We start from the raw sequence: 55,256 nt of genomic DNA on the forward strand, positions 1-55,256 counted from the left end.
TTGAGTGGGCAGTCTACAACTGCCCGACCCGTCGATTTCGATGAATTTAGCCCAAGCTCAGGCTTGCTGCGCTTTCGGGCAATTCTTCGTCAAAGCATCGCTGATAGAACTCCGCGACGGTCTGCCGTTCCAGCTCGTCGCATTTATTCAGGAACGACAGGCGGAAGGCATAGCCGACATCCTGAAAAATCCGCGCGTTTTCGGCCCAGGCGAGCACGGTCCGGGGCGACATGACCGTGGACAGGTCGCCATTCATAAAGGCCGTGCGGGTCAGATCGGCGACGGTAACCATCTGGCTGACTGTTTTGCGGCCCTTGTCGGTGTTGTAATGCGGCGATTTCGACAAGACGATCGCAGCTTCGGCATCGTGGCTCAGATAATTCAAGGTGGCGACCAGCGACCAGCGGTCCATCTGGGCTTGGTTGATCTGCTGGGTGCCGTGATAAAGACCCGTAGTGTCGCCCAGACCGACAGTGTTTGCCGTGGCGAACAGACGAAAATACTTGTGCGGCGTGATAATTTCGTTCTGGTCCATCAGGGTCAGCTTGCCGTCATGTTCCAGCACCCGCTGGATCACAAACATGACGTCCGCACGACCCGCATCATATTCGTCGAACACGATGGCAACAGGGTTGCGCAGCGCCCACGGCAAGATGCCTTCGTGGAATTCAGTGACCTGTACACCGTCGCGCAGCTTGATCGCGTCTTTACCAATCAGATCAATCCGGCTGATGTGGCTATCAAGGTTCACACGCACCGCAGGCCAGTTCAAGCGGGCCGCAACCTGTTCGATGTGCGTCGATTTCCCGGTGCCGTGATAGCCTTGGATCATGACCCGGCGGTTATAGCCAAACCCGGCAAGGATCGCGAGCGTCGTGTCAGGGTCAAACTTATAGGTGCTGTCGATTTCGGGCACGCGATCAGACCGGTCGGCAAAGCCTTTGATCTTCATGTCACTATCGATGCCAAAGACATCACGAACTGAAATCTCTTCGGTCGGTTTCGCCTGTGTATCGATCATGCCATCCGCCATCTGGGCCTGCCTTTTATCCTGTCATCTGAAGTCAAATCCGGGATGCATCATAACGCGGGCCGCCGCAAGGGGCAGGGCGCCGCAGGTGATGCTTTGGGGCGTTTGATGGCGCGCGATGGGCTGGCCCGGCAGAACCGTCACGGACCTGTGATCACGAATTCAGCACGTTTTTGAAACTCTTTCCGAATGCCTTCCGTAGCTAAAGGGCAGATCAGGCAAAACGCCGGGTCACTCAAGGGAGTTAACTTCATGAAATTTACGCACATCATTGCTGCCACGACCGCCATCAGCTTTGCCACCGGCGCCTTTGCCGCAGGCCATGCCACAAACCCGATGGTTGGCGGGGCCGAGATGTCAGCCAGCATGAACATCGTGGAAAATGCGGCCAACAGCCCGATCCACACAACGCTGGTTGCCGCCGTGACCGAAGCAGGGCTGGTTGAAACGTTGCAAGGTGACGGCCCCTTCACCGTCTTCGCCCCCACCAACGCTGCATTCGAAAAACTGCCCGCAGGTTCGGTCGAAAAACTGCTTGAGCCCGGCAACAAGGAACGTCTGGTTGAAATCCTGACCTGCCATGTTGTTGCGACCAACGCATTGTCCGATGCCATTGGTGGCATGATCGCCGATGACAACGGCAGCCACCCGGTCGAAACCCTTGGCGGTTGCACACTGACAGCCACAATGAATGGCGACATGATCCAACTGCAAGACGAACAGGGGCAGGTTGCCACTGTGACCATCGCCGATGTCGTGCAATCCAACGGCGTGATCCACGTGATCGACACTGTGATGTTGCCCGCCGTAGGGTCCTGAACGACCCGCTGACGCATCCCCTGCGTCACATGAAAGTGCATCGCCTGAAACACGGCGATGCATTACATCCAGTGTCGGACTAAGCAGGAGCAGACCATGCAACGCAGAACCTTTATGGCGACCGCCATCACATCCGCCCTTATGACCCGCGTGGCACAGGCACAGGACACCTTTGAGGTAACCCGGACAGAGGCAGAATGGCGCGCGATGCTGACCGATCTGCAATACAGCGTGATGCGCGAAGAAGCGACAGAGCGGGCAGGGACATCGCCTCTCGACAAGAATTACGCGGATGGCATCTATTATTGCCGTGGCTGCGATCTGGCACTTTATAGTTCAGAGACAAAATATGACAGCGGCACTGGCTGGCCCAGCTTTTGGGAAAACCTGCCAGATTCCATCGCGACCAAGCCGGACCGGAAGCTATTCAGCGTACGCACCGAATGTCATTGTCGTCGTTGCGGCAGCCATCTGGGGCATATCTTTGATGATGGACCCGCACCCACAGGCAAGCGGCATTGTCTGAACGGGGCCAGCCTCGTGTTCCGCGCCTGATACCTGAGTTGCCCCGATATCGGGGCGACAAGGTCGTGCGCGCAACCATTACTGACGGGCCGGCTACCACGCGCACATGATACTACAAGTATTGGTTGTGTTTTTTGGTATCGTGCTCGCGCAGACTTCAGGCTGCCGATGTGAAATACACATATTTGTCAGTGTCTTAGGGCGTCGTATACGGCGATAACCCAATGCTTGTTGTGCAGCGAGATCAAACATGGCAAAAAAGTGGCAATTATGGGGCGGAATTTATCCGCCCGTCTTCACAGATCGGAAATAATTTTTTCGGCATGATCTGATTATTCACGTTGGTTACAGGAGTTGGCTCAATGTGGGCGCGATTTAAGAAAACGACGCATTTGACACGTGGTGAAAAATTACTGGCGCTGGCTTTCGGCGCTGTGATTGCCATGTCGGCGGGCATGACCATTCTGATTATGTCCGGTTTTGAGCATGAAAATCCGCGACCGCCCGAACCATCACTCTATGACCACTGGATCGTCCTGTCCGGTGCGTTCAGTGGTGGGTTCACGCTCTATCTGGCGCGGGGATGGATGGGGATGCAAGGGACACTGGGCATCGCCCGTGCCCTTGTCGGCAGCATCATTTTGGCTTTTGTGGCGGCTGTGATGACGGGAACGCTGATCATGCCGATCTATGGCACGCTCTTCGGGCCGATCATGCTGGTGACGCAGTTTATTGAACTGCCTGCGCTTGCCGTCTTGTGGTTCGTCATCGCGGTCGTGGTACATGCGCTGATCGCCATCTGGCGGGAAGAGCGCGCATTGGGTTACGGGCGCGGTGCGGATCGCGGGGCACTCTCGCAGCTTAGCCGCATGTCACAGATTAACCTTCATCGGTATAACTCTGGGCGCTGAAGGCCTGCTGTGGATCCGGGGGTCCGCATATACGGCCCCCGGTGACAGTGCTTATTCTTTCTCGCGAAAGTTCCGGCTGACCTTGATCTGATCCCAGGCCCAGACGACCTCGGCAAGCTGTTCTTCTTGGCTGCGGTCACCGCCGTTCATGTCAGGGTGCAGAACCTTGATCAGCGACTTATAGGCCTTGCGGATTTCGGGCTTGGACCAATTGTCCTTGGCTTCCAGAATATCAATTGCGCGGCGTTCGGTCGGGGGCAGCTTGCGGCCGGTGGCGGCACCACGGCCCGGATTGCGGGTCGCATTCTCGCCCAGCACCTCATGCGCGTCTTCAATCCCCAAGCGGGCCCAGGCACGCTCTTCCACGCTGCGCTTAAAGGGTTTCGTCGGGCGATCCCAAACGCGGTCCTTGTCCATCTGCGCGGCAAGTTCTGCCTCTGTCGTGGTTTCAAAGAAATTCCACTTCAGATTGTACTCGCGCACGTGCTGCTGACAGAACCAGAAAAAATCATCCAGTACATCGGGCGATTTCGGCGCACGAAATTTGCCCGCCTCCTGACACCCCTCGTGGTCACACAGGCGGGTCGATGTTTCGGACGCACCAGAAATCCCTCGACGTCCGCGCGGGTTCTTTTTCTTGGAACTCGAAACCGACATGTCAAAACCAAAGGGGTCATCTTTTTTCATGGGTGTCTCACCTTTCCGACTCGGCCAACAAACTCTAAACATCCCAGCGTAAGATTGAAGGGGGCAGAGGAAAAAATAATGGCTATCGAGACAGAAATTCGCACCGCATTGGAAAGACTTTCACCGACAACGCTTCAGGTGATCAACGAAAGTGCAAAGCATCAAGGCCACGCGGGCGATGACGGATCAGGCGAAAGCCACTGGCGGATCGTGATCGCAGCCCCGTCGCTGGCCGATAAATCGCGCATCGCAAAGCACCGCGCCATTCATGACGCGCTGGGCAAGGATCTTATCGGGCGCATTCACGCCCTTGCGATTGATATGCAGTAATTACTCGGCGGCCACATCAGGCGAAGGGCGCGGGTTTGTATCCTTCGTCTCGGAACCGTGCTCTTCGTCGATTGCGTCTTCAACGCTTTCCGGGGGCGGCGCTGCGGCAAACGTCGGTTCCTTGCGCAGCTCAGGCGCTGGGGCGGTGTCGGCCAGCTTGGCACGGCGAAACACAAGCATGTTCTGAAAGACGGTGGTTTTCCCCACCAGCCCTTCACGCTGTTCGCAGGGCAGGGTGTCGGCGCGAATATATTCCCAGCCGTCGGCCGCAAGTTCGTTCATCGCCGTTTCCAGTGCATTGGCAAAGCGATCCTCTGTGGATCTGACACCCTTGCCCTTCAGCCCACGTACCGGCGCCGGTACGACCTTGTATTCGTATGACATTGTGTCACCCCTTTGTTCACCAAATGTATGTAGCAAAGCCGGACGCCAAGTCCAATTGATTTGCGGTATCAGATCGTGAACGCAGTGTTGCGCAGCCGTGCGATAGGGGCCGACGGAAGTCCGACGATTATCCGACGCAATGCAGACCGGGGTCAGAGCCCCAGTTTCGCAGTCACGATCTTGTTCACAGCCGCCGGGTTGGCCTTGCCGCCGGTGGCTTTCATGACCTGCCCCACGAACCAACCCGCCAGTTTCGGATTGGCCTTGGCTTTTTCGACTTGGGCGGGGTTTGCGGCGATGATCTCGTCCACCGCGGCTTCAATCGCGCCGGTGTCGGTGACCTGCTTCATGCCTTCGGTTTCCACGATCTCTGCCGGGTCGCGGCCGGTCGTGTAGCAGATTTCAAACACGTCTTTGGCGATCTTGCCAGAGATCACATCTGACTTGATTAGCCCGATGATCTGACCCAGTTGCGCGGCAGAGACAGGGCTGTCTTCGATGCCCTTGTCACCGTCTTTTTTCAAACGGCCGAAAAGCTCGTTGATGACCCAGTTCGCGGCCAGTTTGCCGTCACTACCGTCGGCCACGTTTTCGAAATAGATCGCATTCGCCACTTCGGCTGTCAGGACGGAGGCATCATAATCCGACAGGCCGAAATCACTGATAAAACGCGCTTTTTTCGCGTCAGGCAGTTCGGGCAGGGCGGATTTGATGTCATTAACCCATGCTTGTTCAATTTCCAGCGGCAGCAGGTCAGGATCGGGGAAGTAGCGGTAATCATGCGCCTCTTCCTTGGACCGCATCGAACGGGTTTCGTTCTTGTCCGGATCATAAAGCCGCGTTTCCTGCACGACCTCTTTGCCGTCCTCGATCAGGGCGATCTGGCGGCGGGCTTCGTAGTCAATGGCCAGTTGGATGAACCGCATGGAGTTCATATTCTTGATCTCGCACCGCGTACCAAGATGGCTGAAATCCTGAGTTTCCTGATACTTTTCATAAGCACCGGGTTTGCAGACCGACACATTCACATCAGCCCGCAGATTGCCATTTTGCATATTGCCGTCGCACGTGCCCAGATAACGCAGGATCTGGCGCAGCTTCACCACATAGGCCGCTGCTTCCTCTGGTCCGCGAATATCGGGGCGGCTGACGATTTCCATCAGCGCCACGCCGGTGCGGTTCAGGTCCACAAAAGACATGTTCGGGTCCATGTCGTGAATGGATTTGCCCGCGTCCTGTTCCAGGTGAATCCGCTCGATCCGGACCTTGCGCGCGGTGCCATCGCCCATTTCCACCAACACTTCGCCTTCGCCCACGATGGGATGATAAAGCTGCGAAATCTGATAGCCCTGCGGCAGGTCAGGATAAAAATAGTTCTTACGATCAAAGGCGGAGTTCAGGTTGATCTGCGCGTTCAGCCCGAGCCCGGTTTTCACGGCGAGCGCCACGCAGCCTTCGTTGATCACCGGCAGCATGCCGGGCATGCCCGCATCCACAAAGGCCACATTGCTGTTGGGCTCGGCCCCGAATTGCGTTGACGCGCCCGAAAAAAGCTTGGCTTTGGTTGCCACCTGCGCGTGTACTTCCAGCCCGATGACTAGTTCCCAGTCACTGGTGGCACCGGCGATCACTTTGGGGGCAGGGGCATCATAGGTCAGGTCGAGCATGGCACTTTCCAATCTTACGTTACCGCGCTTCTAAAACAGGCAATCGCGGGGAACAAGTGTCGGCTTCGTGCGTTGTGACATCACACCTGAACCAATGAAGGAAAAGACGCATGACACAGATGTCTGACGCAAAGATCGTAATCGTAGCCACCGATGGCTTTGAGCAATCAGAACTCTTCACCCCGCTTGAAGAATTGCGCAAAGCCGGTGCCACCGTGCATGTGGCCACGCTGGACGGTAACGCGATCAAAGGCTGGGACCAGGACAATTGGGGCGACTCCGTGGGTGGCGACCTGAAAATCGCGGATGTGAATGTTGATGACTATGATTGCATCGTGTTGCCCGGTGGCCAGATCAACCCTGACTTGCTGCGGGTGGAGCCTGACGCGCTGCACCTGATCCAGAATTTCGTGAGCAAGGGCAAGATCGTCGCTGCGATCTGTCACGCCCCTTGGTTGCTGATCGAAGCGGACGTTGTGCGCGGGCGCGAGATGACATCGTATCATTCGATCAAAACCGATCTGAAAAATGCTGGTGCAAATTGGGTCGATCAGGAAATCGCAATTTCCAACGGCATTATCACCAGCCGGTCGCCAGAGGATCTTGGCGCTTTCGTGTCCAAGATCATTGAAGAAGTGAAAGAGGGCAAACACCCCCGTCCAAACGCGGCCTGAGTCGTGCGATCAGCGGCAATTTGCCAGCTTTGCGATGTCTGCTTGCGCTGCCCTTGGTGGGTGGCGCAAGTTGCATTTATGCGCATCCTTTCTTTGATCATGGCTGCCGGTTTGGCGGCATTGCCATCTGCCTCTATCGCTGAGGGGGCTGCGGTGCAGCCAATCACCCGTGAAAATGCGCAAGAACAAGCGCTGGCGATGCCCCGCCCATCCGCGCGCCCGCTTTACATGGTGCGCTACCCTGTCATCATTGAAAAACGCATACCGGATGTGCGCCCGATTGCGCGCAGCACCTTTCAGCCGCGTGCGCTGTGGGATTTCAAGGCGGGTGGTCGCACATGGACCCGTGCCGCCATGGCCGCAATTGAGGGTCACGGCGATACGCTCACCGATATTGTGCCGCGCGATATCGACACGTGGTGCCCGGCTTATGAAGACGCCACACCCAACCGCCGCCGCGCGTTCTGGGTTGGCATGATGTCAGCATTGTCCAAACACGAAAGCACCTTTCGCCCTGCCGCAGTAGGCGGCGGTGATCTGTGGTACGGGCTTTTGCAGATTTATCCTGATACCGCCCGCCGCTATGGTTGCCGCGCGCAGACGGGTGAGGCGTTAAAGGATGCGGCCGATAACCTTAGCTGTGCGGCGCGGATCATGGCGGTAACCGTGGCCCGTGACAACGCGATTGCGGTGCATGACGGGCGTTGGCGCGGTGTGGCCGCCGACTGGGGGCCGATGACAAACAGCCGTAAAATCAGTGAGATGGCTGGTTGGACCCGTCAGCAAACCTATTGCGTCCCGCTGGAAGGGGTGCGACCGGTTGCCAGACCGCTGTTTAATCTGTCTGACGCTGTTTCAACCATGAGCGTGACGCCGCGACCAGATTGACCGCCGGTGCGTCCTTGCCCCCCATCGCAAGCGTGGCCCGCCGTAAGAGTGCAATACCGTCTTCGGAATTCTTGGGCATTGAGGCCGCAGAGATCGGTTCGCCGACTGTCACCTGATATGGTTGTTTCGCTTTATTAAGCGTCTCGTGAAACAGGGTGATATCCCGCAATGTCGGGTGGATCAGGTCGAAAAGATAGAACAGCACGGAATTGCGCGCCTGAATATTCACAGGAATCACCGGCAGATCAAACTTGCGGGCCAGCATCGCGGCAGATGCCATCCATGGCCGCTCAAACAGGCGCAACCCGCGCCGTTTTGCCAGTCTGCCAGATGGGAAAATAACGCCCAGGCGCCCCTCTGCTGTCGCTTTACGCATATAGCCCATGGTCTCGCGGGTTTTGGCGTGGCTGCGCAATTCTTTGCGCCATTCGACCGGGGCGATCATCGTTTCCATCTGGGGAAAGACCCGCAGAATATCCCGATTGGCAAAGAAATAGGCATCGGGTCGCGTGGCGGCGATCAGGTGGTGCAGGATGATGCCATCTGCGATCCCGGACGGATGATTGGCAACGATCAGGGCAGGACCATGCGCTGGGATATTACCCAAGCCACTGACAGTGACTGTTTGGGCCAGACGGTGGCCCATGGTCTGCATGATCGTATCGGCAGGCGCATGTTCCAGCGTCTTTGCGAGATCAACGGTGGCGTTATACGCCAGCATCCGGTTCAGGGACTGGCGTATCATCCGCGTGCCGGGACGATTTTTGAAAAGCCAAGGCGCCCGTTCAGCAATCAGCGGGTCAATACGATGTTTCATGCGGTATCAATGACCACACCAGCATAACGGTTCCACGACAAAGCGGTGCCTCCCCTAGGTAAATGCGATGCAGCGCTCAGCCGAGCAGCCGGGTCACCATTTCCGTGGTATCGCGCGACAGGTTCGGCGTCGCAGCAATCCGCTGAAGTGCTGCGCGCATTTTGCTTTGCCTGTCAGTGTCATAGCGTTTCCACGTATCAAAAGCCGACACCATCCGCGCCGTGGTTTGCGGGTTCAGCGCGTCAAGTTTGATCAGCCAATCGGCCATCAGGTCATAGCCCACCCCGGACGGATCGTGAAAGCCCGCCGCATTGCTTTTGAGCGCGCCAAAGACCGCCCGGAACCGGTTGGGGTTCTTCATCTCGAAATCCGGGTGGCGGGTGAGCTTTTCAGCGGTGGTCGCCGCCGCATCCGGGGCGGCGCAGGCGACCTGTAGCCCGAACCATTTGTCCATAACCAGACGGTCATGCTGCCACTGATCGGCAAATGCCTGAAGCTCTGCCTGCCCTTTGCCGATCTTCAGCAAGGCGTTCAGCGCGGCCAGTTGCTGGGTCATATTGTCGGCACCCGTGTATTGCTGTGCCGCCTGTTTGCCACCATCAAGCCGGGACATCAGCATCAGTAAGGCATTGCCCAAAGACCGTTTCCCGGCGGCTTCTGCCTCTGGACTGTAGAGCCCGGAGACGGTCATTTCAGCGTAAAGCCGTGGCAGCGGGTCCTGCAGGTGCTGCGCGATATGCAGCTTTAACGCTTCATGGGCAGTGTAAATCGCAGCAGGATCAGGAATTTCGTCGCAATCAACCAAGGCCTGCGCGGTGTCATCCTCGGTCGGGAGCGACAGGACCAGCGCGCGGAAAGCGGGGGCAAGGTTGTCATCGCGCGCCACTACGGCAAGCCCGTCCAGATAGGCGCTGTCGGGCGTTGCATCGTCGCGCACCATCCGCAGCAGAACATCCTGCGCCAGCATGCGCCCGGCGTCCCATTTGTTGAACGGATCGGTATCGTGAGCCAGCAGAAAAGCCCGTTCTACGTTCGTTTGTGCGCGTTGCAGGATCACCGGGGCAGAAAAATCCCGCAGGATAGAGGCGATGGGGCGACTGGACAGATTGTCGAAGGTAAAGCTTTGTTCCGCTTTGGTCAGTTCCAGCACCTGCGTTGGCAGTATTTCATCACCATTGTCGTTGAGAAGCCCAAACGCCACGGGGATCACCAGTGGCTCTTTGTGGTCTTGGCCCGGCGTGGATGGCGTGTGCTGTGACAGGGTCAGCGTATAGGTGCCGTCGGCAAAATCCTCGTGCACTTTGACCCGTGGCGTTCCGGCTTGGCTGTACCATTTGGCAAATTGCGTCAGATCGCGACCGGTGGCGTCTTCGAAGACTTTCAACCAATCCTCAATCGTGGCGGCGTCGCCATCATGCCGCGCGAAATAAAGATCAAGCGCTTTGGCATAGGCGTCATCACCAACGAGGCGTTTCAGCATGCCAATGATCTCGGCCCCTTTTTCGTAGACCGTGACAGTGTAGAAATTGTTGATTTCCACAAAGCTGTCAGGCCGGACTGGGTGGGCGAGCGGACCGTTGTCTTCGCGGAACTGGTGCGCGCGCAGGACCACCGCGTCGCTGATCCGCTTCACCGCGTCGCCACGCATATCGCCGGTGAATTGCTGATCGCGAAAGACGGTCAGCCCTTCCTTGAGGCACAGTTGGAACCAATCGCGACAGGTGATCCGGTTGCCGGTCCAATTGTGGAAATACTCATGGGCGATGATCGCCTCGATCCGTTCGAAATTGGCATCGGTCGCTGTTTCCGGACTGGCGAGCACGGCGGAAGAGTTGAATATATTCAGCCCCTTGTTTTCCATCGCGCCCATGTTGAAATCATCGACCGCTACGATGTTGAAAATATCGAGGTCATATTCGCGCCCATAGACATCTTCGTCCCATGTCATGGATTTTTTCAGTGCTTCCATACCAAAGGCGCATTTGCCTTCATCGCCGGGGCGCACCCAGATATTCAGCGCGACATGTTTGCCAGATCGTGTGGTAAAGCGGTCGGGGTGATTGACCAGATCGCCTGCCACAAGGGCGAACAGATAGGCCGGTTTGGGCCAGGGATCGTGCCATTCCGCCCAGCCATCGCCCTGATCCGTCGGATTGCCGTTTGACAGTAATACGGGCAGGTCGCTTTCAATGCGGGTGGTGAAGACGCCCATCACATCGGGCCGGTCGGGGTAATATGTGATCTTGCGAAACCCCTCCGCCTCGCATTGGGTGCAATACATGCCGTTTGACATATACAGCCCTTCGAGTGCGGTGTTGGTTTCGGGGCTGATCTCTACCTCTGCCTCAAAGATGAAAGGGGCATTGGGGACCGTGCAGCGCAGACCGGTAGGTGTGACATCGGGCGTGAGTGGCGCCCCGTCAATCTTGGCGCTGATCAGGGTCAGATCTTCGCCATGCAGGAGGAAGTCGCTGGACGTGGCATCCGGGTTCGGACGAAAGGCGATCCGCGACAGCACGCGCGTTGCTGTTGGTGCCAGCCGGAATGTCAGGTGGACACTGTCGACCAGATAGGCTGGGGGCGTGTAATCTTTGAGGTAGATCGTCTGCGGGCTGGCGTCTTTCATGTCGCATCCTCTTTTGCTTCTGCGCAAGGTAGGGCCGTCATGCATAAACTACCACCGTATTTGCAGTAGACGGGCAAAATCTGACACAGGTTTTGATGTCAAAATTTTTGAAAAATTTTGGGCGCGCCTCATGTAATGTGCATGACCAAGATGCGCCGCAAATCTGACCTGCCACAAAAGATCTGCGCCACCTGTGGCCGCCCGTTCACGTGGCGCAAAAAATGGGCAAAGGTCTGGGATGCGGTCCTCTATTGCTCGGACCGCTGCCGCAATGCGCGGCGAAACCGCTAAATTGGTCATGAAATATGACCGCGCTTGTTGCCTATAGGAAACGTTTGTTCTACCCAAATAGAAGTGCCGTGTGCCGCGGTATGCCAAGGACAGGATGACAGATATGCAGGATCGGATCGAAAAGAGCGGGCTTCAGGTTGCTTCGGAGCTTGCCGATTTTATCGACAACAAGGCGTTACCCGGTACGGATGTTTCCCCAGAAGACTTTTGGTCAGGGTTTGCGACCATGGTGGCGGAACTGACGCCCCGCAATCGCGCGTTGCTGGAAACCCGCGAGGCTTTGCAGGAAAAGATTGACGCCTGGCATCTTGAACGGCGCGGCCAGCCCCATGATCGTGGCGGCTATGAGGCATTTCTGCGCGACATCGGCTATCTTGTTGACGAAGGTGATGATTTTGAGATCGCGACCACGGATGTGGACGCTGAGATTGCCAAGGTGCCCGGCCCGCAATTGGTCGTGCCGATCACCAATGCCCGCTTTGCCTTGAATGCCGCCAATGCCCGCTGGGGCAGTCTTTATGATGCCTTCTACGGCACCGATGCGATGGGTGAACTGCCGCCCAAGGACGGTTATGACCGGGGTCACGGGGCCCGCGTTGTGGCCCGGTCGCGGGTGTTCCTTGACCAGACATTTCCGATTGAAAATGCCAGCCACGCGGATGTGCGCCGCTATCATGTGCAGGATGGTGCCCTGCTGATTGACGATCAGCCTTTGCGCGATCCTGCAAAATTTGTGGGCTATCGCGGCAATCCCAAAGCGCCCGACGCGGTAGTGCTGCGCAATAACGGTCTGCATGTGGAACTGATCTTTGACCGCGCGCATCCGATTGGCAGCCGCGATCAGGCGGTGCTGGCCGATGTCCGTCTGGAAAGCGCGATAACCGCGATTATGGATTGTGAGGACAGCGTGGCCTGCGTCGACGCCGAGGATAAGGTGCTGGCCTATAGCAACTGGCTGGGCCTGATGCAGGCCAATCTGACGGCTGAGTTTCAGAAAGGCGGCAAGACATTGGTCCGCCGTCTGTCTGAGGACCGGTCCTATATCGCGCCGGATGGCAGTGAGCTGACCCTGAAGGGTCGCGCCTTGCTGTGGATCCGCAATGTGGGCCACCTGATGACCAACCCTGCGATCCTCGACCAGAACGGTGATGAGGTGTTCGAAGGGCTGATGGATGCGATGGTAACCACGCTGATCGCCATGCATGACCTGCGCCGCGAGGGCGGCAATTCCGAGAAGGGATCGGTCTATGTGGTCAAGCCCAAAATGCACGGGCCGGAGGAGGTGACATTTGCCAGCGACACCTTTGCTGCGGTCGAAGATGTACTGGGGCTGCCGCGTTATACCGTCAAGATCGGCATCATGGATGAGGAACGCCGCACCACTGTGAACCTTAAGGAGTGTATCCGCGCGGCACGGCAGCGGGTTGCCTTTATCAACACCGGCTTTCTGGATCGGACGGGCGATGAAATCCATACCTCAATGGAGGCGGGGCCCTTTAGTCGTAAGGACTTTATCAAGCGTAAACAATGGATTGGCGCTTATGAAGATCAGAACGTGGATATCGGCTTGGCCTGCGGGTTTTCCGGCAAGGCCCAGATCGGCAAGGGCATGTGGGCGATGCCCGACCTAATGGCCGCGATGCTGGAACAAAAGATCGCGCACCCGCAATCGGGCGCGAACTGTGCCTGGGTGCCCAGCCCGACAGCCGCCACGCTGCATGCGCTGCATTATCACAAGATCGACGTGATGGCGGTGCAGGACAAGCTGCGCAAGGTCGGGCGGCGCGCTGATGTGTCCTCGATTTTGGACATTCCGCTGGCCCAGTATCAACGCTGGACCGATGCGCAGAAACGGCGCGAGGTGGAGAATAACGCGCAGGGTATCCTTGGTTATGTGGTTCGCTGGATTGATCAGGGTGTTGGTTGTTCCAAGGTGCCGGACATCCATGATGTCGGCTTGATGGAGGATCGCGCGACCTGTCGGATTTCCAGTCAGGCGCTGGCAAACTGGCTGCATCACGACGTTGTCTCGCAGGGTGATGTGATGGCGGCGATGCAGCGGATGGCGGTTGTTGTGGATGGGCAAAACGCGGATGATCCGCTCTATCGTCCGATGGCCCCAGACTATGACGGGATCGCCTTCCAGGCGGCCTGTGATCTGGTGTTCAAGGGCCGCATCCAACCGTCAGGTTATACAGAGCCAATCCTGCACCAGCGCCGGTTGGAACTGAAAGCACAACGTAATCACTAAAGGCGGGTGGATTGAAACCCACCTTACGGGAGACGATATATGGCAGAAATATCAGCGGGTAAGGCGCGCACGATCATCCGCAAGGCGCTGGCTAAAGCCCGGGAGCTGGAGTTCAAGCCGCTTTCGGTTGTGGTGCTGGATGCGGGCGGCCATGTGAAGGCGTTTGAGCGCGAAGATGGCGCGGCACCGGGCCGGTTTGGTATTGCGCATGGCAAAGCTTACGGGGCTGTGATGTTGGGCATGGCAGGTACGGCGCAGATGGCGCGGGCGGAAAGCCAAGCCTATTTTATGGCGGCGGTGAATGGCGTTTATGGCGGGCAGGTGGTGCCGGTGCCGGGCGGTGTGTTGCTGCGTGACAAGAAGGGGGCTGTGATCGGTGCCGTGGGTGTGACTGGCGATACATCCGACAATGATGTGATCGCGGCGATGGCCGGGATTGAAGCTGCCGGGATTGAGGGTGAGGCATAGGCCAATCGCCTTGCAAACGGAATGCCGCCCGCGTGTGAAGCGCAGAAATGCGTTTGGGTGCGGGCGGTCGGTTAGGTTTCCAGTAACATATGCTGGTTTCGTTGAGTTTTTTTAAAAACAACTCCTTGCTACCAATGCTTTGGTTTTCCCCCATGCATTTGCATAGAAGTATTACGCTGCCGCAATTTTGATCCAGGCTGCTCAATCCGCTGACATGTGCACTGTTGCCCCTACCGTTGTGCGCTGCACCGTCTTTCGCGGGATGTCAAAGCGCTGTATTACGCAGCAAACGTGAAAGGAATGTGCATGGGTCGCCCTGTTATCGGCATCATCGGCAATGGTCATTTGATCAACAACGAATATCTGGTCCAAGGGGCCGGCCACATGAATATTCAGGCGGTGGCGCAGGTGTCGGACGGGGTGCCGCTGGTTGTGCCCACTGATCCGGATCTGGTGAGCGTGGCGGAGCTGATGGATGTTTGCGACGGTTTCCTGTTCACCGGTGGTCGTCCGAACGTACACCCGGAGGAATATGGCGAGGACCCGACCGAGGCGCATGGTGCCTTTGACCGGGGCCGGGATCGTGTGGCGCTGGAGCTGATCCGCGCTTGTGTTGATCGGGGGCAGCCGATTTTCGGAATTTGCCGGGGGTTTCAAGAGGTTAATGTCGCGATGGGCGGCTCTCTTTACCCGGAAATTCGTGATTTGCCGGGCCGTGACAATCATCGCATGCCGCCTGATGGGACGCTGGAAGAGAAATTCGCATTGCGCCATGAGGTCAGTTTTACCGAAGGTGGTCCGTTTCATCGGCTGATGGGCGCGCCGCGTGTGATGACAAATACGCTGCATGGGCAGGGGATCAAACTGCCGGGCCCACGGGTCGTGATTGACGGTCATGCGCCGGACGGCACGCCAGAGGCGATTTATATTGCGGATGCGCCGGGTTTTACCCTTTCGGTGCAATGGCATCCGGAATGGAACGCAGCGGCTGATCCGGTGTCGCGTCCGTTGTTCGTGGCCTTCGGCGATGCTTGCCGTGCGTGGTCTGCCGGGGCGTTGCGCAAGGCCGGGTAGCAACGCGCGGTGGTGTTGCGTGGCGCGCTGCGTGCGCTGGTGGCGAATCATTCGTAAACGATGGTGTTTCGCCTGTTTTTGAATGATCGGAAAAGCGTCGGACTTTCGTCGGACCGTTTGTCCTGTCTGGCGTGATGAATGCGGCGTGCGGTGTAATGGTAAATGCGCTGTTAATCGTTCGCTTCGCGTCTGATTGCGCGCTGTCATGACTTTGATCAATGCAGGCTGCGCTGGTTCGGTTAGGCTCCCACATGTAACGGGGGAGATGTCTGATGAAGATTTTGATCGCTTACGCCACGACGGAAGGCCAGACCCGCAAGATCGTCCGGTTTTGCGCGGACCATCTGATCGCGCTGGGCCATTCGGTCGAACTGTTGGGGGCCGCAGATGCCGATGATCTGGCGCTTGTAGGATTTGATGCGGCATTACTGGCTGCATCGGTGCATATGGGCCATTACCAGAGTCCCGTCTTGACGCTGGCCAAGCGCGAGGCGGCGGCGCTGGCGGGTATGACGTCGGCCTTTTTGTCTGTTTCACTCGCCGCTGCTGGTGATGATCCGGAGGATGTGCAGGGGCTGCAGGACTGCGTGGCGTGCTTTGCGTCCGAAACGGGTTGGACCCCGGCAGAGGTGTTTCATGTAGCCGGTGCATTTCGGTTCTCGGAATATGATTTCTTTAAATCATGGGCGATGCGCTGGATTGCCATGCAAAAGGGCCAGACAGTCAATCCGCATCAAGATACGGAGTACACGGATTGGGCGGCGCTGAAAGGGATGATTGACCGCTGGATCGGGGGCTGACAGCGCGCGGTGGCTTGTGTCTGGATGAGGTTTGCTGCAATGTTTCGTAAACGATTACGGAGCAGATGATGAAACGGTCCCGCATCAATGAGATCATGGCTGAAGCGGATGAAATGATCCGCCATCACGGCTTTGCCTTGCCGCCCTTTGCCTATTGGACGCCGGATGAATTCAAGGCCCGCGCGGATGATGCGCGTGCGGTGATTGACGCGCGCTGCGGTTGGGACATCACTGATTACGGTGCGGGCCGTTATGATGAAATGGGGCTTTTCCTGTTCACACTGCGTAACGGTCGTCTGGCCGATCTGCAACGCGGCGGCGGCATGTGCTATGCGGAGAAGCTGTTGATTTCAAAGCAGGATCAGCTTTCGCCGATGCATACTCATGTGATCAAGGCCGAGGATATCATCAATCGTGGCGGTGCCACACTGGTGGTGGAGCTTTATGGCTCTGACGCTGATGGGAATTTCGATGAAAGCGCCGGTGGTGTTGTTATGTGTGACGGCATTCGCCGCGAATTCAGCGCCGGTGAAAAGCTGCGCTTTGCCCCCGGTGAAAGCCTGACGCTGATGCCGGGTGATTGGCATGCGTTCTGGGGGGAGGGCGGTGATGTGCTGGTCGGTGAGGTGTCAACGGTGAATGATGATGAGACCGACAATATCTTTCGCGAGCCGATTGGGCGCTTTGCAGAGGTGGAAGAGGACGTGGACCCGACGCATCTGCTGGTGAGCGATTACAGACAGTGGCTGTAGTGCAGGGCGGAACTGGCCGTGGCAGAGTGTTGCGGGAGCCTAGATTGGGCGCAATCTGTAACGCCAGTCTTCGCGGTGCTGGGACGTTGACGCCCAAGTGAAGGCTGTTTGTCAGCTATTGATAGGCCTCACGTATTTCGTCTTCATGTTGTTTGTTCCGCAACATTCGAACGCTGTCATAAAACGCCAGATCCATATAGCGCGCAGTGTTCGGCGCATCTGCACCGTGATTGCCGCCAAATGAGACCTGCAATATCCCCGAACATTTGGTTGAATCGGCATTGTTGGTGTCGTTGATTTTCCACCAGAGTGAATCATTCGGCGCAGCGCTGAAGCCACATGTTTCTGCGAAGCCCTGCGTGGACAGGTTTCCGTCCGAGATCAGCCAATACATGAACACGTTGGCGTCACTCTGCACTTCCACGCTTGGTGTGCCAAAGCGGTCAATCACGCCATCGCGCGGCTGGTCCATATCAGGCTCTGGCCTGTTCTGATCCGCGAAAAAATATCTTATATCAATGTGTTCGACAGCATGCCGGGTTGAGGGTGTGCCCAGATGCAATACGATATCGACCTTGCTGTCGGACGGCGCACCGGGCGCGCGCTGCATTCCTGCGAAATGGATTGCATGCGCATATTCATATTCCTGCGGCACAGGGGATGACAGTAGTTCCGTGCTTTCTTCTTCCAGAACAAGCTCTAACCCTTGATCATATAAGGCGATGCAGGCTTCCACGCTCATCATGCCCGTTTTCACATTGGTAAGGCCGTTCAGTGCGTCCGGGTAATCGTTTTCCCAGTTCTTGAGCATATCGCCCGGCCAATCAGCAGGTGTGGCAAACGGATGCATGCCAGATATGAGCTGGCAGGGCACGGGTCCCCAATCACCGTCCTTTGACCGCAGCTGTTCATATGCAAACCACCCGGCGGGCGCAGATAACCCCAACAAAAGCCCAATCTTCACTAGTTTACGCATATGCATCCCGTTCAATTCGTTGAGAAAATCTGTTTATCACGGAATAATGTGGAACAATAGCCAAAGGCGGCGACAGAGGGTCGAATAGTGAGAGTGTTGGACGGGCACAATTTGTGGTGACGAAAGGATTACTCCGAAAGGCAGCTCAGTCCTCGCATCGCTGACAGTGGTCTCGGTTGTGGTCCGGTACGCAGCGGGATTCCTGCTGGTACCGGACCACGTTCTTACAAGATCAAGTCGAAGGTGTTGATCAAGGGCAGTTCTCTTGCCCGGGTGCCGGTCAGGTTGAACAGCGCGTTGCCGAGTGCTGCCATCGCGGGCGGGGTGCCGGGTTCGCCGACGCCGCCCATATGCGGGTTGGTTTCGCGGATTTGCACCGTGAAGTCTGGCGTGTTGTGCATCCGCAGCGCGTCGTAATCATAGAAATTATACTGCTCAACCTCGCCATCCCGGAAGGTGATTTCCCCCTGCATCGCGGCGGAGAATCCGTAGATTGCGCCAGAGATCATCTGCGCTTCGATGATGCCGGGGTCGAGCGCGGTGCCCACATCGCAGGCGATCCAGCATTTGTTGATCCGGATGCCGTTGCCGGTGTCTTCGACTTCGACCACTTCGGCGACGGGTGTGCCAAAGGAATAGGTGAATCCCACGCCGCGCCCGATGTTGGTGGGGGTGTCTGCTCCCCAGTTCGACATTTCGCCGACCGCCGCGATCACCCCGGCAGAGGGCGCGTGTTCGGCCTGTGCCATGTCCAGTCGGAATTGCAGCGGATCGGCGTCGGCCGCGTGGGCCAGTTCGTCGATGAATGTGTCAAAGAAGAACCCGTTGAAGGAATTGCCGACCGACCGCCAGAAGCCAAGCGGCATGTCCAGCTCTGTCAGGTGTCCGGTGATCCGGAAATCGGGGATGGCGTAGGGCTGATCGGCGGCCCCTTCGACATGCCCCCGGTCCGGGCCGGGCGGGACAGAGCCCATCATCCGCATCGCGCTGCTGTGGGTGACCGATGGCGCGGCGATGCGCCCGTCTACAAGCTGTGCCTTGCCATCTGCCACGATCCCCCGGAACCGCGCCATTGCGGCGGGGCGGTAGAAATCGTGGCGCATGTCCTCTTCCCGTGTCCAGGTCATGCGGATCGGGGCGCCGGGCAGGCTTTGTGCGATCCGGGCCGCCTGTACCGGGAAATCAAATTCGCTGCGCCGGCCGAAGCCACCGCCGAGTAGTGTGGTGTGTACGATGACTTGTTCCGGGGCCAGCCCGACCGCCTCGGCGCATTTGTCCCGCACCAGAACCGGGGCTTGCGTGCCGACCCAGACTTCGAGCCGGTCGCCGGTGAAGCGCGCTGTTGCTGTCATCGGCTCCATCGTGGAATGGGCGAGGAAGGGCACGCTGTAGCTGGCGTTGATTTCTGTGCCGGGCCGTGTGGCGGTTACATCCCCGTCGTCCCGTGTGGTGCTGTCTGCGGGTCCGTCCAGCGATGCGCCGATGGCCCCGCGCAGGGTTTCGGTGTCGGAGGGGTAGGTGGCGTCTTCCCAGTTGATCGCCACAGCCTCTGCCGCGCGCATGGCAAGCCAAGTGTTCGAGGCGACCACCGCGATCCCGTCGTCCAGGTCGATGACGGTGTCGACGCCGGGCATCGCGCGTGCCTCTGTCGCGTCATAAGAGATCATCCCATTGCGCCGGGGGTTGATCCGGACTGTGGCGAATTTCATGCCGTCCAGTTGGATATCCGTCGCATATTGCGCGGTGCCGGTGGATTTGCCGACCATATCGGTGCGGGGCATGGAGGTGCCCAGATATTTCCAAAGCTTGCGGTCGCGCAGGTCGGTGTCGGGCGGGGTGATGTCGCGCAGATCTTCGGCCAGATCGGTATAGGCGATTTCAGTCCCGTTTTGCGCGATAACCCTGCTGTTTTCGGTGCGCATCGTGCCGACCGGCTGGCTGAGCCGTGCGGCAGCGGCCAGTTTCAGCGCCTCGCGGGCAGAGGCCCCGGCATGCCGCATCCGTTCGTACGCGTCGCGGGTCGAGGTGGAGCCGCCGGTGATTTGCAGGTTCAGCAGCTTGCCGACCATGCCGACACTTTGGCGCAAATTGTGCTGAAAATCGCTGTCGGCATAATGGCGGAAGGGCAGGGCGAGACCCAGCAGCGCCTGATTATAATAGGCCTGTGCGGGCGGTCCGTGCAGCACGGTGATATCGTCCCATGCCGCGTCCAGTTCCTCGGCCACCAGCGCGGCGAGCGTCGTGTGCACCCCTTGCCCCATTTCGGCGCGCGGCGCGATGATGGTGATCCCATCCTGATTGATCAGGATATAGGGGGTCAGCGTTGCTTCGCCTTCGCCCGCGATCAGCGGGTTAGGTGCCTCCTTACGGACCTGATAGACCCCGAAAGCGACTCCGCCAGCGATGGCGGCGCTGCCGATCAGAAAGCTGCGGCGGGCTATTTTTCCAATTTTGGCCATAATTTACGCCTCCTGCAGCCGTTGGGCGGCGTCCTTGATCGCGGCCCGGATACGCGGATAGGTGCCACAGCGGCAAAGATTGCCCTGCATGGCGTCGTCGATATCCTGATCCGTCGGATCGGGGGTCTGAGCGAGCAGGGCGGCGGCGTTCATGATCTGCCCAGACTGGCAGTAGCCGCATTGCGCGACCTGATGGTCGACCCATACTTGTTGGAGTGTGGCCATGTTCACTGGCGTGCCTAACCCTTCGATGGTTGTCACCGCGCCCCAGACATCCGCCAGCGCGACCTGACAGGACCGCACCGCCTCGCCGTCAATCTGCACCGTGCATGCCCCGCATGCGGCGACACCGCAGCCAAACTTTGTTCCTGTCAGCCCGATGGCGTCACGCAGCACCCAGAGGAGCGGCACATCGTCGGGCAGGTCGATATCATGGGATTGACCGTTGATCGTGAGTGTCGTGGGCATCTGGCACCTCTGGCTGGATGTGAACTGTTTAGTTTAGATATCCGGTGTGGTGCTTCGCAGCAACTGTTGTTTGATGCGGCTTCACGCCACTGGCGGAAATTTGATTTTATAAAAGCGCATGATCATGCCGCGCCGAGCTGGTCCAGCAAGGCCGGGATCTGTTTACGAAACCGGAAATAGCCATGGGTGGCGTGCGGCCATGCGGCGCTGTCATAGGATCTGATGACCTGACACAGGGGTAGCCCACGTAGCGCGTCCTGCGTTGGTCCGACAGGTAGGTAGCTGGTTACGATCTGTTGCACATCGTGCGTTTCGGCCCAGCGGCCCAGCGTGTCGGAGCTTTCCGTTGTGACCGGCCCCAGCCTGTCACCGAACCGTAAGGTGCAATCGCTGATCGTGTCCCGCACGAAGTCGCAGACTTGGGGCGCGACGATCAGTGGGCTGCGGTGCTGCGTGGTTTGCACCGTGGCTGTGGCGACGGGAGCGATCCGATTGAGAAGCCAATCGGGGCTAAGGTCCTCTTCGGTGATCAGCAGCCCCGTGCGCAACACAGGGTCGATTGGATCGCTGATGGGGGCAGGTCCCGAGGCCGGGTGTGGCGCTCCTTCCAATGGGGTCGCATGGCTGGCAAGACCGGTTGGCCGAAACCGGCCATGCGTGTAGGTGGCGATATTTTCAGGATCGGCGAGGTAGGTTTTACCCTTGGTTTGCAAGCCGGCCACCCAGCGCCATGACAAGGTGTTGGAGGCGGGATCACCATCGTAGAGATGGCGCAGGAAGAAATCCGCACCCAATGTCCAAGGCAGTTGCAGCGTGAAAATCCAGATCGACGCGAACCACATGCGCGCGTGATTATGCAGATAGCCGCTTGCCGCGAGTTGCTGCGCCCAGTGATCGAACCCGTCGATCCCGGTTGCGCCTTTGCAGGCGGCCTCCCACCTTTGCCGCAGGCCGCTTTCTGTCTGAATGCGGTTCAGGGCAGCGTCGCGTTCGGCCCGGAAAGCTGTCCAGATACTGGGCCGAAGTTCCAGCCAGCCTTTCCAATAGGTGCGCCAGAAAACCTCTTGAATAAATTTTGCGGCGGCTTGCGGGCTGTGCTGATTAAGGGTCTCAGTCAGTACATCTTGCTCTGTGATGATCCGATGCCGGATATAGGGTGAGAGCGTCGCGACATGTGTGGTGTCGTCGTAATTCCGCTTTGCGGCATAGGCCGCACTGGCCTTGGGGATGAACGTCTTCAATCGCGAGAGGGCTGCGGCATGGCTGGGATCAAACATGTCACGAGAATTAAGGCGCAGGGTTGTGGTTTCAAGTTCATACAAGCACGCGTCTATTGTGTGCTCTGACGTGTCGCATCGCGTCTTGAGGTGATCTTGCATCGCTTTTGTCTCGCATATTCTTGACACCGGCGATTTGTCGGGCCAACGCTGCGCTATGCTTGATCTGCGCCCGGCGGGATATGTAATTGGTCTTCTTGTGGCGTCGCTTGGTCTGACGATGCTAGGGCCTTTGGCTGTCGATTTGCTGGCGGGCAATCCGCATTGGTTTGTCTTTTTCGAAAGTGCCACGATCACGATCCTGACGGGTGTGCTGATGGCGCTGGCCTGTTCCAACGGGGTGAGCGAGGGGTTGAGTCTGCGCCAGACCTTTTTGCTGACCTCGCTTGTCTGGATCACCTTGCCGGTTTTCGGGGCCATTCCGTTTATTCTGGGCGCGACCGAGGCGACATTCACCGATGCGTTTTTTGAGGCGATGTCCGGTCTGACCACTACGGGGGCTACCGCATTTTCTGGATTGAGTGACCTGCCAGACGGGCTGAAACTGTGGCGCGGTATTCTGCAATGGCTGGGCGGGGTCGGGATCATTGTTGTAGCGATGGTTTTCCTGCCTGAACTGCGCGTTGGGGGGATGCAGATTTTCCGCTCTGAATCCTTTGATACGATGGGGAAGATCCTGCCACGCGCCGGTGAGATCGCAAGCCGGATCGCGGTTGTGTATGTCGGGCTGACACTGGCCTGCATCGTGGGCTATTCCGCGATGGGCATGAACACCTTTGATACCATTGTGCATGCGATGACCACGGTTTCGACCGGGGGGATGGCGAATGATGACAGCTCTTTCGGGCTGTATGGGCCGGGTGTGCATTATGTCGGTGTCGTGTTCATGCTGCTCGCGGCGCTGCCATTTGTGCGCTATGTGCAGTTGTTGGCCGGGTCGGCCCAGCCATTGTGGCGTGACACCCAGATCCGCACCTTTTTTCTGATTATCACCCTTTGTGTTCTGTTGATCACATCTTGGCTGTGGGGCCGTGAAGGCCGCATGACCGAATTGGCCTTTCGCGAAACGCTGTTTAACGTGGTGTCGATCATTTCAGGCACCGGCTATTCCAGTGCGGATTACATGCATTGGGGCACCTTTCCGGTGGTCATGTTCTTTTTCATCGGCCTGATTGGTGGCTGCGCTGGATCGACGGCCTGTTCGGTGAAGGTGTTCCGCTATCAGTTGCTTTTTGCTGCGATCAAAAGCCAGATCCGGCAGATCCATTCCCCGCATGGCATTTTCACCCCCCGCTATGAAGGTCGCCCAGTGAGCGAGGATGTCTTGAACTCTGTCATGGCGTTTCTTGTCGCCTTTATTCTGTCGCTGGGTGTGACCTCTGTCTTGCTGGGCATGACCGGGTTGGATTTCATCACGTCTGTTTCAGGGGCTGCGGCGGCAATCGGGAACATCGGTCCCGGGCTGGGGCTGGAGATCGGGCCCGCTGGGAATTACGCGAATATCAACGATTTGGCGAAGTGGATCCTTGCGCTGGCCATGTTTGTAGGCCGGTTAGAGATCATGGTGGTGCTGACCATCCTGTCGGTCAAGTTCTGGAGAAACTGAGCGTGTGTCGTTTTTTACCAGCAGCTGACGCTCAGGGTCATTTCGGAGGCTTGCTTTGTCAGCGCAACGGGGGAGATCGTGGCCGTGCTGCCTGCTGGGGTGCCCGATACGCCGCTTTTTACCATGAGGGCCATGATCTGAGCGGCATCGACGGAAAAATTGACCTCTGACGGTAAGACACGGCTGATGCTGTCAGCGCGGGGCAGGAGCATGCCCAGCACTGCGCCTGTTTCGTCAAAGACCGGCCCGCCTGCGTCGCCGGGCCGGGTCAGGACGGACAGCCGGTTCAGGCGCGTGTCCCCCGACAGGTTGCGCAGATCGGCCACCTGCCCAAAGGTCAGTGTTGGTGTGCTGAGCGCCCCGTTAAACGGGTAGCCTGCGACGGCGATCTGGTCTTGTACCTGGGGCGCATCGGTCCTAAAGCGTGCCACGCTGATTGCGGTCGGCGGGATGTTAGGCCGCAAAAGCGCAATGCCAAGATCATCGTCTGTCAAAATAACCGCTGCATCAGTGTTCCGGTCCAGCGTGATCCTTGTGCAATTCTGCACCGCGTCTGGCGTGGTTGCGACTGTGCCGTCAGCGCCGACATAAAAGCCCGACCGCGACAGGCGTGGCTGGCTGAGAGCACGGCCCGCCATCATGTCGAGGCCCTGATTTTCAACCGCGGGTACGATATTTGGGTCGAGCACGCCGTCGCGCCGTTCGAAGCTGTCAGTCATTTGTGCCAGAATACGGGTGCGGCGCGGGTTGTCGCCTTCGGGCCAGATGAGGCTGAAGCCCTTGATTGCGCCATCCTGTAGGCTGACGCTGGTATAGGAATGGATGCCGCCGCCGATCCCTTCGATTTCAAAGCCTGTATCGGACAGGTTGCGCGCGCCATCCGCCGGGACGAAGTCGAGGATTTGGAAAACCTCGTAAAGAGTTGCGAGCGTTTCTGCGTTTCCTTCCTGACTGATGAAAAGTACCAGCGCATCCGGGATGTCGCCGCTGGCTTCGAAGCGGACGAAGGGCGGTTTATATTCAGTGAAGCGGACCACATTTGTGGGGACAAGCATCTGAATGCCGGATGCGTTGTCGCGCACCAACCGCATATTCATACCATCAAGAACGCTGTTATAGCTGTCCAGAAGCTCTGCCCGCTGTTGGGTGGTCAATATGCCTGTGCCCGGTTTATTGCTGGCCTCTTGCCAGGATTGCATAGCACTGCGGGTGCTGACGCCAAAGGCGCCATCAATCGTGCCGTCATAATGCCCGGCCCAGTGCAGCGCTTTTTGCAGTTCCTGCCGGTCCGCGCGGCTGAGGTCTGCTTCGGAGGCTGTTGCCTCTGCCGGGGTTTCGTCCGCGGCGTCCAAGAGAGTGTCACTGTTTCGGGTGGGTTCGGCTGGGGCTGGGGCAGCGGTGCTGCCGCCGATGGGCCAGAACTGTTCTTTGAAGTAGCGCCCATTCTTGACGAAAGCATCGCGTGGCACCGCGTTCCGGGCCTGCAAAACGGCAAGTGCGCGCTGGGCCTGCGGTTCTTCTGAATAGGGGCCGATGAAGATCGCGTAGAACCCATCGCCGAGATAAAATCCCGCAACGTTGTCCACGCCTGTGGCAAATTCGCGCGCCCGGTCCTGTGCCCGTGTCGCTGTTTGATGCGCTTCGATCTGGACCCAGAACGTGTCCTGCGCCGCGGCGGTGAATGTCGACAAAACAAAAAACACAAATGCGGCGAGAGCTTTGAACATTGGTCCTCCAGATGCGACGGTTCCGGCCGTCAAGTGACGCCTCTGCTCTATGTCGGAAAGCATGGGGTTAGGCCATGCGCTTTTCCCGATCGCGACTGAATGTGCAATTCGTTGCCCAATTGACCCTTGCCGCAGGGCATCCTATGCAGCCGGGTAAAGCAGACGAGGGTTAAAATGGCAGAAAAACCGCGCAGTTTTCAGGAGATCATCCTGCGGCTTCAGACCTATTGGGCGTCCAAGGGATGCGCGATCATGCAACCCTATGACATGGAAGTTGGTGCAGGCACGTTCCATCCGGCCACGACGTTGCGTTCATTGGGCGAAAAACCTTGGGCAGCCGCATATGTGCAGCCGTCGCGCCGCCCCACCGATGGCCGCTATGGTGAGAACCCGAACCGTTTGCAGCATTATTATCAATATCAGGTGCTGATCAAACCCAGCCCGCCGGATCTGCAAGAGCTTTACCTTGGATCACTGGCAGCGATTGGTGTCGATGCAACCCTGCATGACATTCGCTTTGTCGAGGATGACTGGGAAAGCCCGACGCTGGGTGCTTGGGGCCTTGGCTGGGAAGTTTGGTGCGACGGGATGGAAGTTAGCCAGTTTACTTACTTTCAGCAGGTTGGTGGTCATGACTGCAAGCCTGTGTCCGGTGAGCTGACCTATGGGTTGGAGCGGCTGGCGATGTATGTGCTGGGTGTCGATCACGTGATGGATATGCCGTTCAACGATCCGCAATCGCCAACCCCGCTGAGCTATGGTGATGTGTTCAAACAGACTGAGCAGGAATATTCCCGCTGGAATTTCGATGTGGCTGACACCGACACGTTGTTGCAGCACTTCAAAGATGCAGAGGCCGAGTGCCAGCGTATTCTGGCAGTCCCTGCCGACGATCCCAAGACCGGCAAACGGATCATCATGGCCCACCCGGCCTATGACCAATGCATCAAGGCGTCCCATGTGTTCAACCTGCTGGATGCGCGCGGCGTGATCTCTGTCACGGAACGTCAGGCATATATCGGGCGGGTGCGGGCGCTGGCCAAGGCCTGCGCGGATGCGTTTGTGCAGACCGATGCGGCGGGGGTTGCGGCCTGATGGCACGCTTTATCTTAGCGGGGATGCTTGTGATTGCTTTGATTGCCGGTGCGGCGCTGTATTACCTACAGGTCTATGCGTTTTACGACGAAGTGAACGCAGAGGTGGCGGATGTGCGTTTGACCTCTGTCTCCTCTGGTCAGGCAGAGTCGGTTAGTGTCGCGGCCTATCAGGCGGTTGATGCCGATAGCAGCCCGATCCGGTATCGTGCCTGTTTCACCATGCCGCTGAGCCAGGCGATGCTGACCGAAACCTATGTGGTCTATGACGCGCCAGAACCGCGGGTCGCCCCTGGCTGGTTTGATTGCTTTGACGCCGCGCAGATTGGTGAAGACCTGCAGACGCAGGCGATTGCGTTTCTGGGCGTTGAAAATATCCACTATGGGATCGACCGTATTGTGGCGGTCTATCCTGATGGTCGGGCCTTTGCCTGGCACCAGATCAATGAATGTGGCGCGGTTGTCTTTGATGGTGACCCTGTGCCTGCCCACTGTCCTCCTGTTCCTGAAAGCCAGAACTGATGCCTGATCTTCTTATTGAACTGTTTTCCGAGGAAATCCCCGCGCGTATGCAAGCCCGCGCGGCTGATGATCTGAAAAAGCTGGTCACGGATGGTCTGGTCGAGGCGGGTTTGACCTATGCCGGGGCGGCTGCGTTTTCGACGCCGCGTCGTTTGGCCTTGTCGATCAGCGATCTGACAGGTGAAAGCAAAGCCACACGCGAAGAGCGCAAAGGCCCCAAAGTGGGTGCGCCGGATAAGGCGGTTGACGGCTTTCTGCGCGGCGCCGGTGTTGCGCGCGAAGATCTGGAAGTCCGCGACGATAAAAAGGGTCAGGTCTATTTCGCGGTGATCGAAAAGCCAGGCCGCATGGCTGCTGATATCGTGGCCGAGGTGCTGGAAAAGACGATCCGCAACTTTCCTTGGCCGAAATCCATGCGTTGGGGTGCGGGCCAGTTGAAATGGGTCCGCCCGCTGCATACGATCCTATGCGTCCTGTCGGATGATGCTGGCGCGAATGTGGTGCCGCTGGATGTGGATGGGATCGTGTCGGGCAATAGCACGCGCGGCCATCGTTTTCTGGCCCCTGATGCGTTCACCGTCACCGGATTTGACGATTACGAGGCAAAGCTGAAACGCGCCCATGTGATCCTGCGTGCCGATGAGCGTGCCGAGATGATCTGGCACGAGGCCACCAATCAGGCCTTTGCGCTGGGGCTGGAGGTGGTCGAGGATCGCGGATTGCTGGCCGAAGTCGCAGGGCTGGTGGAATGGCCTGTGGTACTGCTGGGCCGGATTGACGATGATTTTCTGGGCCTGCCGCCAGAGGTGCTGCAAACCTCGATGAAGGAACATCAGAAATTCTTTTCCGTGCGCAACCCCAAGACCGGGCGGATTGAGCGTTTTGTGACAGTTGCAAATATGGAGACCGCCGACAATGGCGCGACCATTTTGGCGGGCAACCAAAAGGTGCTGGCCGCCCGTCTGTCGGATGCAAAATTCTTTTGGGAAAACGATTTGCGCGTGGCGAAGGCGGGGATGGAACCTTGGCTGGACAGCCTTGGCGACGTGACCTTCCATAACAAGCTGGGGTCGCAGAAGGACCGGATTGAACGGATCGCAGCACTGGCGCGTGAGATTGCGCCAAGCGTGGGGGCCGATCCTGATTTGGCGGAACAGGCGGCACGGGTGGCCAAGGCCGATCTGTCCTCGGAAATGGTCTATGAATTCCCCGAATTGCAGGGGCTGATGGGCCGGTATTATGCCGAGGCCGCAGGTCTGCCCGCCGAGGTCGCGCAGGCCGCGCAGGAACATTATTCGCCGCTTGGCCCGTCAGATGATGTGCCGACTGCGCCGGTGTCCGTCGCCGTGGCGCTGGCCGACAAGATCGACACGCTGACCGGGTTCTGGGCTATTGACGAGAAACCGACCGGGAGCAAGGACCCCTTTGCGCTGCGCAGGGCCGCGCTGGGGGTTATTCGGTTGGTGTTGGAGAATGGATTGGTAGTCCCTATCCTGAAACTCGCTGAGGCTGGTGTTTTTGGCTCCCGCTATTCCATTACGCACTTGATGGATCTCAAAGCGCAACTTCGGGATGCGCCGACGATCACCGCGAACCAGCCAAAAGATTACTATAGTTGGGAAAAATTCTTCAGAACTAAGGCTCAGTATGACGAGTTCGTTGCTGACATTGAGAATAGTTTGTCCGAAATCAATGTATGGATGGCCAGAGCAAGTGAAATCGCATCTGATCTTCTCTCCTTCTTCCACGACCGCCTGAAAGTCTTCCTCAAGGACAAGGGCATTCGCCACGACATCATCGACGCCTGCATTGCCATGCCGGGGAATGATGACCTGACACTGCTGGTCAAGCGGGCCGAGGCGCTATCGGCGACACTGGCCACCGATGACGGGGAAAACCTGATTCAAGGGTTCAAGCGCGCCAATAACATCCTGACTCAGGCCGAGGAAAAGGATGGTGTTGAATATTCCTATGGTGCTGACATCAAATTCGCAGAAGAGCCTGCTGAAAAGGCGCTGTTTGCGGCCCTTGATGCTGCAGATGCAAAGATTGCTCCGGCGATGGCGGCCGAAGATTTCAGCACAGCAATGGCGGCGATGGCGGCATTGCGGGGGCCGATTGATGCGTTCTTTACAGATGTGCAGGTGAATGATGACCGGCAGGTCGTGCGTCGCAACCGGTTGAACCTGTTATCACGCATCCGCAAAATCTGTCTGGATGTCGCGGATTTGACGAAGATCGAAGGCTAGCCTCGGCGATTTCCACCTTTCCGCACGGTCGATAGGCCGGGCAGCGCCCGACCGCCCCCATGGGCGGGCGCTTTGCTTCCGCCCGCGGTCGGGCACTGCCCTCAGTGACCAGAACTCTGGCGCGCAGTACGAACTGTCGCAAAACTGTTAACGTCGCTTTACGCGGGGCGCTGCTTTCTCCTATTGTGCGGGACAGAGAGGATGCCGCAGTGCAGCAAGAGACGATATTTGAGCCCGTGACCCTGATCACGCCAACCGCGCCGATGAAGACCAATGTCTTTGGCGGGCGGGCGAAGTGTTTGCAGCGTCTGATCCGGATGGAATTACCTGTGCCGGTCACTGTCGCCCTATCTTTTGAGGCGGTGCATGACATTGCGGTGGGCCATATGCCGGACATGCCTGCGCTGCTGGCCCCGTTCGGGGCGCAGCCGTTGCTATCGGTGCGGCCATCCAGCGAAGATCCGGATTGGGGCGGGCCGGGCGCGATCCTGAATATCGGGATGAACAACGACCGTCTGACTGAAATGACCGATCTGATCGGGGCAGAGGCCGCCCATTCGCTTTATCTACGTTTCGTGCAGTCCTACGCGGTGCATGTGGCCCGATTAGACCCGGATGAGTTTGACCTGCCCGCGCTTGCCGATGCCCGCAGTTTGCAAGTGATGCTGGACGCCTATGAAATGGAAACCGATGAGCCGTTTCCGCAGGACCCTGCCGTGCAATTGGCCGAGGTGCTTCGCTCTATGGCGCGGGCCTGGGACGGGACGACGGCCCGTTTGCTGCGCCAAGCAAAGGGTGCCCCGGCGGATGCGGGCTTGGGTCTTGTTGTGCAGGCAATGGCGCTGGGCGTGGGGCAGGGCGAATGCGGCTCTGGCGTGATCCAATATGTCGACGAGCAGACCGGCGCGCCCAAGATCAAGGGCCGCTATCTGGGCCAGAGCCAAGGGCGCGAGGCGCTGGGCAATGCTGCTGGCGCGATCTATCTGACGCGCGATGCACGGGGGCAGTCGCTGGAAGAGCTGTGTCCGGAGGAGTTCACGCGCCTGGTGGAGTATGGCGCGCTATGCCGTGTCCGTCTGCGCGAAGAGATGCAGGTGGAATTTACCATTGATGATACCGGGCTGCATATTCTGGATGCGGTGCGCTTGCAGCGATCTTCGCGCGCCGCCGTGCGGATCGCGGTGGCACTGGCCGAGGATGGCATCATTCCCCGCGAAGATGCGGTGATGCGGGTGGAACCTTCGGCCTTGTCGGAATTGCTGCACCGACAGATCAGTCCGCTGACCCGGCGCGATATCATCGTGCGCGGGATTGCCGCCAGTCCGGGCGCGGCCCGGGGTCGGATTGTTTTGACTGCCGCCGAGGCGCAGGCGAGTGCAGCCCGTGGTGAGACTTGCATTCTGGTCCGTCGCGAGACGACCCCTGAGGATATTCGCGGCATGCATGCTGCCCAAGCCGTGCTGACGATGCGTGGCGGAGTGACCAGCCATGCGGCGGTGATTGGCCGGGGCTTGGGCGTGCCTTGTGTTGTTGGTGCCTCTGATCTGGTGATCAACCGCAAGCGCAGTCAGATCATTGCCCCTGATGGTCGTCGCTTCGCCGCCGGAGAGATGATTACGGTTGATGGCACCACGGGTCAGGTGTTGGCGGGCGAGCCTGCCATGCTGGAGGCCGCGCTGGATGGCGCGTTTCAGACCTTGCTCGACTGGTCCGACGCTTTTCGCGATATCGGCGTGCGGGCCAATGCGGATACGCCGGCTGATGCGCAAACTGCCCGCAATTTCGCGGCCGAAGGGATCGGGTTGTGCCGCACAGAGCATATGTTCTTTGAGGATGACCGTCTGGGTGTCATGCGCGAGATGATTTTCTCGGAAGGGAGCGATGATCGCCGCGCGGTGCTGGACCGTTTGCTGCCGATGCAGCGCGAGGATTTTGCCGCCTTGTTCAGCATCATGAGCGGCAAGACCGTCTGTGTCCGATTGTTTGATCCGCCGCTGCATGAATTTCTGCCGTCTGACCGGGCCGGCATGCGCGATCTGGCAGAGCAGCTGGCCCTGCCGCTTTCTGTCGTGGTGGAACGGGTCGATGCGCTGAGCGAATACAACCCAATGCTGGGGATGCGCGGGGTTCGTCTGGGGATCGCGATCCCTGAAATCTATGACATGCAAGCCCGCGCGATCTTTGAGGCGATGGTGGCTGTGGGCCGCAATGGTACCGAGATTTCGGTGGAAATCATGATCCCGCTGGTGAGCGCTATGCGCGAGGTGGAACTGGTCAAGGCCCGCGTCGATGCGATTGCCAATGCTGTTCGCGCCAAGACCCGGATGACGTTTGACTATCATTTGGGGGTGATGGTGGAAACGCCCCGTGCCGCGTTGCGTGCCGCAGATATCGCAGAACATGCATCGTTTTTGTCTTTCGGCACCAATGACCTGACCCAGATGACCTATGGTCTGTCCCGCGACGATGCGGGCCGGTTCATGTCGGCCTATGTGCAGCAGGGCGTCTATCCCGAGGACCCGTTTCACACGATGGACGTCGAAGGTGTGGGCGAGCTGATTGCGATGGGTGCTGCGCGTGGCCGTGCGCGTCGCCCGGATGTGGTGTTGTCGATCTGTGGCGAACATGGTGGCAGCCGTACCGGTATCGAATTCTGCCGCAAGCATGGGTTCGACTATGTTTCGTGTTCGCCGTTTCGGGTGCCGGTTGCCCGACTCACCGCAGCGCAAAGTGCCCTGCGTGATTCGCGAAAAACGATAACGAATTCGTAACTTTTGTGTCACTGGCAAGCCTATCTACCCGATATGGCGGGATAATGCCGATGACACACAGTTGATGTTGCCTAAGCGGAGACAGTTAGCCGCAGGGGTAGACGTATGCGTCACTTTCCCCTATTGGATGCCCCGCTTGCGTGGGGCACTTCCACGCTGTTTCCTGGGTGGGATGACATGAACATTTCAAAGGCGATATGCGCCGCGATTTCAGCGGCCAGTATTCTTTTATCCGGAACGACAGTATCAGCGGATGAGCTGCTTGCCAGCCGTCTTGGCGCGCTTTTGGGTCAGGAACGACAAGCCCTGTCGGTGGTGCCGGACAGCCGCATGAGTTTGCTCACCAGCTTGCCGCCGGCGGATGAACGGGGTGTCGCAACCCAAAGCGGCGTGATCTATGACCGCGCTTATCTTGCCTCTCAGCCCGCTGCCACGGGAAGTGAAGAGTGGGAATGCCTTGCCGAGGCCCTGTATTTCGAAGCACGCGGTGAAAGCGTGCGCGGTATGTTTGCGGTGGGTGAGGTGATCCTTAACCGCGTGGATAACCGGTCTTACCCCGATACGCTGTGTGCTGTGATCAATCAGGGCACGGGCCGCAAGTTTGCCTGCCAGTTTACGTATACCTGCGACGGGCTTGCCGAGGTGATCGCCGAAGAGCGTGCCTGGGAGAGGGTGGGCAAAGTGGCACGCCTGTTGATGGATGGCACACCGCGCGCCCTGACAGGTGGCGCCACGCATTACCATACGCGTGCAGTTAACCCGTCATGGGCACAATTGTTCCCCCGCACGGCGGCGATTGGGTCACATTATTTTTATCGCCAGCCGATCCGGACGGCGTCCAAGTAAGTCGTATCGCGGCGCCAAAGCGCTGTGCCCGATGCTTGCCCCGGATCGCGCCCGCGCGTATGCCCCCGGTGACACCAACTGAACCGGGATCACCCGATGACCGACGATATCCGTCTTGCCTTTGCCCATCCAAGCGAGCGGGCAGAGGCCAGCAGCAATACCCTTTGTGACCGCATTTCGCTGCGTGATTACGTGGTTGAGGTGGAAATCGGTGCCTTTCAGCAGGAACGTGGCACGTTACAGCGTGTTCGGTTCAATGTGGTGGTTGAGGTGTCGCCGCTGGGCCCGATCGACGACGATGTGGATCGTATCCTATCTTATGACAAGGTGACCGAGGCGATCGGGGTCGAACTTGAAGCCGAGCGGATCAACCTGCTGGAAACGCTGGCTGCCCGTGTGGCCGAGCGTATTCTGCTGGAACCCCAAGCAGAACGTGTTTTTGTACGGATCGAAAAGCTGGATCGGGGGCCTTATTCGTTGGGGGTGGAGATCGTGCGCGCCCGTAATGGTGCCCAGCATGCCGGGCAGACCCATGTAGAGGCTTCGCATCCGCGTATTGTTTACCTGTCCAATACCGCCATCGCCGCCCCGCATTTGCCCGGCTGGATCGACCAGCTGGCGGCTGGGGATGCGCCCCTGATTTTCTGTGTTGGCCCGGCGGATATGTCCGCCCCGCAGGTGGGCAATGCGCTGGCGCAGCGCCGTATCGACCTGTTGGCGATTGAGCAGAATGCATGGCTGCTCGCTGCCCGTGATCGCCGCTGCATGGTTGTTGGAACCCGGACAGAGCTGGATTGGGCAATGAAGAACGACCAGATTTGTATCTGGGCCCCGTCGAAAATTGTGCTTGATGCTGTCGATGGCCCTGCTGCTGGCCCCCATGATGCGGTTGCCTTGGTCGCATGGTTCGCGGCTGAGATGCAGGCGAAAGAGCTGCTGGTCATTGGGGCAGAGGCACCGGCTGGCCCTTTCCCGGCGCGAACCGTGGATGTGACGCAGGCGGATTTGTCATGACGTTTTACTATCGTCCGCTGGCCCAATGGGGGCCGGATCGTCCTGCTGACGCCCATGACCTCGCTGGGGGATGGAGCTGGTTTGCGAATGTGGCGGTGCACGCGCGCGGTGAAGACACCCGTATTGTGTCAGCTAGCGACTTACCTGCCGCCGCGCTTGAGCGTCTGACCGCGACCCACCCGGAGATTGCGGGTATGGCCATGGACCGTCCCCGGTTGATGGGCATTCTGAATGTGACGCCGGACAGCTTTTCCGATGGCGGGCGTTTTGCCGATCCGGGTGTGGCGGTGCGCCATGCACAGAATATGATGAGCTTTGGCGCGGATATCATTGATATTGGAGGGGAAAGTACCCGTCCGGGCGCGGCCTTTGTGCCTGTTGCGGACGAGATTGCGCGCACGGCCCCGGTGATTGCGGCGATATGTGCGCAAAGCGATGTTCCGATCTCTATTGATACGCGCAAGGCGGCTGTGGCTGCGGCTGCGATGGAGGCGGGTGCGCGTTTGATCAATGATGTTGCGGCGCTGACGTTTGATCCAGAGATGGCGCAAACCGTGGTGAATTCCGGTGCGCCGGTCTGTCTGATGCATGCGCAAGGGGATCCTGCGACGATGCAGGATGATCCGCGCTATGATGACGTGTTGCTGGATGTGTATGACTTTCTGGAAGAGCGCATCGCCTTGGCAGAGGCGGCGGGTGTGCCGCGCGCAGGCATCGTCGTCGATCCGGGGATCGGTTTCGGCAAGACCATGGACCACAACCTGACCTTGCTGCGCGGGTTGTCTTTGTTTCATGGGTTGGGCTGTCCGATCCTGCTGGGTGCGTCGCGTAAACGCTTTATCGGGACGATTGGCGGCGGGCAGGGCGCGTCGGACCGGGTATCGGGGTCGGTTGCCGTCGCGTTGGAAGGCGTGCGTCAGGGCGTGCAAATCCTGCGCATCCACGATACGTTTGAGACGAAACAGGCATTGGACCTGGCATGGGCAATCAACGGGGCAGAGACGCGATGACACGCAAGTTTTTTGGTACGGACGGGGTGCGGGGCACGGCGAATACCTATCCGATGACCGCTGAAATGGCCCTTAAAATCGGCGCGGCGGCCGGGCGCTATTTTCGCAATGATGGCTCTAACGGGCATCGCGTCGTGATTGGCAAGGATACGCGCCTGTCTGGCTATATGTTTGAAAACGCGCTAACGGCTGGCCTGACGAGTACGGGCATGAATGTGCTGCTGCTGGGGCCTGTGCCGACCCCTGCGGTGGGGTTGTTGACCACATCCATGCGGGCGGATCTGGGGATCATGATATCTGCCAGCCACAATCCGCATCATGACAATGGGATCAAGTTCTTTGGCCCTGATGGGTTCAAGCTGTCGGATGAGGCTGAGGCCGAGATTGAAAGCCTGATTGAAGGTAAGATCGCGCCGGTGCAGGCCGCGAATATCGGGCGTGCCCGTCGGATTGATGATGGTCGTTTCCGCTATGCCGAACGGGTGAAATCAACCTTTCCGCATGGCATGCGTCTGAACGGCCTGAAGGTCGTAATTGATTGCGCCAATGGCGCCGCGCACCGGGTGGCACCAGAGGTGCTGTGGGAATTGGGGGCTGAGGTGATTCCTGTGGGCGTGTCACCCAGTGGTCTGAATATTAATGATAATTGCGGATCGACCAGTACCGCGACCGCCGCCGCCAAGATCGTAGAGACTGGCGCGGATGTGGGGATCTGCCTAGATGGCGATGCGGATCGGGTGATGATCCTTGATGAAAATGGCCAGGTTGCTGACGGTGATCAGCTTATGGCGCTGATGGCAGGCCGTTGGGCCGATCAGGAACGGCTGAACGGCGGTACGCTGGTTGCTACGGTCATGTCTAATCTGGGGTTGGAGCGTTATATGGATGGGCGCGGGCTGCGTCTGGAACGGACCGCGGTCGGCGACCGCTATGTGGTTGAGGCGATGCGCGCCAATGGCTGGAATCTAGGCGGCGAACAGTCAGGCCATATCGTGATGACGGATTACGCCACGACTGGGGACGGGCTGTTGGCGGGGCTGCAATTCCTTGCGGCGATGATCGAGACGGGCCAGAAAGCCAGCGCGCTGAGCAAGAGCTTTGAAACCGTGCCACAGATGCTAAAGAACGTCCGCTACGCCGCCGGACAGACCCCGCTGGAGAGCGCGCGGGTGAAGTCGGCCATTGCCGACGCAGAGGCGAAGCTGAGCGGTAAGGGTCGTTTGCTGATCCGTAAGTCGGGCACAGAGCCGCTGATCCGCGTGATGGCGGAATGCGAGGATGACGATCTGTTGGTGCAGGTTGTAGATGGGATCGTTGCAGAGGTTGAGGCTGCAGCTTAAGCACTTGTTTACCGACATTTGTGCACGTCTATGCCGATAGTAATGCTTGGTCTCGCAAGTGTTTTACCATCCATGGGCGAAAGCCACTTTTGACACCTTATCCGTCTTATGGACCCCGGCGGGTGTTACATCCGTGGCAAGTACATATGCGATCGAAAATATGCTAACCTGATGTTCTTTATTTAAGGAGCATTGCCATGGTCCAGCACCTGTTTGCATTCTGGAACGTCGAAAACCTGTTTGGTCCCGAGGATCACCCCCACCGGATTGAATGGATCAAGGCACGGGTCAGGGGGGACCTGCGCGGGTGGACCCGGCAGCTTTATGAGCGCAAGCTGTCGCAGTTGTCGCGGATCATTGTGCAGATGAAGGGCGGCGCGGGGCCGGATGTGCTGGGGGTCTGCGAGGTGGAAGATGGGTTTGTCCTCGCCGATTTGGTGGTGCTGCTGAATGCTGCCTTGCCGGATCGCAGCTACGGTGTGGTCCATGCCAATAACGAGCGTGACAAGCGCGGGATCGACACTGCGTTCATCTATGACACGGGCGCATTCAGCGTCGATCCGGATTTGATTTTCAATCATTTTGTCCTGCGTCGCACAGGGACACGCGATATCCTTCAGGCTACGTTTCAGTCGCAGGCTGGCAATGACATCGTGATGCTATGCAATCACTGGCCGTCACGGTCGGGCGGTGCCCTTGAAAGTGCGGGGTTCCGGGCGACGGCGGGCGAAACGCTGGGCTATTGGCACCAGCGCATTCGCGAAGAATGCGGTTCAGATATGCCGGTGCTCGCCTTTGGTGATTTCAACGATGACCCGTTTGATCCGTCATTGCGGTACAACGCTGTCGCCTGGCGCGAGCGGGGCGATGTGGAGCGGGGACGGTCGGCGCAGTTTTACAACCTTGCATGGGATTATCTGCGCTTTCCGGTGACTGATAATCGCGGACGGGAACGGATGCTGGATGGGACGCTGTATTACCGGGGCGATGGCAATTTGTTTGACCAGATCCTTGTTGGCAAGCCGCTGTTGACCGGGGGTGGGTCCTACCAGATCGTCGATGGTACGGCGCGGGTCGAAGCCTTTGCTGAGATGGTCTCACCCTCTGTCAGTCAAGGGCCGATCCGTTTTGGCTTGCCGAAGGGCAATGTGGCGAATGTCGATACGGATGGTTATTCAGATCATTTTCCGGTGTCGGTCACGGTCGAAGAGGCGGATGGGATCAGCTGACCCAGCAACCGGCGCAGGCCGCCCCATTGGCTGATGCCGACCCCAAGCAGGATCAGGGCGAGCGCTGCAAAAAAGCGGAGTGGCAGGACCTCGTGCAGGATGACGACCCCGAAGACGACCGACCAGAGCGGCACCTGATAGTTGACCAATGTCATGAACACGGCCCCGGCAGAGCGGATGGTGATCACCCGTAATGCGGCAGCCAGTGCTGTCGGGATGAAGCCCAGAAACAGGATGGCCAAGGTGCTGCGCCTGTCGGCGATTTCCGGCAGGCCTTCGGTTAGCAGCATCGCAGGGATCAGGGCAGCGGCGCCGACCGCCAGCAGCAACGCCGCCATGGTGATTGGGTCAATCGGTGGGCAGCGCCGGGTCATGATACTGGACACCGCATAGGACAATGCCGCAGCAAGGCAGGCGATCTGGCCCAAAGGTTCCATCCCGGTGCCGATGCGCAGCACGCCGGGGCCGATCAGGACAATCGCGCCAACAAAACCAAGCGTTACCCCCACAGCATTGCGCAGGTTGAGTTTTTCGTCAGTAAAGACATGCGCCAGCGGCAGCACGAAAAGCGGTAGCGCCGCCATGGAAATCCCTGCAAAGGCAGAGGGCACATATTGCTGCCCCCAGCTGAGCAGGGCAAAGGGCACGGCAGTATTCAGCAATCCGATCACAATCAGGTATTTCATCATCCGTGCGCTGAAGTCGGGCAGCGGTCGGCGCATGGCCCACATCAGTGCCAGCAGCGCGATAGCCCCAAGCGAGGTGCGGGCGCAGGCAACGGTAATTGGCCCGTAGCCATCCAGCGCGATGCGGACCACCATAAAGGTGCCACCCCAGATCAGCCCGAGGATCATGATGGACAGCCAGTTGGCCAAGGTGGGGTGTTGTGCGGTTCGGCTTGGCTGGTCTGGCATCATCGGCAACTCTGGATATTTCTTGCCCCAGCCGCCTTTCCGCAATCTGATCCCGTCGTTTAGCGACGGGATAATGCGAATGCGCGGGCCTTGCGGGACGACACCCGACGATCATGGATATAGGCCGGAATGTAAAGCGATGCGATGCTCGCAAGCAGAAGGAGCGTGCCAGTAACCTCAGTAGGTTCTTGGCCGTTCAGGCCGATGACGGCGATGTAAAATAGCACGATATGCCAGCTAAAGACTTGTAGCGAATGCTGCCCCAGAAAAACCAATGCGGGATGGGAAAAGACCCGATGTGCCATTCTGGCCAGCCAGCGCAGCAAGCGCGAGGGCACCGTTGGCCCGGCGACCAGCAGCCATGTGATCAGCAAAAGATCGACGAGGAATGCGACAAGATAGATGAGAGAGAAATCCCCCCGGTTCACGGCCAGCAGCATCTGCTGGGAATACGCCAGCGAAACGAGTTCATTAAAAATGATGCGGTCGTAAACGCCGAGGATGATGAAGACGGCAAACAGGATCGCGATACTGGGCCAGAGCGCTCGCGCCTTGAGAAAAGACAGGTCCAGTTGATTATTCGCCAGCCGCAGCCCGATAAAAATACCGAGGAAAAACAGTATCTGCCATGCGAAGACATTGAAATGCAGCCCCAGCCGCAGCGGGGTGTCGGCAGGTGAAACGGCCATCTGCGCCACGTGCATGATCAGTTCCAGCAGACCCAGCTGCGCGACAAACCAGGTGCTGACCGATAGCACCAGAACCGGCAGGCAGAACCCCCGATGCAACAGAGCAATGATCAGCGGTGTGACAAACATGAACCAGATATACATGGCCAGAATGCCCATATGCTCTGGCCCGGTGATCAAAAACAGCGCCGCTGTGGTGAAATGCACGGGGAGGTCAAGATAGGGCTGGAGCGAAGCGGGTAGACGCTCATGGCCGGTCAGTAGAACGGCGCAGATTGCCAGCCCGACAATCAGTGCGAATTGATAGAGATAGATGGTGCGGATACGCCGGTAAATAGCGCTGCGCATGTCGTGGTAGGATCGCTTGATATAAATTCGCCCATAGACAAGCCCGACGACAAGGCCAGAGATGAACACAAAACCTTGCGCATCCTCGACCCAGCCAAATGACAGATGATTGAGCTTGCCAAGGATCGTGCCAAGCTCTGTGTTCATGTGGTTGACGGTCATAAAAACGAGAAAGAATCCTCGAAACCCATCCAGTAAATGGTATCGCATCGATCGTCCCGGAAAATATGTATCTGTTTATTTTTGAAATATAAAATGCACTGACATAAACTAATTATTGTTATGATATAGGAAACGACGATTTTTTTCAATGATTGCGTTTTGTCGCGGTAGCACGGCTTTTGGCTGTAGCCCGCGAATAGGGTGCGAAAGCGTTATGCGAAAAACGTGTATCTACTAACGCGGCCTGAAATTATAGATTTCAACGCGTTAGCAGATACGTCATGTCTTGGGTATTTCGTCAAACGCTATAGTCACGCGCCTTCACCCGTGGCTTTTTTTGCTATCGTCGGGGGCCTGTGCCCGATCATGCAGCCCGTAGTCGCGGGACACTGTGGCGATCCGCAAACGGTAATCGGTGAAAAGCCCGGCGCGGCCAGCGCTTTGCGTGTTACGATGGGCGGGCAGATTGCGCCAGCGGGTAATCGCAGCTTCGTCTTCGAAGAAAGACAGCGATAGCAGCTTATGCGGGTCAGTGAGGCTTTGGAACCTTTCGACCGATTGGAAACCTTCCATGTCCTTCAGGATTGGCCGTAGCCGTGCGGCATGGTCAAGGTAGGCGTCCATCCGACCCTCTGCTGGGTAGGTTTCAAAGATCACGGCGATCATGATGGTTTACCATGTGGTGCTGACGTAAGCCGAAGAAAGGTCCGGTCTTCGCGTAGAATGAATTTCTCGCGCTGGGCGAAGGCATAGTTTTCTTGCCCAAGTGGGTCAGCGGCCAGCCTTTCGCGATAAGCCTCGTATGCGGCGAGCGACGGGATGTTATAGATGCCATAGGCCAGCGTTGATGAGCCCTCATGCGGTGCGAAATAGCCGATTAGATCGGCGCCACAGCGTGGGATCGCTTGGCCCCAGGTGCGCGCATAGGTTTCGAAGGCGTCTCGTTTGGTCGGGTCGATATGGTATTTGATGATACAGGTCAGCATGGTTTTCCTTTCTTTGCGTCCTTCTAGCTGGTTGATGCGCGTAAATGCTTCGGCTACGGTCGAACTATGAAAGAAGGCCCAAATATCGCGGTTGTCGCCAGCCTGATCGGGGACCCGGCCCGGGCCAATATGCTGACAGCGCTGATGAGCGGGAAGGCCCTGACCGCATCCGAGCTTGCAACAGAGGCTGGCGTGATGGCGCAGACCGCAAGCGGCCATCTGGCGAAACTTCTGAGCGGCGGGCTGGTGCAGGTACGCAAGCAGGGGCGGCACAAGTATTTCGCGCTGGCCCATGCGGATGTGGCGGTGACGCTTGAAGCGCTAATGGGGCTTGCGTCGGGCCAAGGCGTATTGCGCAGCCGAACCGGCCCGAAAGACGCAGCACTGCGGCAGGCGCGGGTTTGTTATAATCATTTGGCAGGCCGGATGGGGGTGCAGATGTTTCACAGCATGATTGACCGCGGTCTGTTGCAGGATGATTGCGACGTGCCGGTGCTGACCGAAAAGGGGCGTGGATTTGTTGAGGCGTTCGGCGTTGATATCGCAGCGCTGACGGCACAACGCGCACCACTTTGCCGGAGCTGTCTGGACTGGAGCGAACGGCGCACGCATTTGGCCGGGTCCGTCGGGCGCGCGATGCTGGCGCGGATGGAAACGCAGGGTTGGCTCAGCCGCGATAGTCAGAGCCGAGCGCTGATTTTTGATGAGGCAGGACAGGCTGCGTTCAACGCGGCGTTTCCGGCGGGCGAGCGGTTGCATCGTGCTTGAAGCTTTTATTTGCGGACTTTGGTACGTCGAGTATTTGTTGTGTCCAACAGTGCCGCGATCAGTTCAGATGCTGGCAAGCGCGGCACCTTGACCTAGAGCATTTCGATTTATACCTGAACCACCAATCGCTGCCTTTCGCCTGCGGCTCAAACGCAATTGGTGATCGGTGGTGTCTCAGGTTAAAACCGAAACGCTTTAATAAAGCAATTGCGCAGCTGAAAATGGTTAGGTCGGGGCATGTCCTGTGCCTGCGGCGATCAACAGCGCGTCCAGATCGTCACAGATGACAGTGCGGCCACCTGGCGCAAGGTCGATGATGCCGTCGCGCCGCAACGCTGTGATCTGACGGCTGACGGTTTCTATCGTCAGGCCAAGATAGGACGCCATCGCCTCCCGGCCCAGTGGCAGTTCCGCCTTTAACGGTGCGGCCTCTGACGCAGCGCGCCGTAATACAAGGCTCAGAAACGTTGCCACCCGCTCGCGTGCGGTCTTGCATCCCAAAAGCAGCATCCAGTCGCGGGCGGCGTCCAGTTCATCCAGCGACATCTGTAGTAATCGTCTGGCCACCGTGGGCGTTTCGATTAGCAAGCGCTCAAACTGTTTTCTGTCGAACAAGCAAAGCGTCGTATCGGTTATTGCGGTAACTTCGCAGTGTGCCTCTGCGCGGCCGGGCCGTCCGATGAAATCAGATGGCATCATCAGGCCGACTGTCTGCACCCGGCCATCCTCTGTCGATTGCGAAAGCGTGACACAGCCGCGTACGATGGTGCCAACAAATGGTAGTACCGCGCCTTCCAGCGTGATTGTTTCACCGGCCCTCCAGCTGCGGTAGCTTTTCATTGCCTCCAGACGTTTGAAATCATCATCACCGCATTCTGCGCAAACCGCCCGATGACGGATCGGGCAGGACCTGCAATCCTGCCGGGCAAGCGCCCCCTGCGCGGCGATGATTTTCGATTGCTCTGTCATGAATGGCCCCCGGCTGACACTATGATATGCCAACTAATTTGATCCAGATCAATGCGGTGAAATAATTTCATATGTGGAATGGCGCATGTGTGGGTGGCGGCGTGCCGTTGCGCGCGGATGATGTCAGATCAGCGCCGCGAAGCGCCTGCCCAATTGCGCTGCTTCCGCGTCGAACCCGTAGGGTGCGTTGACCACATAGAGGCCAGAGCCGATCATCCGGTGGCCGGGCCGGGCCGGGGGGAAGCGCACTTCATGCGTCACCCCATCGGGGATGGCGTCCTGCAATGCCCGGATCATGGGTATATGCGGCGCATCCGTCAGGATCGGATACCATAGCACCAGCACGCCCACAGACCACTTGCGATGAATTTTCGCCAGTGTCTTTGGGATCGTCTGGTAATCTGCTTTCACCTCAAACGACGGATCAATCAGCAGCAGGCCCCGGCGCGGGTCTGGGGGGCATAGCGACAGGGCCATTTCATAGCCGTCGCGCTGGCGCAGCACGCCACCATAGACGGACATGTTTGCCTGCAATGCCGCAAACTCCTGCGGATGCAGTTCGGCCAGATGAATATTGTCTATCGGCCGCAGGCTTTCGGCCGCGACAAGCGGCGATCCGGGGTAGGCATCGCGACCGTGGGTCGCGCGGATGCGTTGCAGCACGTTGCTGTAAGGGTGATCCGGTGCAAACCAGTCCGATGCTTGTCCGATACCTTTCGCCGCTTCGCCCGTCTTCACCGCAGCTGCATCAGCAAGGTCGTAAAGACCACGACCAGCATGGGTTTCCAGATAGCTTAGCGGTTTGTCCTTGCGGGTCATATAGGCCAACATCCAGGCCAGCAGGCTATGCTTGTGCACATCTGCGAGATTGCCCGCGTGATAGCTGTGTTGATAGGAAAGCATGATCCTGCCCCGTTGATCTCTTGGCGTACAGGTAACGGCAATTCATGCGCAGTCCAAGGGGGTTGCCTACGGGCAGCGCTGCGCTATTCATAAAGCTGTATCGTTTTGAATTGGGTATTTCCATGATCACAAAAACACTGCTCTGCCTGACGGCGCTTGGACTTGCCACCGGTGCAAGCGCGCAGGAAAACGGGATTTCCTTTCGGTTTGGTGTCGGGCCAAACAGTACGCCCGGTTATTTTGGGGCCGACGAAAATGAGATTTCGCCCACCGGCAGCTTTAAACTTGAAAAGCTTCAATTTCGAAACCTGTCGCTGGGTGGGCCGCGTGATGACGGGCTCAGCTTTGGCGGTTCCGTCCGGTACGTGGGCGCACGCAGCGCGTCCGATTTCGCCGAACTGGCGGGGCTGGATGATGTTGATGCCTCCTTCGAACTGGGCGGCGGGCCGCGCTACACGCAACAGGGCTACGAAGTTTTTGCCGATCTGCGCTACGGTATCATCGGACATGAATCGCTGGTGGGCGAGGTCGGCGGTGATCTGATCCTTTCCCTTGCGCCGCAAGTCACCCTGCGCGTCGGTCCGCGCCTGTTGTGGGGGAGCGACGATTATGCGCAGACCTATTTCGGCGTGACACCCGCGGAAAGCGCTGCCAGTGACTTTGACAGCTTCGATGCGCAGTCTGGCTGGCTCAGCGCCGGGATCAAGGCCGAGGCCAGCTATCAGTTCAACGATGACTGGGGCGTGACCGGCACGCTGCGCTATGACCAACTGCAAGGCGACGCGGCCGAGAGCCCCATTACCCAGTCAGAGGATCAGGTGAGCGCGAGTTTTGTCGTTACGCGGAAAGTGACTATTGGGTTTTAAAGGGAGGAGGGCACAACGGCGGCAGTGAGCCCGAAGCAACGGATGCTGCACCATGCCGGAATGTCCACTTTCAAAGCTGTATGCCGATGATCTACAACGTGGTTAGCAGCCCAACGCATTGGAGTAACTTAATTGCGAGCTCAGCAAAGCAGCATGACCGACCCTTTCCCCCTATTCCTGACACTTTCTGCACAAGAAGGCAGAACCCTGCCATCGGATCTGTTCAACAAACAGATGCATATTTTGCTGGGTGCAGGTGTCACATGGGACAGGCTTAACCCCGATCTTCGCGCGGCGTTTCTGCTTGGCTATTACCTTGGCAATGTGCGCAACGGCGGGCACAGCCAGTTCATGTGGAATGCGCGCAACTACTATGACGGCGACCCCAAGCAATTTCTCGACTGGGCGATGGAAGCGGCTGAGCGTTATGAGATGCCCGAAACCCTGCGCATCATGCGCGATGTGCAGGCTTGGATGGCTGAAAACCCTGACGAAGCAGCAATACAAACGGGCTTTACCCCACATGTCTCACCTGCGCTGAAACCCTATAACGCTGCTTTGTTCAACGCCGGTACCTTGGATGAAGCAACCTGGCTTGCCAGCGTCAACAGCTTGCCAGAGGCGCATGCGCAAACCTTCCTGCATATGAAAGGTTACAAAAAAGGGTATGTACGTTTTCCCGCAATTTTTTCCGACATTGAAGAACTGCGGCTCTTGGTTTCTTTTGCGTCAGTGGTGATTGTCGCCGATGACACATTTGAGGAAGAGGTAAAGGCCGCAGTCGCCGCCGACCCACACGTAAAGGCCGCGCGTCTGGCTGCGCTTTTGACAGACATGAAGCAGGCCCTCCCGAAGCCCGCGACCTGTGCAGCGCTGGCCCTATTGAGCGAGGGCGCACACCTGCCAACGCGGCAGTCTTGCGTGCGGGCGCAGCCAAAACGCGCCACCCTATGCGCGAGGGCATCCTGACAACAGTGCCCGGCGAACATGCCTTCGTCCTCGAAATCGGCAAAGAAACCGTCTCTGTTTTTGAAGCCACGGGCGACCCGGATGCAGTGCTTGAACGCAGCATCAACTTTCCTGCCACGCCTCGCGGGCTCTTTTTCGGCCTCTTCTATTTTGTCGATCCAAAACGGAGTGCCGAACGCGCCTTCAAGCGCCTAACTCGCCAAAAAGCGATCCGGAAAACGCGGAGATTGGGCAAGATCGCCAACGCAAGAGGGGAGGGGATTGCGGCGTTCAATCAACGCGCTCACTTGCCAGAGGCGCTGGCGCTGGCGCTGTGGCTGGAGGAAGCACAGCGCAAGTCCGCTCCCGCCAAATGGCGGCTCGACTTGATTGAAAACGACCGTATCCATTGGCAATTCGAAGTTGGACAGACCCGGCTTAGCGTCATCGCGTCCATGACAGAGGTGCAAATCAGCACAAACGAAGCAGTTTATGTCTACCCGCATGAAGACCTCAGCGCGCTGCGCAGAAGGATCGAAGGCGCAATCTAAAAGGCCAGTTGTAGAAGTTTCGCCCTCATCTTTCCTGCTCGCGGTCATAGCTGCAAAGATTTGCGTAGTTAAGCAAAGCAGCCATTGGCGCAAACGTAGCGAAATAGCGCTTTGTCCGCAAACCGGACCTTGGATATCTCTTAAACGAGCCGCGAATTTTCCACTGCGGCCTGCACAAAATCCGCGAAGAGCGGGTGGGGGCTAAGGGTTTTGGCTTCAGTCCGGGGTGGAACTGGGCGCCGATAAGCCACGTATGGTCTTTCCATTCCACGATTTCGGGTAACTTTTGCCCAACTTGGCACGAATGGTCGCCCACTCTTTGGATCAGGCCTTTGAAATCCAAGCTGACCCACGCAAAGTAAAAGCCCGCACGGTCAAGTGCGGGCTTCGATTTGTAGGCCAGACTATTTGTCTGCGGATATCGTTATATCCCCCGGTCGTTGACCGGGCTTTTTTTGCGCAGGGTGGATCAAGATCCACCTTACGGGGTGGTTAGAGCATTTCGGTTTATACCTGAATCACCAATCGCTGCCTTTCGCCTGCGGCTCAAACGCAATTGGTGATCTGTGATGTCTTAGGTCAAAATCGAAACGCTTTAGTTCTTTGCTTTGTCGACCATTTTGCCGGAGGAAATCCATGGCATCATGGCGCGCAGTTTCTCACCGACCTGTTCGATCTGGTGTTCGTCGTTGATCCGCCGTGTCGCCTTGAAGGAGGGCTGGCCAACAGCGTTTTCCTGCATGAAATCACGCACGAATTTGCCGGTTTGGATGTCGGTCAGCACGTCCTTCATCCGCTTTTTGGTTTCGTCATAGGGCAGAATCCGTGGACCGCTGACATATTCGCCATATTCGGCGGTGTTCGAGATCGAGTAGTTCATGTTCGCGATGCCGCCTTCGTAGATCAGGTCTACGATCAGCTTCACCTCGTGCAGACACTCGAAATAGGCCATTTCGGGCTCATACCCGGCCTCGACCAGTGTTTCAAAGCCCATGCGGATCAGTTCAACCAGACCGCCGCAGAGCACGGCTTGTTCACCAAAGAGGTCGGTTTCGCATTCCTGACGGAAGTTGGTTTCGATGATCCCCGAACGCCCGCCGCCGATGGCGGAACAATAGGACAGGCCGATTTCCATCGCCTTGCCGGACGCATCATGATGCACGGCCACAAGGCAGGGCACGCCGCCGCCTTTGGTGTATTCGCCGCGCACCGTGTGGCCGGGGCCTTTGGGAGCCATCATGATGACATCGACGCCGGGCTTTGGTTCGATCAGGCCGAAGTGCACGTTCAGCCCGTGGGCGAAAGCAATGGCAGAGCCTTCTTTCAGGTTGTCATGCACGTATTTTTTGTAGGTTTCGGCCTGCAATTCATCGGGCATTGTGAACATGATCACATCGCACCATGCGGCAGCTTCTGCGATGCCCATGACCTGTAGCCCTTCGCCTTCGGCTTTGGCTTGGCTGGGTGAGCCTTCGCGCAGTGCGACGACGAGGTTTTTTGCTCCGCTGTCGCGCAGGTTCAGCGCGTGGGCGTGGCCTTGGGAGCCGTAGCCCAGAATGGCGACTTTCTTGTCCTTGATCAGGTTCACATCGCAGTCGCGATCATAATATACGCGCATGGGTTTTATCCTTGGTTAGGTTGCGTTGCGGTCTTTCTAACGGGTGGTTGAGGGTAATGTGAGGGGTGAATTGTGAGAGTATGCGGTCTAAGGGAGATTGTTATTCGTAGTATGATGAATTATCCCATTAATTATGCTTGATGATGTTGATCGTGCCATATTGCGCCAGTTGCAGGCAGAGCCTGCGCTGACCATGCCTGAACTTGCCGGACGGGTCGGGCTGACGCCTGCACGCGTGATCCGCCGTGTGGATCGCATGCAGGCCGATGGTGTTATCGCGGGGCAGGTCTATGTCATTGACTGGCGCGCGCTGGGATTTGCGGTGCATGTCTCGCTGCGCATCACATTGGATAAGACGGTCGCCCGTGCGTTTGACGAGTTTCTGACTGCCGCGCGTGATGTGCCAGAGGTGCTGGAGATTCAGACGTTTCTGGGCCGCGTCGATGTGCGCTTGGCGCTCATCGCCCGCGATCTGCTAGACTATCAGCGGCTGTATAGGGACCGTATTCTGACCTTGCCGCATATCGCAGATATCGAGGCGCTGATGGATGTATCCAATGTGAAATCAGATATGCGGTTGCCGCTATGACGCTGGATGATTTGGATCGCGCTATCCTGATCGCTTTGCAAAAGGATGCAGGGCAATCGACGACGCGGCTTGCAGACAAGCTGGGCCTGAGCCAGCCTGCGACATGGCGTCGGATCAGGCGATTGCAGGGCGCCGGCGTGATTACTGGGCGTCGTTTACTGGTGGATGCGGACAAAGCCGGGTTCGGCGTGACGGTTTTTCTCGGCGTCAAGCTGGCGATGAAAGGTCGGGTCAGTCTTGCGGATTTCGAACGTGCCGTTGATGCGATTCCAGAGGTGCAGACCGTCGATCATGTGTTGGGTCTGTATGATTACAGGCTGCGTGTCGTGGCCCGTGATTTGGCCGATTTTGAACGGGTGCTGCGGCGCCGGATTATGACGCTGCCCGGGGTCGGCGATGTCGAGGCGAATGTGCTGCTGAGCGAAGAACGCCGTCCGGGGCCGCTTGGTGCTTGACAACGGGCTGTTAAGTGATCGCGCTTAGGATTGGCGGGTATCTGGCCTGAGGGTTCCCGTGTTACCGCGACCAAAGACAGCTTCCGGTGTGGTGCTCTTTAGCGCCCTGAGCGCGGCAATTTCGATTGTCGTTACACTTATTGCTGTGCCGCTGGGCTTTGATATTGACGATCCGTGGGATGTGTTGCCGAAAGCCGCGCTGGTTGCTTTCAGCTGCGCCTTTCCAAGCAGCTTTATTCTGTTCAACGAAATCCGCAAAAACGAAAAGCTGACGGGGACGTTGCAACGGCTTGTTGATCGCGATCGGTTGACCGATATCGCGACGCGCGATTTCTTTTTCGCTCGGATGGCTGAGGCACCGGATGCCTATGGTGTGTCGCTGATGGTAGATATTGATCACTTCAAGCGGATCAATGACACTTATGGGCATATGGCGGGGGATGCGGTGATCAAAGCGGTGGCCACATTACTGCGCGATTCCGTGCGCCCCGAAGATATCGTTGCCCGATTTGGTGGTGAAGAGTTCATGATTTTTCTGCATGATCACAGTGCCGACGCAGGATTTCATGTGGCCGAACGGATGCGGCAGACTGTGGCTGACGCCCAGATTAGCCATGGTGATCTGATTGTTTCTGTTACAGTGTCTATCGGTGGTGGCCTGAAAGAAGCTTGCGCTGATATTTCGGGTGCCATTCAACACGCTGACCTTGCGCTTTATCAGGCAAAGAACGATGGGCGCAATCGCACCGTGTTTCACGACCGCCGCCGCGTTGCGCCGCCGCTTGCATTGTGACGGGGATCGGTTGACAGGTTTCCGATCCTGCATGCCCACGCGCGGTTCTGCTTGCGTATCGCGCGATTAGTCATTGTCTTTGCCGGTAGGTTGTCCATACCGATTGCGTGTGAACAAAGGGGCGAGAGATGACGCAGATAGTCAAAGATAATGTTGATCCGGATGGGTTGATGGAATTTTCGGTCGTATTCACCGACCGGTCGCTGAACCATATGTCCAAGGCATTTCAGCGTGTGATGACCGATGTATCGGGCATGCTGAAAGAGGTTTACCACGCAGACCATGTGGCGATTGTTCCCGGTGGCGGCACCTATGGGATGGAGGCAGTCGCCCGTCAGTTCGGCCATGATGCGCATGCGTTTATCGTGCGCAATGGCTGGTTTTCCTATCGTTGGAGCCAGATTTTCGACGCAGGCGGCTTCGCGGCAAAGACAACAGTGATGAAAGCAGGGCAGGCGGGCAATGACACGCACGCGCCCTTTGCGCCTGCCCCGATTGCCGAAGTGGTCGCCGCCATTCACGAAGCGAAGCCCGACGTGGTTTTTGCGCCGCATGTGGAAACATCTGCGGGGATCATTTTGCCCGATGATTATCTGACCGCATTGGCAGAAGCCGCGCATGAGGTCGGCGCGCTAATGGTGCTGGACTGCATCGCGTCAGGCTGTGTCTGGATCGATATGAAAGCCATCGGGGTTGATGTGCTGATCTCGGCCCCGCAGAAAGGCTGGTCGTCCACACCCTCTGCCGGGCTGGTGGTGATGTCTCAGCGTGCGGTGGATCGGATGGACACCACCACGGCCAATTCCTTTGCGATAGATCTGAAGAAATGGCATAGCATTATGCTGGTCTATGAAGACGGTGGCCATGCCTATCATGCGACCATGCCCACGGACGGGTTGCGCGCGTTTCGGGATACGATGCTGGAGACGCAGGAATTCGGCTTTGGCCGCTTGAAAGAGGCCCAGTGGAAGCTGGGCGAGGCGGTGCGCCAAGTGTTGCGAGACAAGGGGTTAAAATCTGTCGCGGCAGATGGGTTCGGGGCGCCGGGGGTGGTTGTCACCTATACTGACGATCCCGCAATCCAGAACGGGTCGAAATTTGTGGCGCAAGGCATGCAGATCGCGGCGGGTGTGCCGCTGCAATGTGACGAGCCTGAGGATTTCCGCACTTTCCGGCTGGGGCTGTTCGGACTGGATAAGCTTTATGATGTGGATGCGACGCTGGCCCGGCTGGTGCCTGTGTTGAACCGTGTGCTTTAACTTCGCGCGCCAAGTCCCATCTTCATCAGGGTGCGCCGCACCGGGGTGAGCCCGTAAAGCGTGGCAACACCGCTGGCGCGCATCTGCTGCAAGACGGGGTGCCCCGCGATAGAGGCGCGGTTGAGCGCATCAATGCCAGCCGCGCGCAGCTTGATATCAGGCTGGCGCTGCCGGGCATAGCTGTCAAGCATTGCTGGGCTGCCCAGATCACTTGGCTTGGCACGGGCGAGATCAAGCAGGCAGGAGAGATCCTTGAGCGACATGTTCAGCCCCTGCGCGCCAATGGGCGGCATCACATGGGCGGCCTCGGCGACCAACGCGGTGCGCGGCGCGGTCAGCTGATCGGCGGTTTGGCTGATGATCGGCCAGACCGTGCGGCGTGACGCAAGCGTCAGCGGGCCGTAGGTTTCGGCAGAACGTTCGGTCGCGGCGGCCTCAAATTCAGCCGCGGGCAATGCGGCGAGGCGCAGCGCCTCTGGCCCGCTTTCCATCCAGACGACGGCAGAGCAGGGCTTGCCGTCATGGTCGGGCAGGGGGACCAGTGTAAAGGGACCGCCTGCGCGATGGATTTCCGTTGAAATATTGTCATGCGGCGCGTCATGGGTGACGGCGAATGTCACCGCCTTTTGCCCATAGCGCGTGGTTGTGGCGCTGATCCCGGCGGCCTGCCGCACGGCAGAGCTGCGCCCGTCGGCCCCGATGACCAGCTTTGCGCTGATCTGGTTGGCGTCCGTCAGTGTCACGATTGCGGTCTCGCTACGTGGGAGCATGCGCGCAAATCCGATACCGGGCCGAAAATCGACATTGGGCAATTCGCCCAGACGCGCCACCATTTCCCGCCGCAGCAACCAGTTGGGCAGGTTCCAGCCAAAAGGTTTGTCCGAAATATCGCCTGCATCGAAATCGCGGATAAGCGGCGGATTGGCCGCGGCATCAACGATGCGCATGATTTGCAGCGGGGCGGCATGGCTCGCAAGCCGGTCCCAAAGCCCCGCTGTTTCAAGAAATTGCTGCGCTGGTTGCAGGAATGCGGTGGTGCGCAGGTCGGCCCCTTCCGCGTCACGCGTAGTGATCGGCGTGCTCGGGTCCACGATCGTGACGTTGAACCCGGCAGTGCCAAAGGCCGCCGCTGCTGTCAGCCCTGCCACGCCGCCGCCGCCAATCAGAATATCAGTCGATTTACGTTCCATGCGCTTTACATATGGCGCGCGCTGCCGGGCGGAAAGGGTCAGCGCCCTAACTGCGACAAGAAAGCTGTCAGGTCATCGGTGTGGTGATGGATGTGATCGCTTTCATGTGGTGTCGGGTGCACATGCACCGTGCGCATCCCAAGGCTGTGCGGTACCGCAAGGTTGCGCGGCTCATCTTCGAACATGGCGGCCGTGGCGGGGGCCAGACCGGCAAGCTCAAAAACGGTGGCAAAGGCCTCTTTAGCGGGTTTTGCCTGAAACTCCGCGTGTTCAATGCCATAGACCGCATCAAACTGATCGGTCAGGCCGCGTGCTTGCAAGACCCGCTCTGCATGATTGTGCGAGCCGTTGGTAAAGACAATCTTGCGTCCCGGCAGCGCCCCGATGGCCCCGGCAAGTGCGGTGTCGGCGGTCAGATGAGAAATGTCGATGTCATGCACATCGGCAAGGAAATGATGCGGGTCGACTTCATGTTCACGCATCAGACCGGCGAGGGTAGAGCCGTGCCGTTGCCACAAATCCTTGGTCAGGGCAGGGGCCGCGTCCGCATCAACCCCTGTCACCCGCATGATATAGGCGAAAAACCGTGGGTCCATCCGCCCGAACAAATCCGCAGTGGGCGGATAGAGCGTATTGTCGAGATCAAAGACCCAAGTGTCGATATGTGCAAAGAGATTGGCAACCATGAGCGATGGATAGCCGTACTGCGGCGGCGCTGCAATTGCCTTGGGGTGATTGCGGGCGTATGATCTTTCAACCACGAAAGGCACATCGTTTATGCTTGACCCACGCACGACCAATAAAGATGCCTATACGCTGATCCTTGAAGCGATTGACAGCCATATCTACAAGCCGGGCGACCGGCTTGTGGAAAGCGAATTGGCAGAGCGTTTCGGCGTGTCGCGCACCCCCATCCGCGAGGCGCTACAGCGGTTGGAAACGCAGTCATTGCTGACACGCGATGGCCGGTCGTTGATCGTCGCCTCGCTGGATCATTCGCAATTGTCAGAGCTTTATGTGGTCAGGGGCGAGTTGGAAGGGCTGGCGGCCCGTCTTGCCGCGCGCCATGCCGCACCCGAAGAGGTGAAAGTACTGCGCGATATGCTGGAAGAGGACCGCAAGCTGATCGGTGATCCCGAAGGGCTGAGCCGGGCAAACCGGCGGTTTCACAAGCAGATCCACCTTGGTTCGCACAATCGGTTTCTGGTGCAGCAGCTGGATTTGGTACATCGGTCGATGGCCCTTTTGGCGACCACATCACTGGCGGCAGAGGGCCGGACCGAACAGTCGCTGGACGAACATGCAAGGATCGTCGAAGCGATTGAGGCGGGCGATGGTGCTGCGGCCTATCAGGCGCTGCGGGATCATATTTCAGAGGCGTTTGTCACCCGTCTGAAGCTGGATGCGCAGGCAGTGGAGGCGGCGGAGTAGTCTTTTGCCAGCCGTCCGGCAGCAAAATGCCATGGGCGGTCTTGTCCCAGTAAAAAGGATTGCTGACCAATTCGATCCCGCCTTTGTAAGCGGCCAGCGCCGCCAGCGGGAAATAGAGTTGCAGCGTCAACGCCCATTTGGTCAGCCAAGATTTACCTGCCTTATGCACCCCGATGGCGGCGACACAGAAGCCTGTCACCTCTGACAGGATAAAAAGCCCGGCCAATCCCCAGAACATCCAAGGGGCGATCATCCCGTTCAGCGGGTGGTCTATGCCAAAGACAGGCAGCCAGAATGTCCAGAGCACCGGGGCGAACACAAACTGCGATAACGTCCCAAGAAACAAAAGCTGGATACCAAAAAACCGCCATGCGCCAAGGTCGCGCCAGAGCCGCGCGGGGTTGCGCATGTGCACGCCGTAGGTGATGGCGTAACCTTTGAGCCAGCGCGACCGTTGTTTGACCCAAGGCCACGCGCGGCCATTCGCCTCTTCTTCGGTCACTGTGCTGATCAGTTCGGTGCGGTAGCCATGCCGCGCAAGCCGGACGCCCAAATCGGCGTCTTCGGTGACATTGTGGGCGTCCCAACCCCCGAGCTGTTCCAGCGCGTCGCGTCTGAAAAACAGGGTGGTGCCACCCAGTGGGACGACCAGACCCAGCCGGTTCAGCCCCGGCAGGACGACCCGAAACCAGCCTGCGTATTCGATGGTGAAACAGCGGGTCAGCCAGTTGGTCGGCGCGTTGTAGTAATCCAAAACTCCCTGCAAGCAGGCCACATCAGGGCCCGTCTGCGCAAAATGCTGCGCCACGATATGTAGCTGGTCAAGCGCGGGGGCGTCTTCGGCATCCCACACGCCGATGATATTGCCGCGTGCGAAATCGAGCGCGTAATTCAGCGCCCGGGGTTTTGTCTTGATCGTTCCCTTCGGCACAATGATGGCCCGCATCCATGTGGGCAGGATCGTGCGGCCCAGCGTGGCGCGGGTGGTCAGATCGTCGGCTTCCATCACCAAACAGACATCCAGCAATTCGCGCGGGTAATCCAAGTCGGCAAGCCGCGCCAGCAGGTGATCGGCAATCGCAGTTTCGTTATACAAAGGGACAAGCATAGTGATCACCGGCAGCGGGGCCGGGCTGATGGCGCAGGTTGGCACCGGGTCGTCGCGCCAGCCAATGTAAGCTGCCGCCGCCTTGAGCAGTGTTGTCATCAGTAGGGTCAGGATTGTCCAAAGTGTCAGCGCTGCAAGGATAAACTGCGGCGCCATCAGCGCCCCAGCTACGCAGGCCGCCGCGCAGCACAACCCCAGCCCAAGCGCCATGCCCCGATTCCAGTTCCGGCAACTTTTGTCATCAGGCACCCGCCGCTCGGCTGCGCGGGCGAGGGTGTTGCCAAATTGTTCGGAAATGCAGCGATCCAATTGCGCCGGGGCCGTGACCGCCATGCGGACCTTGCCAAAAAGCCTGCGCAGATGGGCCTGATGGCGGGCAAACTGCCCCGGTTGCGTGCTAAGCACAATTGTGTCGCCGCCGATCTGTCGCCAAGGCATTAATCCATCACGAAGACAGTTTGCAGGGCCGTAGCGTTGCAGTAGGCTGCAATCGGGCGGTTGTTCGATAGGGTTGATCAGTTGCGCCCCGGTATGGTCCGCAAAGATGGTGGCAATCGAGTATTGCGAGACTCCGCGCGAAAGGCATAGTACATCGGCCAGAGGCAGCCCTTGTCGTGTTGCGGCGGCTTGGGCGATGCCAGCCTTTTGTGCGGTAATCTGCCCGCGCGCGATCAGCGCATCTATCAGGAAAGGCGCGGAAAAATCTGTCTGAACGAGACCGTTTGAAGGACTGTCATCTACATCAAAATGAAACATCGAAAACCCGATCCTCTCGCAAGAAGAGATGATCGGGCAGGTTGGTTAACTATACGTTAAGCGCAGGACGCCTTCTGTTAGCTTACTGCGGGTGCGCGGCTGCGCATCGCTTGGGTAAACCGTTCGAACAGGTAGTAGCTGTCCTGCGGACCGGGGCTTGCCTCGGGGTGATATTGTACGCTGAAGACGGGGCGGTCAGAGACGCGAATGCCGCAGTTTGATCCGTCAAAAAGCGATACATGGGTTTCGGTGACACCTGCCGGCAGGCTCTGACTATCGACGGTAAACCCATGGTTCATGGAGGTGATTTCGACCTTGCCGGTTTCGTAGTCTTTCACCGGATGGTTCGCGCCATGATGGCCGTGGTTCAT

Annotated in this window: 53 protein-coding genes (1 of these 53 only partly in view); 31 read left to right on the forward strand and 22 right to left on the reverse strand. The window is 58.2% G+C overall.

What is annotated here, in order from left to right; all coding sequences use genetic code 11:
- Window positions 1–46: 46 nt before the first annotated feature.
- Window positions 47–1,033: a cobaltochelatase subunit CobS gene (cobS, locus tag ACJ5NV_RS04265; protein WP_411642386.1), complete on the reverse strand. Its 987-nt coding sequence runs from the start codon at window positions 1,031–1,033 to the stop codon at window positions 47–49.
- 249 nt (window positions 1,034–1,282) lie between these two features.
- Between cobS and ACJ5NV_RS04270 the strand changes: the two genes are divergently transcribed.
- From ACJ5NV_RS04270 to ACJ5NV_RS04280, 3 genes are all read left to right on the forward strand, one after another.
- The gene (locus tag ACJ5NV_RS04270) at window positions 1,283–1,849 is read left to right on the forward strand and encodes a fasciclin domain-containing protein (protein WP_411642387.1); all 567 of its coding nucleotides are present in this window, start codon (window positions 1,283–1,285) and stop codon (window positions 1,847–1,849) included.
- A 96-nt stretch (window positions 1,850–1,945) separates the two neighbouring features.
- Window positions 1,946–2,404 carry a peptide-methionine (R)-S-oxide reductase MsrB gene (gene msrB / locus ACJ5NV_RS04275; RefSeq protein WP_411642388.1) on the forward strand — a complete coding sequence of 153 codons (459 nt, stop codon included), beginning with the start codon at window positions 1,946–1,948 and terminating at the stop codon, window positions 2,402–2,404.
- A 332-nt stretch (window positions 2,405–2,736) separates the two neighbouring features.
- Window positions 2,737–3,285, forward strand: a complete 549-nt coding sequence (locus ACJ5NV_RS04280; RefSeq protein ID WP_411642389.1) for a hypothetical protein — start codon at window positions 2,737–2,739, stop codon at window positions 3,283–3,285.
- A gap of 51 nt (window positions 3,286–3,336) precedes the next feature.
- On the opposite strand, the gene ACJ5NV_RS04285 is transcribed toward ACJ5NV_RS04280, so the two are convergent.
- Window positions 3,337–3,972, reverse strand: coding sequence for a J domain-containing protein (locus ACJ5NV_RS04285; RefSeq protein WP_411642390.1), 636 nt, complete (start codon window positions 3,970–3,972; stop codon window positions 3,337–3,339).
- 78 nt (window positions 3,973–4,050) lie between these two features.
- On the opposite strand from ACJ5NV_RS04285, the gene ACJ5NV_RS04290 reads away from it, so the two are divergent.
- A complete protein-coding gene (locus tag ACJ5NV_RS04290; protein ID WP_411642391.1) occupies window positions 4,051–4,302 on the forward strand; it encodes a BolA family protein in 252 nt (83 codons plus the stop codon).
- On the opposite strand, the gene ACJ5NV_RS04295 is transcribed toward ACJ5NV_RS04290, so the two are convergent.
- The gene (locus tag ACJ5NV_RS04295) at window positions 4,303–4,686 is read right to left on the reverse strand and encodes a DUF4177 domain-containing protein (RefSeq protein ID WP_411642392.1); all 384 of its coding nucleotides are present in this window, start codon (window positions 4,684–4,686) and stop codon (window positions 4,303–4,305) included.
- A 152-nt stretch (window positions 4,687–4,838) separates the two neighbouring features.
- Window positions 4,839–6,353: an Asp-tRNA(Asn)/Glu-tRNA(Gln) amidotransferase subunit GatB gene (gene gatB / locus ACJ5NV_RS04300; protein ID WP_411642393.1), complete on the reverse strand. Its 1,515-nt coding sequence runs from the start codon at window positions 6,351–6,353 to the stop codon at window positions 4,839–4,841.
- Between the two features lie 110 nt (window positions 6,354–6,463).
- Here gatB and ACJ5NV_RS04305 point away from each other — a divergent pair, with 110 nt between their 5' ends.
- Window positions 6,464–7,027: a type 1 glutamine amidotransferase domain-containing protein gene (locus tag ACJ5NV_RS04305; RefSeq protein ID WP_411642394.1), complete on the forward strand. Its 564-nt coding sequence runs from the start codon at window positions 6,464–6,466 to the stop codon at window positions 7,025–7,027.
- Between the two features lie 78 nt (window positions 7,028–7,105).
- Window positions 7,106–7,915: a transglycosylase SLT domain-containing protein gene (locus ACJ5NV_RS04310; RefSeq protein ID WP_411642395.1), complete on the forward strand. Its 810-nt coding sequence runs from the start codon at window positions 7,106–7,108 to the stop codon at window positions 7,913–7,915.
- Here the strand turns inward: ACJ5NV_RS04310 and ACJ5NV_RS04315 are convergent.
- Both ACJ5NV_RS04315 and pepN read right to left on the reverse strand, forming a co-directional pair.
- Complete coding sequence (locus ACJ5NV_RS04315; RefSeq protein ID WP_411642396.1) at window positions 7,863–8,732, reverse strand: lysophospholipid acyltransferase family protein; 870 nt, start codon at window positions 8,730–8,732, stop codon at window positions 7,863–7,865. The genes ACJ5NV_RS04310 and ACJ5NV_RS04315 overlap by 53 nt on opposite strands.
- A 76-nt stretch (window positions 8,733–8,808) precedes the next feature.
- Window positions 8,809–11,358, reverse strand: a complete 2,550-nt coding sequence (gene pepN, locus ACJ5NV_RS04320; RefSeq protein WP_411642397.1) for an aminopeptidase N — start codon at window positions 11,356–11,358, stop codon at window positions 8,809–8,811.
- A gap of 141 nt (window positions 11,359–11,499) precedes the next feature.
- Here pepN and ACJ5NV_RS04325 point away from each other — a divergent pair, with 141 nt between their 5' ends.
- The 6 genes from ACJ5NV_RS04325 (at window position 11,500) to ACJ5NV_RS04350 (ending at window position 16,994) form a co-directional block, all read left to right on the forward strand.
- On the forward strand, window positions 11,500–11,649 hold the full coding sequence (locus ACJ5NV_RS04325) for a DUF2256 domain-containing protein (RefSeq protein WP_411642398.1): 150 nt from the start codon (window positions 11,500–11,502) through the stop codon (window positions 11,647–11,649).
- A 103-nt stretch (window positions 11,650–11,752) separates the two neighbouring features.
- Window positions 11,753–13,900, forward strand: coding sequence for a malate synthase G (locus ACJ5NV_RS04330; RefSeq protein ID WP_411642563.1), 2,148 nt, complete (start codon window positions 11,753–11,755; stop codon window positions 13,898–13,900).
- Window positions 13,901–13,939: 39 nt separating this feature from the next.
- Complete coding sequence (locus tag ACJ5NV_RS04335; protein ID WP_411642399.1) at window positions 13,940–14,368, forward strand: GlcG/HbpS family heme-binding protein; 429 nt, start codon at window positions 13,940–13,942, stop codon at window positions 14,366–14,368.
- Between the two features lie 306 nt (window positions 14,369–14,674).
- Window positions 14,675–15,442: a gamma-glutamyl-gamma-aminobutyrate hydrolase family protein gene (locus tag ACJ5NV_RS04340; protein WP_411642400.1), complete on the forward strand. Its 768-nt coding sequence runs from the start codon at window positions 14,675–14,677 to the stop codon at window positions 15,440–15,442.
- Between the two features lie 272 nt (window positions 15,443–15,714).
- Window positions 15,715–16,242, forward strand: coding sequence for a flavodoxin domain-containing protein (locus tag ACJ5NV_RS04345; protein ID WP_411642401.1), 528 nt, complete (start codon window positions 15,715–15,717; stop codon window positions 16,240–16,242).
- A gap of 68 nt (window positions 16,243–16,310) precedes the next feature.
- Window positions 16,311–16,994 carry a D-lyxose/D-mannose family sugar isomerase gene (locus tag ACJ5NV_RS04350; RefSeq protein WP_411642564.1) on the forward strand — a complete coding sequence of 228 codons (684 nt, stop codon included), beginning with the start codon at window positions 16,311–16,313 and terminating at the stop codon, window positions 16,992–16,994.
- A 115-nt stretch (window positions 16,995–17,109) separates the two neighbouring features.
- On the opposite strand, the gene ACJ5NV_RS04355 is transcribed toward ACJ5NV_RS04350, so the two are convergent.
- The 4 genes from ACJ5NV_RS04355 to ACJ5NV_RS04370 form a co-directional block, all read right to left on the reverse strand.
- A complete protein-coding gene (locus ACJ5NV_RS04355) occupies window positions 17,110–17,970 on the reverse strand; it encodes a hypothetical protein (RefSeq protein WP_411642402.1) in 861 nt (286 codons plus the stop codon).
- Window positions 17,971–18,194: 224 nt separating this feature from the next.
- Window positions 18,195–20,429: a xanthine dehydrogenase family protein molybdopterin-binding subunit gene (locus tag ACJ5NV_RS04360; protein WP_411642403.1), complete on the reverse strand. Its 2,235-nt coding sequence runs from the start codon at window positions 20,427–20,429 to the stop codon at window positions 18,195–18,197.
- Window positions 20,430–20,432: 3 nt separating this feature from the next.
- Window positions 20,433–20,897, reverse strand: coding sequence for a (2Fe-2S)-binding protein (locus ACJ5NV_RS04365; protein WP_411642404.1), 465 nt, complete (start codon window positions 20,895–20,897; stop codon window positions 20,433–20,435).
- Window positions 20,898–21,019: 122 nt separating this feature from the next.
- Entirely contained in the window at window positions 21,020–22,219 is a 1,200-nt protein-coding gene (locus ACJ5NV_RS04370; protein ID WP_411642405.1) for an FAD-binding domain-containing protein, read from the reverse strand.
- Window positions 22,220–22,331: 112 nt separating this feature from the next.
- Between ACJ5NV_RS04370 and ACJ5NV_RS04375 the strand changes: the two genes are divergently transcribed.
- A complete protein-coding gene (locus ACJ5NV_RS04375; protein ID WP_411642406.1) occupies window positions 22,332–23,780 on the forward strand; it encodes a TrkH family potassium uptake protein in 1,449 nt (482 codons plus the stop codon).
- Between the two features lie 14 nt (window positions 23,781–23,794).
- Here ACJ5NV_RS04375 and ACJ5NV_RS04380 read toward each other — a convergent pair whose 3' ends face one another.
- Window positions 23,795–25,507 (reverse strand): trypsin-like peptidase domain-containing protein, encoded by a 1,713-nt coding sequence (locus ACJ5NV_RS04380; RefSeq protein ID WP_411642407.1) that lies wholly within the window; start codon window positions 25,505–25,507, stop codon window positions 23,795–23,797.
- Window positions 25,508–25,681: 174 nt separating this feature from the next.
- Between ACJ5NV_RS04380 and ACJ5NV_RS04385 the strand changes: the two genes are divergently transcribed.
- The 9 genes from ACJ5NV_RS04385 (at window position 25,682) to ACJ5NV_RS04425 (ending at window position 37,582) form a co-directional block, all read left to right on the forward strand.
- Complete coding sequence (locus tag ACJ5NV_RS04385; RefSeq protein WP_411642408.1) at window positions 25,682–26,602, forward strand: glycine--tRNA ligase subunit alpha; 921 nt, start codon at window positions 25,682–25,684, stop codon at window positions 26,600–26,602.
- Window positions 26,602–27,123, forward strand: a complete 522-nt coding sequence (locus ACJ5NV_RS04390) for a DUF6446 family protein (protein WP_411642409.1) — start codon at window positions 26,602–26,604, stop codon at window positions 27,121–27,123. The genes ACJ5NV_RS04385 and ACJ5NV_RS04390 overlap by 1 nt, the downstream gene beginning before the upstream one ends.
- Entirely contained in the window at window positions 27,123–29,372 is a 2,250-nt protein-coding gene (glyS, locus tag ACJ5NV_RS04395) for a glycine--tRNA ligase subunit beta (RefSeq protein ID WP_411642410.1), read from the forward strand. The genes ACJ5NV_RS04390 and glyS overlap by 1 nt, the downstream gene beginning before the upstream one ends.
- A 263-nt stretch (window positions 29,373–29,635) precedes the next feature.
- Window positions 29,636–32,143 (forward strand): putative PEP-binding protein, encoded by a 2,508-nt coding sequence (locus ACJ5NV_RS04400; RefSeq protein ID WP_411642565.1) that lies wholly within the window; start codon window positions 29,636–29,638, stop codon window positions 32,141–32,143.
- Window positions 32,144–32,320: 177 nt separating this feature from the next.
- Complete coding sequence (locus ACJ5NV_RS04405) at window positions 32,321–32,989, forward strand: cell wall hydrolase (RefSeq protein WP_411642411.1); 669 nt, start codon at window positions 32,321–32,323, stop codon at window positions 32,987–32,989.
- 96 nt (window positions 32,990–33,085) lie between these two features.
- On the forward strand, window positions 33,086–34,003 hold the full coding sequence (locus ACJ5NV_RS04410) for a dihydroneopterin aldolase (RefSeq protein WP_411642412.1): 918 nt from the start codon (window positions 33,086–33,088) through the stop codon (window positions 34,001–34,003).
- Complete coding sequence (folP, locus tag ACJ5NV_RS04415) at window positions 34,000–35,013, forward strand: dihydropteroate synthase (RefSeq protein ID WP_411642413.1); 1,014 nt, start codon at window positions 34,000–34,002, stop codon at window positions 35,011–35,013. Before ACJ5NV_RS04410 ends, folP begins: the two co-directional genes overlap by 4 nt.
- Window positions 35,010–36,353, forward strand: coding sequence for a phosphoglucosamine mutase (gene glmM / locus ACJ5NV_RS04420; protein WP_411642414.1), 1,344 nt, complete (start codon window positions 35,010–35,012; stop codon window positions 36,351–36,353). The genes folP and glmM overlap by 4 nt, the downstream gene beginning before the upstream one ends.
- 197 nt (window positions 36,354–36,550) lie before the next feature.
- Entirely contained in the window at window positions 36,551–37,582 is a 1,032-nt protein-coding gene (locus ACJ5NV_RS04425) for an endonuclease/exonuclease/phosphatase family protein (protein ID WP_411642415.1), read from the forward strand.
- Here ACJ5NV_RS04425 and ACJ5NV_RS04430 read toward each other — a convergent pair.
- The 4 genes from ACJ5NV_RS04430 to ACJ5NV_RS04445 all read right to left on the reverse strand — a co-directional run bounded on the left by ACJ5NV_RS04430 (window position 37,534) and on the right by ACJ5NV_RS04445 (window position 40,681).
- The gene (locus tag ACJ5NV_RS04430; protein WP_411642416.1) at window positions 37,534–38,499 is read right to left on the reverse strand and encodes a DMT family transporter; all 966 of its coding nucleotides are present in this window, start codon (window positions 38,497–38,499) and stop codon (window positions 37,534–37,536) included. The two genes, ACJ5NV_RS04425 and ACJ5NV_RS04430, sit on opposite strands and share 49 nt — an antisense overlap.
- A 56-nt stretch (window positions 38,500–38,555) precedes the next feature.
- Window positions 38,556–39,743, reverse strand: coding sequence for an OpgC family protein (locus tag ACJ5NV_RS04435; protein WP_411642417.1), 1,188 nt, complete (start codon window positions 39,741–39,743; stop codon window positions 38,556–38,558).
- A gap of 273 nt (window positions 39,744–40,016) precedes the next feature.
- Window positions 40,017–40,361, reverse strand: coding sequence for an antibiotic biosynthesis monooxygenase family protein (locus ACJ5NV_RS04440; protein WP_411642418.1), 345 nt, complete (start codon window positions 40,359–40,361; stop codon window positions 40,017–40,019).
- Window positions 40,358–40,681 (reverse strand): NIPSNAP family protein, encoded by a 324-nt coding sequence (locus tag ACJ5NV_RS04445; RefSeq protein WP_411642419.1) that lies wholly within the window; start codon window positions 40,679–40,681, stop codon window positions 40,358–40,360. The genes ACJ5NV_RS04440 and ACJ5NV_RS04445 overlap by 4 nt, the downstream gene beginning before the upstream one ends.
- Before the next feature lie 66 nt (window positions 40,682–40,747).
- Between ACJ5NV_RS04445 and ACJ5NV_RS04450 the strand changes: the two genes are divergently transcribed.
- Window positions 40,748–41,449 (forward strand): ArsR/SmtB family transcription factor, encoded by a 702-nt coding sequence (locus ACJ5NV_RS04450; protein ID WP_411642420.1) that lies wholly within the window; start codon window positions 40,748–40,750, stop codon window positions 41,447–41,449.
- Between the two features lie 225 nt (window positions 41,450–41,674).
- Here ACJ5NV_RS04450 and fnrL read toward each other — a convergent pair whose 3' ends face one another.
- Window positions 41,675–42,418, reverse strand: a complete 744-nt coding sequence (fnrL, locus tag ACJ5NV_RS04455; protein WP_411642421.1) for a transcriptional regulator FnrL — start codon at window positions 42,416–42,418, stop codon at window positions 41,675–41,677.
- A 123-nt stretch (window positions 42,419–42,541) separates the two neighbouring features.
- Window positions 42,542–43,321: a 23S rRNA (adenine(2030)-N(6))-methyltransferase RlmJ gene (locus ACJ5NV_RS04460; RefSeq protein WP_411642422.1), complete on the reverse strand. Its 780-nt coding sequence runs from the start codon at window positions 43,319–43,321 to the stop codon at window positions 42,542–42,544.
- A gap of 122 nt (window positions 43,322–43,443) precedes the next feature.
- Here ACJ5NV_RS04460 and ACJ5NV_RS04465 point away from each other — a divergent pair, with 122 nt between their 5' ends.
- The 3 genes from ACJ5NV_RS04465 to ACJ5NV_RS04475 all read left to right on the forward strand — a co-directional run bounded on the left by ACJ5NV_RS04465 (window position 43,444) and on the right by ACJ5NV_RS04475 (window position 45,686).
- Window positions 43,444–44,187, forward strand: a complete 744-nt coding sequence (locus ACJ5NV_RS04465) for a MipA/OmpV family protein (protein WP_411642423.1) — start codon at window positions 43,444–43,446, stop codon at window positions 44,185–44,187.
- A 153-nt stretch (window positions 44,188–44,340) separates the two neighbouring features.
- Window positions 44,341–45,156 (forward strand): DMP19 family protein, encoded by an 816-nt coding sequence (locus tag ACJ5NV_RS04470; RefSeq protein WP_411642424.1) that lies wholly within the window; start codon window positions 44,341–44,343, stop codon window positions 45,154–45,156.
- Entirely contained in the window at window positions 45,138–45,686 is a 549-nt protein-coding gene (locus ACJ5NV_RS04475; RefSeq protein ID WP_411642425.1) for a hypothetical protein, read from the forward strand. Before ACJ5NV_RS04470 ends, ACJ5NV_RS04475 begins: the two co-directional genes overlap by 19 nt.
- A 595-nt stretch (window positions 45,687–46,281) precedes the next feature.
- On the opposite strand, the gene ilvC is transcribed toward ACJ5NV_RS04475, so the two are convergent.
- Window positions 46,282–47,304 carry a ketol-acid reductoisomerase gene (ilvC, locus tag ACJ5NV_RS04480; protein ID WP_411642426.1) on the reverse strand — a complete coding sequence of 341 codons (1,023 nt, stop codon included), beginning with the start codon at window positions 47,302–47,304 and terminating at the stop codon, window positions 46,282–46,284.
- 133 nt (window positions 47,305–47,437) lie between these two features.
- On the opposite strand from ilvC, the gene ACJ5NV_RS04485 reads away from it, so the two are divergent.
- From ACJ5NV_RS04485 to ACJ5NV_RS04500, 4 genes are all read left to right on the forward strand, one after another.
- Window positions 47,438–47,893, forward strand: coding sequence for an Lrp/AsnC family transcriptional regulator (locus ACJ5NV_RS04485; protein ID WP_411642427.1), 456 nt, complete (start codon window positions 47,438–47,440; stop codon window positions 47,891–47,893).
- Complete coding sequence (locus ACJ5NV_RS04490) at window positions 47,890–48,348, forward strand: Lrp/AsnC family transcriptional regulator (RefSeq protein ID WP_411642428.1); 459 nt, start codon at window positions 47,890–47,892, stop codon at window positions 48,346–48,348. Before ACJ5NV_RS04485 ends, ACJ5NV_RS04490 begins: the two co-directional genes overlap by 4 nt.
- A 58-nt stretch (window positions 48,349–48,406) precedes the next feature.
- Window positions 48,407–49,141 carry a GGDEF domain-containing protein gene (locus tag ACJ5NV_RS04495; protein WP_411642429.1) on the forward strand — a complete coding sequence of 245 codons (735 nt, stop codon included), beginning with the start codon at window positions 48,407–48,409 and terminating at the stop codon, window positions 49,139–49,141.
- 128 nt (window positions 49,142–49,269) lie between these two features.
- Window positions 49,270–50,400, forward strand: a complete 1,131-nt coding sequence (locus tag ACJ5NV_RS04500) for an aminotransferase class V-fold PLP-dependent enzyme (RefSeq protein WP_411642430.1) — start codon at window positions 49,270–49,272, stop codon at window positions 50,398–50,400.
- On the opposite strand, the gene ACJ5NV_RS04505 is transcribed toward ACJ5NV_RS04500, so the two are convergent.
- Complete coding sequence (locus ACJ5NV_RS04505; protein ID WP_411642431.1) at window positions 50,397–51,590, reverse strand: UbiH/UbiF family hydroxylase; 1,194 nt, start codon at window positions 51,588–51,590, stop codon at window positions 50,397–50,399. The two genes, ACJ5NV_RS04500 and ACJ5NV_RS04505, sit on opposite strands and share 4 nt — an antisense overlap.
- Before the next feature lie 38 nt (window positions 51,591–51,628).
- A complete protein-coding gene (locus tag ACJ5NV_RS04510; protein WP_411642566.1) occupies window positions 51,629–52,276 on the reverse strand; it encodes a pyrimidine 5'-nucleotidase in 648 nt (215 codons plus the stop codon).
- Window positions 52,277–52,367: 91 nt separating this feature from the next.
- On the opposite strand from ACJ5NV_RS04510, the gene ACJ5NV_RS04515 reads away from it, so the two are divergent.
- The gene (locus ACJ5NV_RS04515; RefSeq protein ID WP_411642432.1) at window positions 52,368–53,021 is read left to right on the forward strand and encodes a GntR family transcriptional regulator; all 654 of its coding nucleotides are present in this window, start codon (window positions 52,368–52,370) and stop codon (window positions 53,019–53,021) included.
- Here ACJ5NV_RS04515 and ACJ5NV_RS04520 read toward each other — a convergent pair.
- Together ACJ5NV_RS04520 and carA are read right to left on the reverse strand one after the other, a co-directional pair.
- Window positions 52,975–54,885, reverse strand: coding sequence for a glycosyltransferase family 2 protein (locus tag ACJ5NV_RS04520; RefSeq protein ID WP_411642433.1), 1,911 nt, complete (start codon window positions 54,883–54,885; stop codon window positions 52,975–52,977). The two genes, ACJ5NV_RS04515 and ACJ5NV_RS04520, sit on opposite strands and share 47 nt — an antisense overlap.
- A gap of 77 nt (window positions 54,886–54,962) precedes the next feature.
- Window positions 54,963–55,256, reverse strand: partial view of a glutamine-hydrolyzing carbamoyl-phosphate synthase small subunit gene (gene carA, locus ACJ5NV_RS04525; protein ID WP_411642434.1) — the 3' end only. The gene runs 861 nt beyond the window's last position; 294 of the gene's 1,155 nt are visible here — the last part of the coding sequence; its start codon lies beyond the right edge, outside the window; it ends in the stop codon at window positions 54,963–54,965.

Origin of the sequence: Loktanella agnita, from assembly GCF_046640325.1 — a bacterium.
GTDB classification, from domain to species: Bacteria; Pseudomonadota; Alphaproteobacteria; order Rhodobacterales; family Rhodobacteraceae; genus Yoonia; species Yoonia agnita.

What these genes read in the sequence shown, in the direction of transcription:
- ACJ5NV_RS04380 (WP_411642407.1), bottom strand. Translation starts at nt 25,507, where the DNA reads ATGTTCAAAGCTCTCGCCGCATTTGTGTTTTTTGTTTTGTCGACATTC.
- ACJ5NV_RS04375 (WP_411642406.1), top strand. Translation starts at nt 22,332, where the DNA reads ATGCTTGATCTGCGCCCGGCGGGATATGTAATTGGTCTTCTTGTGGCG.
- folP (WP_411642413.1), top strand. Translation starts at nt 34,000, where the DNA reads ATGACGTTTTACTATCGTCCGCTGGCCCAATGGGGGCCGGATCGTCCT.
- ACJ5NV_RS04295 (WP_411642392.1), bottom strand. Translation starts at nt 4,686, where the DNA reads ATGTCATACGAATACAAGGTCGTACCGGCGCCGGTACGTGGGCTGAAG.
- ACJ5NV_RS04500 (WP_411642430.1), top strand. Translation starts at nt 49,270, where the DNA reads ATGACGCAGATAGTCAAAGATAATGTTGATCCGGATGGGTTGATGGAA.
- ACJ5NV_RS04460 (WP_411642422.1), bottom strand. Translation starts at nt 43,321, where the DNA reads ATGCTTTCCTATCAACACAGCTATCACGCGGGCAATCTCGCAGATGTG.
- ACJ5NV_RS04280 (WP_411642389.1), top strand. Translation starts at nt 2,737, where the DNA reads ATGTGGGCGCGATTTAAGAAAACGACGCATTTGACACGTGGTGAAAAA.
- ACJ5NV_RS04440 (WP_411642418.1), bottom strand. Translation starts at nt 40,361, where the DNA reads ATGATCGCCGTGATCTTTGAAACCTACCCAGCAGAGGGTCGGATGGAC.
- ACJ5NV_RS04400 (WP_411642565.1), top strand. Translation starts at nt 29,636, where the DNA reads ATGAAGACCAATGTCTTTGGCGGGCGGGCGAAGTGTTTGCAGCGTCTG.
- glyS (WP_411642410.1), top strand. Translation starts at nt 27,123, where the DNA reads ATGCCTGATCTTCTTATTGAACTGTTTTCCGAGGAAATCCCCGCGCGT.
- ACJ5NV_RS04475 (WP_411642425.1), top strand. Translation starts at nt 45,138, where the DNA reads ATGCGCGAGGGCATCCTGACAACAGTGCCCGGCGAACATGCCTTCGTC.
- fnrL (WP_411642421.1), bottom strand. Translation starts at nt 42,418, where the DNA reads ATGACAGAGCAATCGAAAATCATCGCCGCGCAGGGGGCGCTTGCCCGG.
- ACJ5NV_RS04515 (WP_411642432.1), top strand. Translation starts at nt 52,368, where the DNA reads ATGCTTGACCCACGCACGACCAATAAAGATGCCTATACGCTGATCCTT.
- ACJ5NV_RS04270 (WP_411642387.1), top strand. Translation starts at nt 1,283, where the DNA reads ATGAAATTTACGCACATCATTGCTGCCACGACCGCCATCAGCTTTGCC.
- glmM (WP_411642414.1), top strand. Translation starts at nt 35,010, where the DNA reads ATGACACGCAAGTTTTTTGGTACGGACGGGGTGCGGGGCACGGCGAAT.
- ACJ5NV_RS04390 (WP_411642409.1), top strand. Translation starts at nt 26,602, where the DNA reads ATGGCACGCTTTATCTTAGCGGGGATGCTTGTGATTGCTTTGATTGCC.
- ACJ5NV_RS04425 (WP_411642415.1), top strand. Translation starts at nt 36,551, where the DNA reads ATGGTCCAGCACCTGTTTGCATTCTGGAACGTCGAAAACCTGTTTGGT.
- ACJ5NV_RS04490 (WP_411642428.1), top strand. Translation starts at nt 47,890, where the DNA reads ATGACGCTGGATGATTTGGATCGCGCTATCCTGATCGCTTTGCAAAAG.
- gatB (WP_411642393.1), bottom strand. Translation starts at nt 6,353, where the DNA reads ATGCTCGACCTGACCTATGATGCCCCTGCCCCCAAAGTGATCGCCGGT.
- ACJ5NV_RS04305 (WP_411642394.1), top strand. Translation starts at nt 6,464, where the DNA reads ATGACACAGATGTCTGACGCAAAGATCGTAATCGTAGCCACCGATGGC.
- ACJ5NV_RS04360 (WP_411642403.1), bottom strand. Translation starts at nt 20,429, where the DNA reads ATGGCCAAAATTGGAAAAATAGCCCGCCGCAGCTTTCTGATCGGCAGC.
- ACJ5NV_RS04410 (WP_411642412.1), top strand. Translation starts at nt 33,086, where the DNA reads ATGACCGACGATATCCGTCTTGCCTTTGCCCATCCAAGCGAGCGGGCA.
- pepN (WP_411642397.1), bottom strand. Translation starts at nt 11,358, where the DNA reads ATGAAAGACGCCAGCCCGCAGACGATCTACCTCAAAGATTACACGCCC.
- ACJ5NV_RS04325 (WP_411642398.1), top strand. Translation starts at nt 11,500, where the DNA reads ATGACCAAGATGCGCCGCAAATCTGACCTGCCACAAAAGATCTGCGCC.
- ACJ5NV_RS04510 (WP_411642566.1), bottom strand. Translation starts at nt 52,276, where the DNA reads ATGGTTGCCAATCTCTTTGCACATATCGACACTTGGGTCTTTGATCTC.
- ACJ5NV_RS04470 (WP_411642424.1), top strand. Translation starts at nt 44,341, where the DNA reads ATGACCGACCCTTTCCCCCTATTCCTGACACTTTCTGCACAAGAAGGC.
- ACJ5NV_RS04450 (WP_411642420.1), top strand. Translation starts at nt 40,748, where the DNA reads ATGAAAGAAGGCCCAAATATCGCGGTTGTCGCCAGCCTGATCGGGGAC.
- ACJ5NV_RS04385 (WP_411642408.1), top strand. Translation starts at nt 25,682, where the DNA reads ATGGCAGAAAAACCGCGCAGTTTTCAGGAGATCATCCTGCGGCTTCAG.
- ACJ5NV_RS04285 (WP_411642390.1), bottom strand. Translation starts at nt 3,972, where the DNA reads ATGAAAAAAGATGACCCCTTTGGTTTTGACATGTCGGTTTCGAGTTCC.
- ACJ5NV_RS04520 (WP_411642433.1), bottom strand. Translation starts at nt 54,885, where the DNA reads ATGTTTCATTTTGATGTAGATGACAGTCCTTCAAACGGTCTCGTTCAG.
- ACJ5NV_RS04405 (WP_411642411.1), top strand. Translation starts at nt 32,321, where the DNA reads ATGAACATTTCAAAGGCGATATGCGCCGCGATTTCAGCGGCCAGTATT.
- ACJ5NV_RS04485 (WP_411642427.1), top strand. Translation starts at nt 47,438, where the DNA reads ATGCTTGATGATGTTGATCGTGCCATATTGCGCCAGTTGCAGGCAGAG.
- ACJ5NV_RS04435 (WP_411642417.1), bottom strand. Translation starts at nt 39,743, where the DNA reads ATGCGATACCATTTACTGGATGGGTTTCGAGGATTCTTTCTCGTTTTT.
- ilvC (WP_411642426.1), bottom strand. Translation starts at nt 47,304, where the DNA reads ATGCGCGTATATTATGATCGCGACTGCGATGTGAACCTGATCAAGGAC.
- ACJ5NV_RS04335 (WP_411642399.1), top strand. Translation starts at nt 13,940, where the DNA reads ATGGCAGAAATATCAGCGGGTAAGGCGCGCACGATCATCCGCAAGGCG.
- cobS (WP_411642386.1), bottom strand. Translation starts at nt 1,033, where the DNA reads ATGGCGGATGGCATGATCGATACACAGGCGAAACCGACCGAAGAGATT.
- ACJ5NV_RS04330 (WP_411642563.1), top strand. Translation starts at nt 11,753, where the DNA reads ATGCAGGATCGGATCGAAAAGAGCGGGCTTCAGGTTGCTTCGGAGCTT.
- ACJ5NV_RS04355 (WP_411642402.1), bottom strand. Translation starts at nt 17,970, where the DNA reads ATGCGTAAACTAGTGAAGATTGGGCTTTTGTTGGGGTTATCTGCGCCC.
- ACJ5NV_RS04345 (WP_411642401.1), top strand. Translation starts at nt 15,715, where the DNA reads ATGAAGATTTTGATCGCTTACGCCACGACGGAAGGCCAGACCCGCAAG.
- ACJ5NV_RS04505 (WP_411642431.1), bottom strand. Translation starts at nt 51,590, where the DNA reads ATGGAACGTAAATCGACTGATATTCTGATTGGCGGCGGCGGCGTGGCA.
- ACJ5NV_RS04465 (WP_411642423.1), top strand. Translation starts at nt 43,444, where the DNA reads ATGATCACAAAAACACTGCTCTGCCTGACGGCGCTTGGACTTGCCACC.
- ACJ5NV_RS04350 (WP_411642564.1), top strand. Translation starts at nt 16,311, where the DNA reads ATGAAACGGTCCCGCATCAATGAGATCATGGCTGAAGCGGATGAAATG.
- ACJ5NV_RS04340 (WP_411642400.1), top strand. Translation starts at nt 14,675, where the DNA reads ATGGGTCGCCCTGTTATCGGCATCATCGGCAATGGTCATTTGATCAAC.
- ACJ5NV_RS04445 (WP_411642419.1), bottom strand. Translation starts at nt 40,681, where the DNA reads ATGCTGACCTGTATCATCAAATACCATATCGACCCGACCAAACGAGAC.
- ACJ5NV_RS04290 (WP_411642391.1), top strand. Translation starts at nt 4,051, where the DNA reads ATGGCTATCGAGACAGAAATTCGCACCGCATTGGAAAGACTTTCACCG.
- ACJ5NV_RS04365 (WP_411642404.1), bottom strand. Translation starts at nt 20,897, where the DNA reads ATGCCCACGACACTCACGATCAACGGTCAATCCCATGATATCGACCTG.
- ACJ5NV_RS04430 (WP_411642416.1), bottom strand. Translation starts at nt 38,499, where the DNA reads ATGATGCCAGACCAGCCAAGCCGAACCGCACAACACCCCACCTTGGCC.
- msrB (WP_411642388.1), top strand. Translation starts at nt 1,946, where the DNA reads ATGCAACGCAGAACCTTTATGGCGACCGCCATCACATCCGCCCTTATG.
- ACJ5NV_RS04315 (WP_411642396.1), bottom strand. Translation starts at nt 8,732, where the DNA reads ATGAAACATCGTATTGACCCGCTGATTGCTGAACGGGCGCCTTGGCTT.
- ACJ5NV_RS04310 (WP_411642395.1), top strand. Translation starts at nt 7,106, where the DNA reads ATGCGCATCCTTTCTTTGATCATGGCTGCCGGTTTGGCGGCATTGCCA.